Source organism: Anabaena sp. UHCC 0204 (assembly GCF_009711975.1).
In the GTDB taxonomy this organism is placed as follows: Bacteria; Cyanobacteriota; Cyanobacteriia; order Cyanobacteriales; family Nostocaceae; genus Dolichospermum.
The window spans coordinates 1-57,671 of the sequence record NZ_VIKW01000023.1 but is presented as its reverse complement, the minus strand read 5'-3'; the positions used below and the strand labels follow the sequence as shown (position 1 = coordinate 57,671).

General features: G+C 37.8%; 58 protein-coding genes and 1 pseudogene (1 of these 59 running past the window's edge). 25 read left to right on the top strand and 34 right to left on the bottom strand.

What is annotated here, in order from left to right; translation table 11 throughout:
• The 5 genes from FJR04_RS18045 to FJR04_RS18025 form a co-directional block, all read left to right on the top strand.
• Positions 1–57 carry the end of a hypothetical protein gene (locus FJR04_RS18045; protein ID WP_168497277.1) on the top strand. 975 nt of this gene lie to the left of the window's left edge, so only the last 57 of its 1,032 coding nucleotides appear in the window; its start codon lies off the left edge, out of view; it ends in the stop codon at positions 55–57.
• Positions 44–1,021: a MoxR family ATPase gene (locus FJR04_RS18040; protein ID WP_168497275.1), complete on the top strand. Its 978-nt coding sequence runs from the start codon at positions 44–46 to the stop codon at positions 1,019–1,021. The genes FJR04_RS18045 and FJR04_RS18040 overlap by 14 nt, the downstream gene beginning before the upstream one ends.
• A complete protein-coding gene (locus FJR04_RS18035; protein WP_168497273.1) occupies positions 1,018–2,100 on the top strand; it encodes a VWA domain-containing protein in 1,083 nt (360 codons plus the stop codon). Before FJR04_RS18040 ends, FJR04_RS18035 begins: the two co-directional genes overlap by 4 nt.
• An 8-nt stretch (positions 2,101–2,108) precedes the next feature.
• Entirely contained in the window at positions 2,109–3,809 is a 1,701-nt protein-coding gene (locus FJR04_RS18030) for a formylglycine-generating enzyme family protein (protein ID WP_168497271.1), read from the top strand.
• A 324-nt stretch (positions 3,810–4,133) separates the two neighbouring features.
• Entirely contained in the window at positions 4,134–4,985 is an 852-nt protein-coding gene (locus tag FJR04_RS18025; protein WP_168497269.1) for a formylglycine-generating enzyme family protein, read from the top strand.
• A 228-nt stretch (positions 4,986–5,213) separates the two neighbouring features.
• On the opposite strand, the gene FJR04_RS18020 is transcribed toward FJR04_RS18025, so the two are convergent.
• Positions 5,214–5,696: a gluconokinase gene (locus tag FJR04_RS18020; protein WP_168497267.1), complete on the bottom strand. Its 483-nt coding sequence runs from the start codon at positions 5,694–5,696 to the stop codon at positions 5,214–5,216.
• Positions 5,697–5,834: 138 nt separating this feature from the next.
• Between FJR04_RS18020 and FJR04_RS18015 the strand changes: the two genes are divergently transcribed.
• The 4 genes from FJR04_RS18015 (at position 5,835) to FJR04_RS18000 (ending at position 10,315) form a co-directional block, all read left to right on the top strand.
• The gene (locus tag FJR04_RS18015; RefSeq protein ID WP_168497265.1) at positions 5,835–6,923 is read left to right on the top strand and encodes a Xaa-Pro peptidase family protein; all 1,089 of its coding nucleotides are present in this window, start codon (positions 5,835–5,837) and stop codon (positions 6,921–6,923) included.
• A gap of 91 nt (positions 6,924–7,014) precedes the next feature.
• Positions 7,015–8,097 (top strand): galactokinase, encoded by a 1,083-nt coding sequence (galK, locus tag FJR04_RS18010; protein WP_168497329.1) that lies wholly within the window; start codon positions 7,015–7,017, stop codon positions 8,095–8,097.
• A 391-nt stretch (positions 8,098–8,488) separates the two neighbouring features.
• Entirely contained in the window at positions 8,489–9,859 is a 1,371-nt protein-coding gene (gene phaC, locus FJR04_RS18005) for a class III poly(R)-hydroxyalkanoic acid synthase subunit PhaC (RefSeq protein ID WP_168497263.1), read from the top strand.
• A gap of 123 nt (positions 9,860–9,982) precedes the next feature.
• Complete coding sequence (locus FJR04_RS18000; RefSeq protein WP_168497261.1) at positions 9,983–10,315, top strand: hypothetical protein; 333 nt, start codon at positions 9,983–9,985, stop codon at positions 10,313–10,315.
• Positions 10,316–10,392: 77 nt separating this feature from the next.
• Here the strand turns inward: FJR04_RS18000 and FJR04_RS17995 are convergent, their stop codons facing one another.
• Positions 10,393–10,656 carry a hypothetical protein gene (locus FJR04_RS17995; RefSeq protein ID WP_168497259.1) on the bottom strand — a complete coding sequence of 88 codons (264 nt, stop codon included), beginning with the start codon at positions 10,654–10,656 and terminating at the stop codon, positions 10,393–10,395.
• Positions 10,657–10,910: 254 nt separating this feature from the next.
• Between FJR04_RS17995 and FJR04_RS17990 the strand changes: the two genes are divergently transcribed.
• The 8 genes from FJR04_RS17990 (at position 10,911) to FJR04_RS26240 (ending at position 20,916) form a co-directional block, all read left to right on the top strand.
• Positions 10,911–11,336, top strand: a complete 426-nt coding sequence (locus FJR04_RS17990) for a beta-ketoacyl synthase N-terminal-like domain-containing protein (protein ID WP_254445315.1) — start codon at positions 10,911–10,913, stop codon at positions 11,334–11,336.
• Positions 11,329–11,667, top strand: a complete 339-nt coding sequence (locus FJR04_RS17985; protein WP_168497257.1) for an alpha/beta fold hydrolase — start codon at positions 11,329–11,331, stop codon at positions 11,665–11,667. Before FJR04_RS17990 ends, FJR04_RS17985 begins: the two co-directional genes overlap by 8 nt.
• 63 nt (positions 11,668–11,730) lie before the next feature.
• Complete coding sequence (locus tag FJR04_RS17980) at positions 11,731–12,762, top strand: SDR family oxidoreductase (protein ID WP_168497255.1); 1,032 nt, start codon at positions 11,731–11,733, stop codon at positions 12,760–12,762.
• Positions 12,763–12,796: 34 nt separating this feature from the next.
• Positions 12,797–12,946 (top strand): hypothetical protein, encoded by a 150-nt coding sequence (locus FJR04_RS17975; RefSeq protein WP_168497253.1) that lies wholly within the window; start codon positions 12,797–12,799, stop codon positions 12,944–12,946.
• A 391-nt stretch (positions 12,947–13,337) separates the two neighbouring features.
• On the top strand, positions 13,338–15,566 hold the full coding sequence (gene psaB / locus FJR04_RS17970; RefSeq protein WP_168497251.1) for a photosystem I core protein PsaB: 2,229 nt from the start codon (positions 13,338–13,340) through the stop codon (positions 15,564–15,566).
• Positions 15,567–16,102: 536 nt separating this feature from the next.
• Entirely contained in the window at positions 16,103–18,544 is a 2,442-nt protein-coding gene (glf, locus tag FJR04_RS17965) for a UDP-galactopyranose mutase (RefSeq protein WP_168497249.1), read from the top strand.
• 90 nt (positions 18,545–18,634) lie between these two features.
• Positions 18,635–20,098: a family 1 glycosylhydrolase gene (locus FJR04_RS26245; protein ID WP_254445314.1), complete on the top strand. Its 1,464-nt coding sequence runs from the start codon at positions 18,635–18,637 to the stop codon at positions 20,096–20,098.
• Between the two features lie 47 nt (positions 20,099–20,145).
• The gene (locus FJR04_RS26240; protein ID WP_371718293.1) at positions 20,146–20,916 is read left to right on the top strand and encodes an NAD(P)-dependent oxidoreductase; all 771 of its coding nucleotides are present in this window, start codon (positions 20,146–20,148) and stop codon (positions 20,914–20,916) included.
• A 61-nt stretch (positions 20,917–20,977) separates the two neighbouring features.
• Here the strand turns inward: FJR04_RS26240 and FJR04_RS17955 are convergent, their stop codons facing one another.
• A complete protein-coding gene (locus FJR04_RS17955; protein ID WP_168497247.1) occupies positions 20,978–21,292 on the bottom strand; it encodes a hypothetical protein in 315 nt (104 codons plus the stop codon).
• A 44-nt stretch (positions 21,293–21,336) separates the two neighbouring features.
• On the opposite strand from FJR04_RS17955, the pseudogene FJR04_RS26670 reads away from it, so the two are divergent.
• Positions 21,337–21,635, top strand: a pseudogene (locus FJR04_RS26670) (ISAs1 family transposase); the annotation flags it as partial.
• Between the two features lie 99 nt (positions 21,636–21,734).
• Here the strand turns inward: FJR04_RS26670 and FJR04_RS17945 are convergent.
• Positions 21,735–22,241 carry a DUF29 domain-containing protein gene (locus FJR04_RS17945; RefSeq protein ID WP_371418228.1) on the bottom strand — a complete coding sequence of 169 codons (507 nt, stop codon included), beginning with the start codon at positions 22,239–22,241 and terminating at the stop codon, positions 21,735–21,737.
• 567 nt (positions 22,242–22,808) lie between these two features.
• On the opposite strand from FJR04_RS17945, the gene FJR04_RS17940 reads away from it, so the two are divergent.
• Positions 22,809–23,129 (top strand): hypothetical protein, encoded by a 321-nt coding sequence (locus FJR04_RS17940; protein ID WP_168497244.1) that lies wholly within the window; start codon positions 22,809–22,811, stop codon positions 23,127–23,129.
• Positions 23,130–23,403: 274 nt separating this feature from the next.
• Here FJR04_RS17940 and galT read toward each other — a convergent pair whose 3' ends face one another.
• The 3 genes from galT to sfsA form a co-directional block, all read right to left on the bottom strand.
• Complete coding sequence (gene galT / locus FJR04_RS17935; RefSeq protein WP_168497242.1) at positions 23,404–24,504, bottom strand: galactose-1-phosphate uridylyltransferase; 1,101 nt, start codon at positions 24,502–24,504, stop codon at positions 23,404–23,406.
• On the bottom strand, positions 24,483–26,345 hold the full coding sequence (locus FJR04_RS17930) for a glycoside hydrolase family 2 protein (RefSeq protein WP_168497241.1): 1,863 nt from the start codon (positions 26,343–26,345) through the stop codon (positions 24,483–24,485). Before FJR04_RS17930 ends, galT begins: the two co-directional genes overlap by 22 nt.
• A 680-nt stretch (positions 26,346–27,025) precedes the next feature.
• Positions 27,026–27,751, bottom strand: coding sequence for a DNA/RNA nuclease SfsA (gene sfsA / locus FJR04_RS17925; protein ID WP_168497239.1), 726 nt, complete (start codon positions 27,749–27,751; stop codon positions 27,026–27,028).
• A 315-nt stretch (positions 27,752–28,066) separates the two neighbouring features.
• On the opposite strand from sfsA, the gene FJR04_RS17920 reads away from it, so the two are divergent.
• Together FJR04_RS17920 and FJR04_RS17915 are read left to right on the top strand one after the other, a co-directional pair.
• Complete coding sequence (locus FJR04_RS17920; RefSeq protein WP_168497237.1) at positions 28,067–29,182, top strand: diguanylate cyclase domain-containing protein; 1,116 nt, start codon at positions 28,067–28,069, stop codon at positions 29,180–29,182.
• A gap of 149 nt (positions 29,183–29,331) precedes the next feature.
• Positions 29,332–30,000 (top strand): 2OG-Fe dioxygenase family protein, encoded by a 669-nt coding sequence (locus FJR04_RS17915; protein WP_168497235.1) that lies wholly within the window; start codon positions 29,332–29,334, stop codon positions 29,998–30,000.
• Between the two features lie 27 nt (positions 30,001–30,027).
• Here FJR04_RS17915 and FJR04_RS17910 read toward each other — a convergent pair whose 3' ends face one another.
• The 20 genes from FJR04_RS17910 to FJR04_RS17810 all read right to left on the bottom strand — a co-directional run bounded on the left by FJR04_RS17910 (position 30,028) and on the right by FJR04_RS17810 (position 46,613).
• Positions 30,028–31,092, bottom strand: a complete 1,065-nt coding sequence (locus FJR04_RS17910; RefSeq protein WP_168497233.1) for an AI-2E family transporter — start codon at positions 31,090–31,092, stop codon at positions 30,028–30,030.
• A gap of 57 nt (positions 31,093–31,149) precedes the next feature.
• Complete coding sequence (locus FJR04_RS17905) at positions 31,150–31,593, bottom strand: NUDIX hydrolase (protein WP_168497231.1); 444 nt, start codon at positions 31,591–31,593, stop codon at positions 31,150–31,152.
• A 3-nt stretch (positions 31,594–31,596) separates the two neighbouring features.
• A complete protein-coding gene (locus FJR04_RS17900; protein WP_168497229.1) occupies positions 31,597–31,986 on the bottom strand; it encodes a hypothetical protein in 390 nt (129 codons plus the stop codon).
• Positions 31,987–32,066: 80 nt separating this feature from the next.
• On the bottom strand, positions 32,067–34,679 hold the full coding sequence (locus FJR04_RS17895) for a chloride channel protein (RefSeq protein ID WP_168497227.1): 2,613 nt from the start codon (positions 34,677–34,679) through the stop codon (positions 32,067–32,069).
• A 31-nt stretch (positions 34,680–34,710) separates the two neighbouring features.
• Complete coding sequence (locus tag FJR04_RS17890; RefSeq protein ID WP_168497225.1) at positions 34,711–36,069, bottom strand: protein kinase; 1,359 nt, start codon at positions 36,067–36,069, stop codon at positions 34,711–34,713.
• Positions 36,070–36,334: 265 nt separating this feature from the next.
• Positions 36,335–36,733 (bottom strand): type II toxin-antitoxin system VapC family toxin, encoded by a 399-nt coding sequence (locus FJR04_RS17885; RefSeq protein ID WP_168497223.1) that lies wholly within the window; start codon positions 36,731–36,733, stop codon positions 36,335–36,337.
• Positions 36,730–36,999 carry a hypothetical protein gene (locus FJR04_RS17880; RefSeq protein ID WP_168497221.1) on the bottom strand — a complete coding sequence of 90 codons (270 nt, stop codon included), beginning with the start codon at positions 36,997–36,999 and terminating at the stop codon, positions 36,730–36,732. Before FJR04_RS17880 ends, FJR04_RS17885 begins: the two co-directional genes overlap by 4 nt.
• A gap of 179 nt (positions 37,000–37,178) precedes the next feature.
• On the bottom strand, positions 37,179–37,472 hold the full coding sequence (locus FJR04_RS17875) for a type II toxin-antitoxin system RelE/ParE family toxin (RefSeq protein ID WP_168497219.1): 294 nt from the start codon (positions 37,470–37,472) through the stop codon (positions 37,179–37,181).
• Positions 37,469–37,735 (bottom strand): type II toxin-antitoxin system ParD family antitoxin, encoded by a 267-nt coding sequence (locus tag FJR04_RS17870; RefSeq protein ID WP_168497217.1) that lies wholly within the window; start codon positions 37,733–37,735, stop codon positions 37,469–37,471. Before FJR04_RS17870 ends, FJR04_RS17875 begins: the two co-directional genes overlap by 4 nt.
• A gap of 77 nt (positions 37,736–37,812) precedes the next feature.
• Positions 37,813–37,959 (bottom strand): hypothetical protein, encoded by a 147-nt coding sequence (locus FJR04_RS17865; RefSeq protein ID WP_254445312.1) that lies wholly within the window; start codon positions 37,957–37,959, stop codon positions 37,813–37,815.
• Positions 37,960–38,208 (bottom strand): DUF2281 domain-containing protein, encoded by a 249-nt coding sequence (locus FJR04_RS17860; RefSeq protein ID WP_168497215.1) that lies wholly within the window; start codon positions 38,206–38,208, stop codon positions 37,960–37,962.
• A 256-nt stretch (positions 38,209–38,464) separates the two neighbouring features.
• Positions 38,465–40,000, bottom strand: a complete 1,536-nt coding sequence (locus FJR04_RS26230) for a serine/threonine-protein kinase (protein ID WP_254445311.1) — start codon at positions 39,998–40,000, stop codon at positions 38,465–38,467.
• 232 nt (positions 40,001–40,232) lie between these two features.
• Positions 40,233–41,546 (bottom strand): TldD/PmbA family protein, encoded by a 1,314-nt coding sequence (locus FJR04_RS17845; protein ID WP_168497213.1) that lies wholly within the window; start codon positions 41,544–41,546, stop codon positions 40,233–40,235.
• Between the two features lie 93 nt (positions 41,547–41,639).
• On the bottom strand, positions 41,640–42,503 hold the full coding sequence (locus FJR04_RS17840; RefSeq protein WP_168497211.1) for a Tab2/Atab2 family RNA-binding protein: 864 nt from the start codon (positions 42,501–42,503) through the stop codon (positions 41,640–41,642).
• Between the two features lie 133 nt (positions 42,504–42,636).
• Positions 42,637–43,323, bottom strand: a complete 687-nt coding sequence (locus FJR04_RS17835; protein WP_168497209.1) for a uracil-DNA glycosylase family protein — start codon at positions 43,321–43,323, stop codon at positions 42,637–42,639.
• Positions 43,324–43,394: 71 nt separating this feature from the next.
• On the bottom strand, positions 43,395–44,477 hold the full coding sequence (locus FJR04_RS17830) for a tetratricopeptide repeat protein (protein WP_168497207.1): 1,083 nt from the start codon (positions 44,475–44,477) through the stop codon (positions 43,395–43,397).
• Positions 44,478–44,798: 321 nt separating this feature from the next.
• Complete coding sequence (locus FJR04_RS17825) at positions 44,799–45,236, bottom strand: NADAR family protein (RefSeq protein WP_168497205.1); 438 nt, start codon at positions 45,234–45,236, stop codon at positions 44,799–44,801.
• Positions 45,237–45,292: 56 nt separating this feature from the next.
• Positions 45,293–45,499, bottom strand: a complete 207-nt coding sequence (locus tag FJR04_RS17820) for a glycogen debranching protein (RefSeq protein WP_168497203.1) — start codon at positions 45,497–45,499, stop codon at positions 45,293–45,295.
• 72 nt (positions 45,500–45,571) lie between these two features.
• On the bottom strand, positions 45,572–45,976 hold the full coding sequence (locus FJR04_RS17815) for a biopolymer transporter ExbD (RefSeq protein ID WP_168497201.1): 405 nt from the start codon (positions 45,974–45,976) through the stop codon (positions 45,572–45,574).
• On the bottom strand, positions 45,960–46,613 hold the full coding sequence (locus FJR04_RS17810) for a MotA/TolQ/ExbB proton channel family protein (protein ID WP_168497199.1): 654 nt from the start codon (positions 46,611–46,613) through the stop codon (positions 45,960–45,962). The genes FJR04_RS17815 and FJR04_RS17810 overlap by 17 nt, the downstream gene beginning before the upstream one ends.
• Positions 46,614–47,217: 604 nt before the next feature.
• Between FJR04_RS17810 and FJR04_RS17805 the strand changes: the two genes are divergently transcribed.
• Together FJR04_RS17805 and FJR04_RS17800 are read left to right on the top strand one after the other, a co-directional pair.
• Positions 47,218–47,649: a hypothetical protein gene (locus FJR04_RS17805; RefSeq protein WP_168497197.1), complete on the top strand. Its 432-nt coding sequence runs from the start codon at positions 47,218–47,220 to the stop codon at positions 47,647–47,649.
• Positions 47,650–47,802: 153 nt separating this feature from the next.
• A complete protein-coding gene (locus FJR04_RS17800; protein WP_168497195.1) occupies positions 47,803–48,240 on the top strand; it encodes a helix-turn-helix transcriptional regulator in 438 nt (145 codons plus the stop codon).
• A gap of 7 nt (positions 48,241–48,247) precedes the next feature.
• On the opposite strand, the gene FJR04_RS17795 is transcribed toward FJR04_RS17800, so the two are convergent.
• The 7 genes from FJR04_RS17795 to FJR04_RS17765 form a co-directional block, all read right to left on the bottom strand.
• Complete coding sequence (locus FJR04_RS17795) at positions 48,248–48,997, bottom strand: DevA family ABC transporter ATP-binding protein (protein WP_168497193.1); 750 nt, start codon at positions 48,995–48,997, stop codon at positions 48,248–48,250.
• Positions 48,998–49,017: 20 nt separating this feature from the next.
• Complete coding sequence (gene devC, locus FJR04_RS17790; protein WP_168497190.1) at positions 49,018–50,199, bottom strand: ABC transporter permease DevC; 1,182 nt, start codon at positions 50,197–50,199, stop codon at positions 49,018–49,020.
• 34 nt (positions 50,200–50,233) lie between these two features.
• The gene (locus FJR04_RS17785; protein ID WP_168497189.1) at positions 50,234–51,523 is read right to left on the bottom strand and encodes an ABC exporter membrane fusion protein; all 1,290 of its coding nucleotides are present in this window, start codon (positions 51,521–51,523) and stop codon (positions 50,234–50,236) included.
• A 36-nt stretch (positions 51,524–51,559) separates the two neighbouring features.
• Entirely contained in the window at positions 51,560–52,141 is a 582-nt protein-coding gene (locus FJR04_RS17780; RefSeq protein ID WP_168497188.1) for a TetR/AcrR family transcriptional regulator, read from the bottom strand.
• A gap of 92 nt (positions 52,142–52,233) precedes the next feature.
• Positions 52,234–53,853: an RluA family pseudouridine synthase gene (locus FJR04_RS17775; RefSeq protein ID WP_168497187.1), complete on the bottom strand. Its 1,620-nt coding sequence runs from the start codon at positions 53,851–53,853 to the stop codon at positions 52,234–52,236.
• Positions 53,854–54,232: 379 nt separating this feature from the next.
• On the bottom strand, positions 54,233–55,030 hold the full coding sequence (locus tag FJR04_RS17770; RefSeq protein WP_168497186.1) for a Tab2/Atab2 family RNA-binding protein: 798 nt from the start codon (positions 55,028–55,030) through the stop codon (positions 54,233–54,235).
• 51 nt (positions 55,031–55,081) lie between these two features.
• Positions 55,082–56,353 (bottom strand): CCA tRNA nucleotidyltransferase, encoded by a 1,272-nt coding sequence (locus tag FJR04_RS17765; protein ID WP_168497323.1) that lies wholly within the window; start codon positions 56,351–56,353, stop codon positions 55,082–55,084.
• Between the two features lie 86 nt (positions 56,354–56,439).
• Between FJR04_RS17765 and FJR04_RS17760 the strand changes: the two genes are divergently transcribed.
• Together FJR04_RS17760 and tsaB are read left to right on the top strand one after the other, a co-directional pair.
• A complete protein-coding gene (locus FJR04_RS17760) occupies positions 56,440–56,688 on the top strand; it encodes a Ycf34 family protein (RefSeq protein WP_168497185.1) in 249 nt (82 codons plus the stop codon).
• A 188-nt stretch (positions 56,689–56,876) separates the two neighbouring features.
• Positions 56,877–57,587: a tRNA (adenosine(37)-N6)-threonylcarbamoyltransferase complex dimerization subunit type 1 TsaB gene (gene tsaB / locus FJR04_RS17755; RefSeq protein ID WP_168497184.1), complete on the top strand. Its 711-nt coding sequence runs from the start codon at positions 56,877–56,879 to the stop codon at positions 57,585–57,587.
• Positions 57,588–57,671: the final 84 nt, after the last annotated feature.

Here is a 57,671-nt window from a genome sequence, read left to right as displayed (position 1 = left end):
GGAACTCCAGAAAGTGTTTATACAAAATTAAAGGAATATTTTCATGAGCAAAACTAACCGTCTGACATTCACCAACAAACCCGAAATTCGTCCCCAAGAATCTCACGAAGATTCACCACAAAAACCCGAACCTTATGTAGTCTCCGAACCTTTAAAAAAAGCTGTTAATTTAGCAATCTACCTCAGAAGACCATTATTATTAGAAGGAGATGCAGGTTGTGGTAAAACTCGTCTTGCTTCAGCAATTGCTTATGAATTAGGATTACCTTTGTATCGTTGGGATGTGCGTTCTACAACAAAAGCTCAGGATGGACTTTATGAATATGATGCTATTTTACGACTCCATGATGTACAAACTAAGCAATTAAATATAGTCACAACAAAAGAAAATGAAAACGAACAAAAACGTAATCCGACAAACCCTCAAGATTATCGGACATTTGGAGCATTAGGAAAAGCTTTTAAAATGCCTCAAGGTACTCCAGCAGTGGTTTTAATTGATGAAATTGATAAAGCTGATTTAGATTTTCCTAATGATTTACTCACAGTGTTAGATGAACCTTGGGAGTTTATTGTTAAAGAAACCGGGGAAAAAGTCACAGCAGTAGAAAAACCCATTGTGATTATTACCAGCAATAAAGAAAAAGGTAACTTACCTGCGCCATTTTTACGCCGTTGTTTATATCATTATATCGAGTTTCCTAATGATGTGGCTTTATTGCAGGAAATTATTACAAAACATCACGAAATTGAAAAAGAAGAACTTCCCCCATCTGATTTAATTACAAACGCTATTGCCAGATTTTTAACTATTTGGAATCAAGGTGGATTGTTTAAAAAACCAGGAACTAGCGAATTTATTGATTGGTTAAAAGCACTTCATACCTTTGAATCACAACCTTACGATGCAACCAAACTAGAGACAGATGAATTACTTCCCTATCCTGAATTATTATTTAAACTACAACAGGATTGGAAAAAATATACTAAAGCTGCTGATAACTCTCCTCAAACCTCATGAGTGAATTTAACCCCCAGGACTTGATGATTCGTGTTTTTATGCGTTTACGCCAAAATGGTTTTCAGCTTGGTGTAGGCGAATTTTTAGCAGCAGAAAAAGCCGTTTTGGGAGGATTTGGGAAAAATTCACAAGAATTAGGAGAGACATTAAAAATTTTATGGTGTCATTCTATTTCTCAACAAAATTTATTTGATGATATCTGGGAATCTTTACAAAATATTGCAACATCAAAACAGTCTGACACAGAAATAAAACCTCAAAAAGAAATAACACCTGAAACTCTATCACAACACAAAAAAGAAACTCCAGAAAATACAACATCACCACTAGATAAACCTCCAGAACCAAAACCAGAACCAAAACTAGAATCTCTACCAGTTCGCGCTCCTTTTATGCCAATGGAAATGGAGGATAATTTTACATTACAAACCTATTATCCCCTTTCTCGGCGTTCAATGGTTTATGGTTGGCGATATCTCCGTCGTCTTGTGGCTGATGGTACATTGGATATTTTAGATATTAATGCTACTATTCAAAAAGCTACTTATCAAGGATTTTACATAGCTCCAGTTTATCGCAGACGAGAACGAAATAATGCCCATTTATTGCTGTTAATTGACCAAAATGGCTCAATGACTCCCTTTCATCGCTTCAGTCGGGATTTAGTCGAAACAGCAGTTTATGAAAGTTCTATTCCCTCTGAAAATGTCCAGGTTTTTTATTTTCAAAATGTCCCCGTTAATAGTGTTTACAAAGATATTTATTTAACAGAACCAATTGCATTAGATGAAGTATTAAAAACCTGTGATAATGAAACCAGCATTTTAATTGTTAGTGATGCTGGTGCTGCTAGAGGTTATCGGATATTAAATAGAATTAGAGCGACTTCGAGATTTATATTTAAGTTACAAAGATACACTTATTTAATAGCATGGTTAAATCCTATGTCTGAAGAACGTTGGTTTGGGAGTTCAGCCGAAATTATTGCTAATTTGATTCCTATGTACCAAATGGATAATAATGGTTTGAGCAATGCTATTGATATTTTGCGGGGACAAACTTTAAAACAATTTTATTAAACTTTAATATGACAGATGAACCAGAAAATAAACAGGAATTACAAGAACAGGCAAAACAAGCAGTAGAGAGGTTTGTTTGGCGGTTTGGTGAACCTCATTTGTTATTAGCTTATCATGCGGCTTTACCTTTGGTATTAACTCCAGAATTAGTTAATTATTTACGTAATCAATTTTTACGTGGTGAACAAGTTCCTTGGGTAGCAGAAGTTGATTTATTATTATCTGATTTGTGTAGTCAAGTAGGTTATGAACTTTATGCAATGGATACCCATATTAGAGCATATTTGTTAGCAGGAATGAGGGAAAAATATCCCAAAAATATGCAGCAAGTCGCACAGGTTTTAATTAGCTATGTTAGTTATTTAAGTCGCTTAAATCCTGGAAGAAGACAACAGGAATTAGAAGCACAAAGATGGGCAGCTATGGTGTATTTAGGTGAAGAAGAGTGTAAAAAAGCAGCTAATGAAATTATCCAAAAGTTTCTAGAAACCAGGAGTGGTTTGAATAGTGAAATTTCTAGTAATTCAGGTGTGAGAGCAGAATTAGCTAGGTTAGCGCGGTTGACAGATGAGTTATCACCTCAGTTAGCACAAGAAACAGATTTATTAAATTATGCCAAGTTGGTACAGCAATCTTTAAGAAATCCTCAGTTAGTTAGTGCAGAGGTATTAAGTAGTGCAGAACAAATGTTAGCTCAGACTATTAATACTCCTAATATTCCTAAAATTATCGGGTTTCCAGAAATCAAAGTTTTGGAATTTGAATTTGAATTTGCGACTATTACCATTGAAGATGATGATACAACCATCAAATTACAACCTTTTGATTTTGAATTTGCTACTATTGAGTTGAAAAAATCAGGATGGCCGAAACAAAAAACAGAAACGAGTATTAATAAAAAACCAAAACAAGCACAGCAATATATAGAAGAATTAGGAAATAACATCACACTAGAAATGGTGGCAATTCCTGGAGGAACTTTTATCATGGGTTCACCAGAAACAGAAGAGAAAAGTAGCAGCAGAGAAAGACCTCAACACGAAGTCACCATCAAACCCTTTGCTATGGGCAAATATCCCATTACCCAGGCACAATGGCAAGCGGTAGCTCAATTACCTCAAGTCAACCAAGAACTGAAATTAGACCCATCTAGGTTTAAAGGAGCAAATCACCCGGTAGAATCGGTTTCTTGGCATGATGCGGTGGAGTTTTGCACTAGATTATCAAATCATACTCAAAGACCCTACAGACTGCCCAGTGAAGCGGAATGGGAATATGCTTGTCGAGCGGGAACTAAAACACCATTTCATTTTGGGGAGACAATTACCACAGATTTAGCTAATTATAGAGGTACAGATAACAAAGAATACAAGTGGTTAGGTTCTTATGGAGATGGACCAAAAGGAGTTTATAGACAAGAAACCACCGAAGTAGGATATTTTAAAGTAGCTAATGAATTTGGGTTATATGATATGCACGGTAATGTTAGAGAATGGTGTGAAGATGGTTGGCATGATAGCTATGAAGATGCACCTATAGATGGTCATGCTTGGTCAAGTCAAAGCAGCAATGGGCGATTGCTGCGTGGTGGTTCGTGGCTCTACCATCCTGTACTTTGTCGTTCTGCGTATCGCCTCTACGATGATGCGGGCTTCGGCTACTACGCTTACGGTTTTCGTGTTGTGTGTGGTGCTGCGTGGACTCTGTAGCCCTTTATACTCTTGCCCTTTTGCCCTTTACCCTTCTTTCCTTTACCCTTGGGATAGTCTGAATCAGGATAACCAGGATTTAAGGATTTACAGGATGGGTTGATGATTGAGATTATGGGTTTTTATGGTAATCCAAAAATGACTAACAATTCTCAATAATCCTCACATCTAGGTTTTTGTTGATATTATAAAAGTTTATCTCCTATCTGTAATGTTTTATATATTAAAATGATTGCCTTGATGAGTGTAATTTAAGGAGTAAACATAAAATAAATTATCCTGTAAATCCTTTAATCTTGGACATCCTGATTCAGACAAATAACGATGCCAAAAACTATTATTAATCGTCATAAAAAAACAGCCTATTACTATATAGAAGATTTAGGAAATAACATCACACTAGAAATGGTGCTAATTCCTGGAGGAACTTTCATCATGGGTTCACCGGAAATAGAAAAGGAAAGTAGCAGCAGAGAAAGACCTCAACACGAAGTTACCATCAAACCCTTTGCTATGGGCAAATATCCCATTACCCAAGCACAATGGCAAGCGGTAGCTCAATTACCCCAAGTTAACCAAGAACTGAAATTAGACCCATCTAGGTTTAAAGGTGATGGTTCGACTTCGCTCACCAACCAACGCCCGGTAGAATCGGTTTCTTGGCATGATGCAGTGGAGTTTTGTGCTAGATTAGCAAATCATACTCAAAGACCCTATAGGCTACCCAGTGAAGCGGAATGGGAATATGCTGGCCGAGCGGGAACTACGACACCATTTCATTTTGGGGAGACAATTACAACAGATTTAGCTAACTATGATGGTACAGATAAGGAAGAATATAAATGGTCAGGTTCTTATGGAGATGGACCAAAAGGAATTTATAGAGAAGAAACCACAAATGTCGGTAGTTTTCCTGCTAATGCCTTTGGTTTATATGATATGCACGGCAATGTTTGGGAATGGTGTCAAGATGGTTGGCATGGTAGTTATAAAGATGCACTTATAGATGGTAGTGTTCGGACTAGTCAAAGCGATGATGAAAAGTTGCTGCGTGGTGGTTCTTGGTACAACAATCCTGAGTATTGCCGTTCTGCGTCTCGCGATAGCAATCGTGCGGGCTTCGTCACCTACGGTAGCGGTTTTCGTGTTGTGTGTGGTGCTGCGTGGACTCTGTAGCCCTTTATACTCTTGCTCTTTTGCCCTTTTCCCTTCTTTCCTTTACCCTTGTAAGCGTAGTGAAACGGAGCGATCTTAAAATTTTTCTAAATTGACAACCTGATTCTTGCGTAGGGGTAATTCATGAATTACCCCTACTTCCGTTCTGTTTTGCGTAAGTCCTGGTTAGATGTCAAAGTTGTGGAACAAACCATCAAAAAGCAAAGTAGTCAATTCCCCACAACTCAGCTAAATTCCTAAAGTCTGTCTAATCTGATCTACAATCACTCCAATCGGTTGGGAAATATCCACATAAATAGCATTATCTGGCTCTTCAAGGTCATTAAACTGGCTTTTGAGGAGTTTTTCACTCATAAAGTGATTTTGCCTCTTTCTCAATCGTTCTTGAATGACATCAAAAGATCCTTGGACATAAACCAGATAAATGCGGCTATCACATAAAAGAATTTGACGATAACTAGCTTTTAGGGCAGAACAGGCTAAAACTACATTTTTATTTTCTTGTAACCAAACTTGAATATGGGCGTGTAGATATTGCAACCACGGCATTCTATCGGCATCATTGAGAGGGATACCCCGCCGCATTTTTTCGATGTTAGTTGGGAGGTGAAAGCTATCACCATCATGAAATTCCCAGTTTAGTGATGCGGCTAAATGTTTGCCAATTGTAGTTTTACCAGATCCAGAGACACCCATTAAAAGAATAATCATTTTCAGTTTTTGATCTCGTTCAGGTTTTCAGCCTATTTTCTGATAAGTTCAAGTTTGAGAGAGTTCACTACCTCAGACAGACGCAGATACACATAGGATAACTGGATAATTATCTGTATCCATCTGTGTTTATCTCCTATGAACGAAGAAGTCTCCACCAAGTTGGAGCTAATGAGACAAACCCTAGCGGAAAATGGGGTACAGGCGATACGTTTACGCGGTACAGATTGGTTTTCCTGGGCAACTGCGGGCGCTTCTCACACCGTATTACTAACTTCAGAAACTGGCGTAGCAGAAGTATTAGTAACTGCCCAAAATGCGTGGATATTAACCGACGAAATTGAAGCGCAACGCCTGAAAGATGAAGAATTACCACCCAATTTTCAAGTACACATCAGTCCGTGGGCTGAAGGTTCAGAACGTGAGACTTTTGTTCGTGAAGTTACAAATGGGGGAAAGGTTCTCAGTGATAAACCGGTTCTGGAAAGAGAACAGCCATTACCAGCATCTTTACAAAACCGGAAACGGGTATTGATGCCCAGCGAGTTAGAACGATATCACCAAATAGGACTAAAAGCCAGCCAAGCCATGACAGAGATAATCACAGCCGCTGAACCTAATTGGACAGAATATCAGTTAGCCGGTGCAGGTGCAGAAGCATTATGGACAAGGGGACTACATCCAGCCGTGACACTGGTAGCCGGAGAGAGGCGTTTACCCTTATACCGTCATGGCACACCCACAGGAGAACAAATTGGACGGCAAGCAATGATGGTATTTTGCGCTAGAGGTGATGGTTTGTATGCCAATTTGACGAGATTTGTGAGCTTTGGCAACCTTTCCAATGAGAATGCCGAATTGCACCGCCATGTAAGGGAAATTGAAGCTTTAATCTTGGATTTATCTCAACCGGGAACCGCCCTAAACGTAGCTTATCATGCCCTAGCTCAAGCTTATGCAGAACATGGATTTCCCCATGCTATCCGTGAACATCATCAGGGAGGAACTACCGGATATTTAGCCAGAGAAATTGTTGCCACTCCCACTGCTACCGAAACTTTATCCGCAGGAATGGCTGTTGCTTGGAACCCAAGTTTACCAGGGGCAAAAGTGGAAGATACTTTTGTAATTCTTGAGAATGGGAAATTAGAGAATTTGACTTTTGACCCAAATTTTCCCAGTGTAGAGGTAGAAGGAAGGTTGCGGGCTGTGCCTTTAGTTAAATAAACATAACCGGGAATTCCCGTAAATTTCAGGTATACACTTAATTCTTCCTTTGCTCCTTTGCGACTTTGCGCGAAACAAAAACGAAAATATGATGAATTTTGAAGAAACATTCAATACCATACCCGAAACAGAAGCCAGTGCGCCAGGTAGGGTAAATTTACTGGGTGAACATACCGACTATAACGACGGTTTTGTGTTACCAACTGCCATTCCTCAAAGCACAACAGTATTACTCGGTATGAGTAGAGATAACGCACATCATTTTTACTCAGAAAATTTAAATGAGCGAGTCACTATATTAGATACGCACCATTCACCATCTGGATTTGCCAGTTATATCTATGGTTGTATTGAAGTTTTGAAAATCGCAGGTTATACAATACCTTATCTGTTGGTGTATGTGAAATCTTCCGTACCTATGGGTTCAGGTTTATCTAGTAGTGCGGCTTTGGAAGTGGCAACATTGAGAGGAATACGTCAACTGCTCGATCTTCCGCTTGATGATGTGGAAATTGCCCAATTGGCACAACAAGCAGAAATTCACTATGCTGGTGTGCAGTGCGGCATTATGGATCAAATGGCTGCTAGTTTGGCGGATAATAAACATCTTTTGTTTTTAGATACTCGGACCCTAGAACGCCAGCTTGTTACTTTTCCTGATGGAGTAGAGATTGTAGTCATAGATAGCGGTGTGCCGCGGACACTTGCCAGTAGTGGTTATAATCAGCGTCGGGCTGAATGTGAAGAAGCCGCGCATTTGTTAGGAGTGAACGCATTACGAGATATTACTGATGCTAATGCAGTAGAAATATTACCGAAACCGTTGTGCGATCGCGCCCGTCATGTAGTTACAGAAAATAACCGCGTTTTAGAAGCTTTACAGGGTGTTACACCTGAGCGGTTTGGAGAGTTAATGAACGCATCCCACGCTAGTTTACGGGACGATTACGAGGTTTCTGTACCTGCGCTGGATACTTTGGTAGAAATTTTGCAGAACACAGCAGGAGTATTTGGTGCAAGGCTGACAGGAGCAGGTTTCGGTGGAGCTTGTGTTGCTTTAGTTACATCAGGGCAAGGAAGAGAGATTGCCACAAAAGTAGTTGAGGAATACAAATATACAGGTTACAACGGCAAAATTTTAGTCCCTAAGCTGTTGTGCAACTTGATTGTGTAATACATACACGAGTGGAATAAGTAGCAGAAATAGTTTAAATATAAACACATAGTTAATTCAAAGGGAACTCTTAACAGAAAAAACTCATGTTAAAAAACATGAGATTGAAATAATTACACTGTTTTTCGCTGCTCGTTATCTTTTAAAAACACTTTTTTTTGACTGAGTTTTAAACTTTAATACTTTAGTTTTTTATCTGTTCCCTGTTAGAAAGTTCCCTTTTTTTCTAAGTAATAAATATAAACAATAATATAAAAATTGCCAACAAATTGAAATTAATACTGATTTCTATATACAGCAATATCCAGATTTTATGATGGGAAATTTTAGAGAATTTTAATATTGCTAAAAATCTACTTTATCCTGAATTATTACAAAGGAATAAAATTTGATGAGCATACAAAATTATATCCATGAATATTCCAAATTTATTAGTAACTTAATTCAGTTATATCAAGCTAGTCTTAATTATCAAATATTACTATCTGATGTCTATAGAAAAGCTTTTTTGGAATTAATACATGAGTTTAGTAGTGCAGACAATAGCAGTAAGATATTGGATAAATTACCCGAAATAATTCAAATATTCGCTAATAAATTTGATCGAGAATTTGCAGATAAATTCCGTTCACCAGATGCCGTTATTATTCAAGGCAAATTTTTAAACATAGCTATCGCTAACTGGTCATACCAGCAACAATTGGTAAAAGAATTTACGCCAATTATGGACTTTATTTGCCAAATTAATCCCATTAATATTGTTAACTATTTTTATGAAGATAAAATCCAGGTAGGAATAACACCAAAAGTAGAAATTTACAAAGAAGATCAAATCGTATTATACCACTATTCACCAGATCAAAATTCTGGAAATATTCCGATATTGATTGTTTACGCTCTAGTCAATCGTCCATATATAATTGATTTACAAGCAGGACGTTCTTTTGTTGCTAATTTGCTGAAACTTGGTTTTGATGTTTACTTAATTGATTGGGGATACCCTCAAAAAAATGAAAGTTGGCTAACTCTGGATAAATATATAAATGGTTATATCAATAATTGTGTAGATGTGATTTGCAAAATTCATCATCTTCCCCAGCTTAATTTATTAGGAATTTGTCAAGGAGGTACATTTAGTCTCTGTTATAGTTCCTTGCATCCAGAGAAAGTAAAAAACCTCATTACGATGATTACTCCAGTAGACTTTCATATTAATGATGGACTTCTGAATATTTGGAGTGGATCTACTTTAGGTAATAAAGCTTTAGATGTAGACCTAATGGTAGATACTTTGGGGAATATTCCTGGTGATTTTCTTAATTATGTCTTTTTGATGTTGAAACCATTTCAATTAGGAGTTAAAAAATATATTGACTTGCTAGAAATTATTAAATCTGAAGAAAAACTGCTGAACTTTCTGAGAATGGAAAAATGGATTTTTGATAGTCCTGATCAAGCTGGTGAGACTTTTCGACAGGTAATTAAGGATTTATATCAAGGGAATAAATTGATTAAAGGTGAAATAGAAATTGGTAATCAGCGAGTAGATTTAAGCAAGATCCAAATACCGATTTTAAATATTTATGCCGAACAGGATCATTTAGTTCCCCCAACGTCATCTTTAGCTCTTGAGAAATATATCTCTAGTGATGATTATACAGTCCATTCATTTCCAGTTGGACATATTGGCATCTATGTAAGTAGCAAAGTGCAGAAAGACTTACCCTTAATGATTGGGAATTGGTTAAAGATACGAATATAAACTTCTTTTTTCCTTTGAAATCAAACAGTAAAGTTCATCCTCCAACTCTCTCGCTAGAAAGAGATACTTTTGATTGTCTAGGTTGATATTAGTAATAGCCAGGTTTTTATGTAAGAAACAGCCATGACTAAGAATGATCAAGATAATCAAATTCATCAACCAGTAGATAAAGATTCGCATTCCCGAGAAGAACAAAATATCAAAGACAAGAGTTTAACAGCCAATCCAGGAGATAGAATTGCTGACGAACCCCAATCAGTTGAAGAAAAAGCTCAACAAGTTGCTGTAGATATACTTGATATTACTGGTGAACACGTGACAGTTCCAACTTATTTTGTAGTGGAAAACCCTGATGGTGAGAAAAAAGCACTCCACCATGTCAAAGATGCAGAAGAAATTTCTGATGTAATTCGTCAAGCGCGAATGGATGAAGAAGGAAATCGCATTTGGTGGTAAAGTTGTGGTTTTTCAATTATTGCAGAAGGTGGGCAATGCCCACCTTAATTTTTATGGATTTTAAAGAGATGTTGGGTTTATGATTTCCGCATCATTTTAAAATAACCATCCCACAATTTTCTTTGAGTGTCTATAGAGAAACGATTTACCTGTTCTTGGAATTCCAAAGAGTTTTTTACCAAGTCTTCCTGTACCTTCATGTTTTTATCTAAATTCTCTGGTGAACTTGATAAATTCATATTTTGCATACTTGATAGAGTAGAATTCCAATTATTGAAAACCATATTTTGGAATTCACTCAATTGTTTAAAAAACTGCTCAAAACTATGTAAACTATCCATTGTGATTACTCCTATTGGCTGATGTTGCTTTATTCAGTTCCCATTTTAAAGTAACTAGATATGTAGGATTCTATTTATTTCTCAAGAGTGATTTGTTAATAAATATTTTTTTGTACTATAAATTTACAAATAGTGGAATTTAGAGTTAGAAACCTATACCCAGATCCTCGAATTCTTTGATAATTGTGGGAGCTATTTCCAGATAAAACCAATGTCCAGATTTATCGGGATTTGTATTAGTTTGATGGAGCAGTATGCAAGAAGCTTACATTGTCTCAGCAGTTAGGACACCACTGGGTAAATTCGGAGGTATGTTAGCAAAATTGTCACCAGTAGACCTGGGAGCGATCGCCATGAATGCAGCTTTAGAAAAAGCGGGAATTTCCGGGGAGGCTTTAGACTTGTATATTTTTGGTAATGTACTTAGAGCCGGACACGGACAATCATTACCTCGTCAAGCAGCTTACAAAACCGGGATTCCTGACACAGTAAACGGTTATGCAGTTGATATGGTGTGTTCGTCGGGAATGATGAGCGCCATTAACGCTGCTACAGCTATTCGTTCTGGTGAAGCTGATTTAGTCCTGACTGGGGGAATGGAATCAATGTCTCAAACCGGGTTTTTACTAACCTGTGAAAGTCCCTTCTCAATGGATAGCAGAACAGGAGCGGATGGCTAAAATACCGGGCTTTTTAGAGGCTGGTTTATCTTCTCTTCGCGCCCAATTAAATTTATTTGGACAGCATCAAATCATACTTGATCTTCTCCCACAGTTAAAAATGCCAACTTTGATTATGTGGGGAATTAATGATTTAGTTTTACCAAATAATCAAGCTCAAAATGCTGTTAGTCGTCTTAAACAAGGACATCTGGCTTTAATCCCCAACTGTGGACATATACCCCAAGTTGAGTGTCCTGAATTATTCACTACTGAGTTAAACAAGTTTCTGGTGTTGGTGAATGAAAGTATGAATTTGTCTCACGCAGAGGCGCAGAGGCTCAGAGAGTAAGAGTTGGAGAAATGGCAACGCCAAGTTTCTTGATTCTATTGAAGATTTAAAGGAGTCGCATCTATGCAATTAAAACCAATCAATCAACAAGTTGTTTCTGTCGTTGGTGCTTCTAGCGGTATTGGCCGAGAAACAGCTTTGCAGTTTGCTAGACGGGGTGCAAAAGTGGTGGTTTCCGCCCGTAGTGAGTCAGGTTTAAAGTCTGTGGTGGAGGAAATTCGCAGTTTTGGCGGTGAAGCAATTTCTATTGTTGCTGATGTGCAGGAATTTGATCAGGTAAATGCGATCGCTGATAAGACTGTGGAGACATTCGGGCGAATTGATACATGGGTTCATACTCCCGCTGTGGGACTTTTTGCCACTTTCGACAACACAAAACCGGAAGAATTTAAGCACGTTATTGATGTGGACTTGGTTGGCCAAGCTTATGGCGCGATGGCTGCTTTACCCCATTTGAAGCGGGAAGGAAGGGGGGCGCTGATTCATATTTCTTCCATGGAAGGTAGGCGATCGCTCCCTTATCAAAGTGCTTATGCTGCTGCCAAACACGGGATTGAAGGCTTTGTGGAAGCTATGCGGATAGAGTTACAGCATGATAAATGGCCGATTAGTGTTACAAGTATCAAACCCGGTGTAATTAATACCCCGTTCTGGAATAATGGTCTAACTAAGTTAGGCGTAAAACCAGCCGGTATACCACCTTACTATGACCCCAGGCTGGTAGCTGATGCAGTCGTCTATGTAGCGGAACATCCCACTCGTGATCTTTTAGTGGGTGATGCAGCCAAGGCGCTAGATTTATTACAACGGATTTCTCCGGGGTTAGTAGATTCACTGTTGTTACAATTCGGTTTTGATTTACAGCGTAGTTCTGAGCCAAAATCCGAAAACGCACCAAATAACTTTTATCAGCCTGTTCCTGAACACGACAGAATAGATGGGGACTATAAAACCCAAGTCATTCCCAGCTTTTTTGATGCCTTAGATAAAAATCCTGTGCTGCAATGGGGAGCGATCGCTTCGCTCGCCGTAGGCATCGCCGCTACAGGCGTATTAGCGTTGTTAGCAGTACAAACCTTGAAAAATAAAGGTTGAATAATTGACTGATTAAATGAGTTTCTAAATAACAATGAAAACTGAGGATATGACTCAAAAGCAAGGTAATAATTTCATCACTGAGAAAAATCCATTGTCTCCCCTATTCCGCAATGGTTTTATCGTCATCATCTTGGCGATATTATTTGTGGCTGCAATTTACTACGGAATTATTAATCCATAGGGAATTTATGTGGTTTCAATAAACTGTAGATAGTGAATATTGCACCTGAAAAATCTTGACAATGCTTTGAATTTTGTTTAATTTTCTCATCCATCTAAGAATAGCTGTAATTTCCCAACAGAGAAATAACTGATATCTCAAAATTAAACCGGATGTATTGAAAATAATAAATTTATTTAATTTCAATTTCCTCCCTAAGTGAGATGGAAGTAGAAGTAGTTTATTTGTTAATTACTCGTATATAGGACTTATGCAAGTGTTACACTCCATATTTCTTTTAGGATTGTCAAGGAATTATCGAGTTTGGCTCACCTTATGAATATGCCAGTTGCTTCAGTCCTGATCTAGACAAGAATTACATCAATATTTGAAGAAGATGTGATGACAATACATGGCAAAAAGATATCCAAAATTTAGTCAGGATCTGGCACAAGATCCAACAACACGCCGCATCTGGTATGCGATGGCTCAAGGTAATGATTTTGAAATCCATGATGACATAACTGAAGAGAATCTTTACCAAAAGATTTTTGCAACTCATTTCGGTCATGTGGCAATCATTTTCCTCTGGGCTTCTAGTCTTTTATTTCACGTTGCTTGGCAAGGTAACTTTGAACAGTGGATTAAAGATCCCCTGCATATTCGCCCCATTGCCCATGCGATTTGGGACCCACACTTTGGTAAACCGGCTATAGAAGCTTTTAGCCAAGGTGGTGCAAACTATCCCGTGAATATTGCTTATTCTGGTGTCTACCATTGGTGGTATACCATCGGAATGCGAACAAATTATGAACTTTATACGGGTTCAATTTTCCTGTTGTTGTTAGCAGCAGTGTTTTTGTTTGCGGGTTGGTTACATTTACAGCCTAGATTCCGCCCTAGTTTGGCTTGGTTCAAAAGTGCTGAATCTCGACTCAATCACCACCTAGCCGGGTTGTTTGGTGTGAGTTCTTTGGCTTGGGCTGGCCACTTGGTTCACGTGGCGATTCCCGAATCTCGCGGTATTCATGTTGGTTGGGATAACTTTCTCACTACTTTGCCTCACCCCGCTGGATTAACTCCTTTTTGGAAAGGTGACTGGGGTGTTTATGCCCAAAATCCAGATACACTTAATCATGTATTTGGGACTTCTCAAGGTGCGGGGACGGCTATTCTTACTTTCGTGGGTGGTTTCCATCCACAAACAGAGTCGCTGTGGTTGACGGATATGGCTCATCACCATTTAGCGATCGCTGTTATTTTCATTATCGCCGGTCATATGTACCGCACTAACTTCGGAATTGGTCATAACATCAAAGATATGCTCAATGCCAAAAATTTCTTTGGTATCCAAACCGAAGGTCAATTTAACCTCCCCCACCAAGGGCTGTACGACACTTATAACAACTCCCTCCACTTCCAGTTGAGTATTCACCTAGCGGCGTTGGGAACTGTGACTTCTTTGGTAGCACAGCATATGTATTCGCTGCCGCCTTATGCCTTTATGGCTAAGGATTACACGACCCAAGCGGCGCTATATACTCACCATCAGTACATTGCTGGCTTCTTGATGATTGGCGCATTTGCCCACGCTGGGATTTTCTGGGTGCGGGACTATGACTCAGAACAGAATAAAGGTAATGTCCTGGAACGGGTACTTAACCACAAAGAAGCGATAATCTCTCACTTAAGTTGGGTGTCGTTATTCTTGGGATTCCATACACTAGGGTTATACGTCCACAATGACGTTGTAGTTGCCTTTGGTACGCCAGAAAAGCAAATTTTGATTGAGCCGGTGTTTGCTCAATTTATCCAAGCTGCCCACGGTAAATTGCTCTATGGTATGGATACGTTGCTATCTAACCCAGATAGTATTGCCTATACAGCTTGGCCAAATCACGGTAACGTCTGGCTTCCGGGTTGGTTAGATGCTATTAACTCAGGTACTAACTCGCTGTTTTTAACCATTGGACCTGGAGACTTTTTGGTGCATCATGCGATCGCTCTCGGTTTGCACACCACAACACTAATCTGTGTTAAAGGGGCTTTAGATGCCCGTGGCAGTAAGTTGATGCCTGACAAAAAAGACTTCGGTTATAACTTCCCTTGCGATGGTCCCGGTCGTGGTGGTAGTTGTCAAACTTCTTCTTGGCAACAAACTTTTTACCTCGCCTTTTTCTGGATGTTGAACCTGATCGGTTGGGTAACATTCTACTGGCACTGGAAACATTTAGGTGTTTGGCAAGGTAACGTTGCCCAATTCAACGAAAACTCTACATACCTAATGGGCTGGTTACGTGATTACCTTTGGGCTAACTCTGCACAATTAATTAATGGATATAACCCTTATGGTACAAGTAATCTGTCTGTTTGGGCTTGGATGTTCCTCTTTGGACACCTCGTTTGGGCAACTGGTTTCATGTTCCTGATTAGCTGGCGTGGTTACTGGCAAGAGTTAATTGAAACTCTGGTGTGGGCGCACGAACGCACCCCCTTGGCTAACTTAGCACGTTGGAAAGATAAACCTGTGGCTATGTCCATTGTCCAAGGTTGGTTAGTGGGTTTAATTCACTTTACGGTTGGTTATGTCCTCACCTATGCCGCATTCCTGATAGCCGCAACCGCCGGTAAATTCGGATGAAATATTAAGAGTTCCTCTGACCTTTTTGCAATTTCCCTCTTTGAACCTAACGGTATAAAGGGGGATTTTTTTTGGACAAAAAATATATTTTTGATAATTTTTGAATTCATTCTTGTTCATTATACTGAGACTCAATCTTTAATTCGATGAAGTTGATGATTTACAGCTTGTATGGCTTACGCCACGCTATCAAAAATCAATGAGTAATCCTATCTATATATAGATTATCTGTTCATTTATTTTCTTGGGTAGATGTAGAAATAATAGCCAAGATTTATGATTAAAACTTATAAGGAATGCAAGGTTAAGAATTAATGTTCTCAGTTTATTAGGACTTACGCAAAATATCTCTGAAACCTTCTTTTCTTCGTGTCCTTCGTTCCTTCGTGGTTCGTTCTTTCGTGACTTGTGCGTAAGTCCTGTTTATTATTACTGAATTTTTGGAAATTTGAAACAAAAAAATCAATTGAGGAGGCGATTTGTTGATTTTTTAGCAAGTCACTCGTCCAATTTGTAAAAAATGGCATTAAAAATCTATGGCAAGTGAAAAAACTCAACGAAAAAAGAACGGTGCTAGTCATGTTGTGTCTTCCAAGCTGAGTAAAAATAAGCAATCTGAATTAGACGAATCTCCATCAGTAGGTGCATCATCATTAAATTTATCCACATTAAATAAAAATCTCTTAGCAAAAGAAACTGTCACTGATACGGCGGATATAGTCTGTTTATCTCATTTGCGTTGGCATTTCGTTTATCAAAGACCACAACATCTTCTCAGTCGCTGTGCAAAGGGAAAGCGGGTATTTTTTATTGAAGAACCAATTTTCAATCAAGAAGATTTACGGCAGTTGGAAATTAGCGAAGATATAAGTGGAGTGGTGGTAGTTGTTCCCAATCTCCCAGAAGGTTTAAATGAGGAATCTGTTAACGCAAATTTGCAAATTCTGATAGATGGTTTTTTGGCAGAGCATAACATTAACAAGTATATTTGTTGGTATTACACACCAATGGCGATCGCATTTACCCGCCATTTACAACCCCAAGCTGTAGTCTATGATTGCATGGATGAGTTATCTGGTTTCCATGGCGCGCCACCAACTTTAAAAAATTACGAAGCTGAATTATTTCGCCGTGCAGATTTAGTATTTACAGGGGGACAAAGCCTTTACGAAAGTAAAGTTAATCAACACCCAAATGTCTATGCGTTTCCTAGCAGTGTAGATATAACCCACTTTGGAGAAGCCAGAAACCTGAAAATAGAACCAGCAGATCAAGCTGATATACCTCATCCCCGTCTGGGTTTCTTTGGTGTAATTGATGAACGGATGGATATTGAACTACTTCAAGGTATTGCAGATATCCGTCCCGACTGGCATTTAGTCATAGTTGGACCAGTTGTGAAAATTGATCCCGCAATGCTACCACAGTCCGAGAATATCCATTATCTCGGTGCTAAAACCTATCAACAACTACCTGAATATTTAGCAGGATGGGATTTAGCAATGTTGCCATTTGCCCGCAATGAAGCAACGCGCTTTATCAGTCCTACTAAAACTCCTGAGTATCTTGCAGCCGGCAAACCTGTGGTATCTACCAGTATTCGCGATGTAGTTCGTCCCTATGGAGATTCAAAACTGGTACGCATTGCAGACACAGTTTCTGATTTCGTCACCGCTGCTGAACAAGCAATGCAACAGGATACAAAAGCATCTGGGTGGTTAAGTCGTGTTGATGCCTTTTTAGAGCAAATTTCTTGGGATCGGACTTGGGCATCAATGATAAAATTGATAGATTCGGCGATCGCTACCCGTAATGCAGAAGAAAAAAATAATCTAAGTGTGATCGCTAGAAAACAAGCACTCAATATTATTACTAGAGACTTTGTTTTTGATTACCTAATAGTTGGTGCAGGTTTTTCTGGTAGCGTCATTGCTGAACGGTTAGCTACTCAGTTGGGTAAAAAAGTGCTGATTGTAGATAAACGTAATCACATTGGCGGTAACGCCTACGATCATTACAATGAGGATGGTATTCTCGTTCACAAATACGGACCCCACATTTTTCACACCAACTCCCGCGAAATCTTTGAATACCTGTCCCGCTTTACTAAGTGGCGTTCTTATGAACATCGGGTTTTAGCTAGTGTAGATGGTCAATTAGTTCCCATACCTATCAATCTCGATACTATCAATAAACTTTATGGTATGGATCTAAATTCTTTTGAAGTCGAGGATTTTTTGAAAGCATTAGCTGAACCAAAAGAATATATTTATACTTCAGAAGATGTGGTAGTCAGCAAAGTTGGGCGAGTATTGTATGAAAAGTTTTTCCGGGGTTACACTCGCAAGCAATGGGGACTCGACCCATCAGAACTTGATAAATCAGTAATTGCTCGGATTCCCACCCGCAACAACCGCGACAGCCGTTATTTTACCGATACTTACCAAGCGATGCCACTGCATGGGTTTACCCGGTTATTCGAGAATATATTAAATCACCCCAATATTAAGGTGATGCTTAATACCGATTACCAGGAAATTGAAAAAGCTATACCTTGTCGGGAAATGGTTTATACAGGACCTGTGGACGCATTCTTTGATTATCGTTACGGTAAGTTACCCTATCGTTCTCTTGATTTCCAGCACGAAACCCATAATATCCCAGTCTTTCAGCCTGTACCAGTGATCAACTATCCCAACGAACACTTATATACTCGTGTTACAGAATTTAAATATTTAACTGGTCAGGAACACTCTAAAACTAGCATTGTTTACGAATTTCCCAAAGCAGAAGGAGATCCCTATTACCCTGTACCCCGCCCAGAAAATCAGGAAATCTATAAGCAATATAAGGCTTTGGCTGATACGACACCGGGGGTATATTTTGTGGGGCGGTTGGCAACCTACAAGTATTACAACATGGATCAATGTGTGGGTCAAGCTTTGTCTGTGTATAAACAAATCGCCGTCAAGGTTTGACAGTAGGGGCGGGGTTTCCCCGCCCATTCATGAGTATGGCTATCAGGAGGCGAAGGAACATGATACCAATTTAAAAATTGAGTGTAACTGATGGTTTTACAAAACCGGGACATAGAAAGGTATTCCCAATCCAAAATCCAAAATGGTATGACTTTTATTTTCAACTCGAAACTCAAAACTCAACTTGCTTTAGAAGTATGGGGTGGTGTGGAGTGTACGGTTAATCGTGTGGGTGAAGAGTATTTTGACCAAATAGAACGTAATGGTCATGGAACGCGCTTGGAGGATTTGGAATTATTTGCACAATTGGGTATACAGGCAATTCGTTATCCTGTATTATGGGAGCGAATCGCACCTAACGGCTTAAAAAATGCCGATTGGTCTTGGGCGGATGTGCGGTTGGGGAGATTACAAGAACTGGGTATTTGTCCAATTGTGGGATTGGTGCATCATGGTAGTGGTCCACGTTACACCAGTTTAATAGATCCAGAATTTCCAGAGAAATTGGCAGAATTTGCCCGTGCGGTGGCACAACGCTATCCTTGGGTAACACATTACACACCTATTAATGAACCTTTGACGACAGCCCGATTTAGTGGATTGTACGGTCACTGGTATCCTCACGGACAGGATGATTTAACTTTTGGCCGGGCTTTATTGTCGGAATGTCGGGGGGTATGCTTGGCAATGCAGGCTATCCGAGAAGTTAATCCTAGCGCCCAACTCGTGCAAACGGAAGATTTGGGAAAGATTTACAGCACGCCAAAACTAGCTTATCAAGCAGAATTTGAAAATGAGCGTCGCTGGTTGACTTTTGATTTATTATGTGGTCGAATTTCCGCAAATCATCCTATCTGGGGATATCTGCGAAATTGCGGTATTAGTGAAAATGAACTTGACGAATTTTGTCAAAATCCCTGTCCACCGGACATTATTGGTATTAATCATTATATAACGAGCGATCGCTTTTTAGATGAAAATTTAGAAAATTATCCAAATTGGACACATGGTGGTAATGGACAAGATGAATACGCAGATATAGAAGCAGTTCGAGTTTGTGCTGAAGGTGCAGCAGGTCCAAGGACTTTACTACAAGAGGCATGGGAGCGGTATAAAATCCCCTTGGCTGTAACTGAAGTTCATCTCAATTGTACCCGTGAGGAACAACTACGCTGGCTGTGTGAGGTATGGAATGCTGCCCAGGAATTGCGATCGCAGGGTGTAGATGTCCGTGCTGTCACAGCTTGGGCGCTTTTAGGTACTTACGATTGGAATAGTTTGGTAACTCGTTGGGTAGGTAACTATGAGTCTGGTGTATTTGATTTGCGTTCTCCTCAACCAAGAGAAACAGCGATCGCTAAAATTATACGTGATTTAGCCACAGGACGCAATCCCAATCACCCGTTACTTGATATCCCCGGTTGGTGGCATCGTCCAGAACGGTTATTATATCCAGCAGTCAGTTGTGGACTAAATGAGAAAGAGAGAAGCACAAAAGCATCTGAATCTATACTCTCCCCTGCTCCCCTGCTTCCCATCATCCCCTTGCCATAATTGGCGCTAGAGGCACGCCAGGAAAAGCTTTTGCTCGGTTGTGTGAAGTGCGAGGAATACCATACCGTTTACTAACACGGCAAGAAATGGATATTGCCCATCCTGTGGTTGTTGATGAGGTGCTGACTGAGTTACAACCTTGGGCTGTAATCAATGCTGCGGGATATGTGCGGGTGGATGATGCAGAGCGCGAACCAGGAAACTGCCTGCGTGTAAATACAGTAGGTGCAGAAATATTAGCTACTGCTTGCGCTCAACATAATTTGCCGTTGGTGACTTTTTCTTCAGATTTGGTGTTCAATGGGGCTGTGACTCAACCTTATGTAGAAACTGATGCCATCTCTCCTTTAAGTGTATATGGATGTAGTAAAGCTTTAGCAGAAAAGCGGGTATTACAAGCTTGTCCTACATCCTTGATAATTCGCACCAGTGCCTTTTTTAGTCCTTGGGATGAGTATAATTTTGTGACTATTGCTCTGCGTGAACTCAGTGCTGGAGAAGAGTTTTTAGCAGCACAAGATACTATTATTTCCCCAACTTATGTCCCGGATTTAGTTCATGCTAGTCTTGATTTATTAATAGATGGTGAAACCGGATTATGGCATTTAGCTAATAAATGTGAAATTTCCTGGGCAAATTTGGCGCGGTTAGCAGCAAAACAAGCAGGTGTGAGTGTGAAAAGGTTAATTGCTTTGCCTACACGACAACTGGGTTTGATTGCTCCTCGTCCGACTTATAGCGTTCTTGGTAGTAGTCGAGGTGAGTTAATGCCTGGTTTGGAAGATGCTCTTTCTCGATATTGTGAGGAATGGCAATAAAACATTAATTTAATCAGTTGTCTATCTGGCTAATTTTGAAACCCAGTTTTAGTTCTTCTTGCTAAAGACTTAAATAACTTGGGTATATATTTTGTGCAATCAAATCTGCTTTTTCTTGTTCGTTAACAATCACATAATCTATACAATTAGCGTAATCACCATTTTCGAGTTTATTCAGTTCTGTTACCGCAGCTTTCAGACGTATTTTTTGAGGATCTCGTCCATCATTTAATCGTTGTTGGAGTACATCTAAAGATGGAGGCTTGACATAAACACTATAGATTTGATGGGGAAAGTTTTTTTGTAAAATGTCTAAATTTTTGATTAGCCAGTCGAAAATTGGGAAACATCCTTTTTGCAAAGCATTTTCAATCATTACGTTAGATATTCCTGTGCGAAGATTTCCGTATATATTCCGTTAATAGATTAGTATTAGGACAATGTAAGGTTGAAGAAAAGTCAAATGAGATAACAGCAATACCAGAATTAATTAAAGTCTTAGATATAGCTGGATGTTTAGTAACAATTGATGCAATGGATGTCAAAAAGAGATAGTAAAATCAATTGTGGATAAATCAGGTGAATATATTATTGCACTAAAAAAGAGCAAACCTGAAGATAAAGAGACTGTAGAAAATTGGGTAGATTTATTAAATTCTGTGGGTTTAAAAGATATTGCTAATGAACCTGTAACTTCTTGTTGTACAATAAAACCATAAAATTTTTATATCCCCGACTTATTTAATAAATTGGGAATCTAAAATATGATATAGTAACTACTGCGTAGATTAGGCTTATAGCCTGATTTATAGAGATATCTAAACATCAAAAGATGATCCATAAAATTCATCATCTAAAATTTCCTCAATGGTAAAAGGACATAGATGAGGATATTCAGATTCATTAGGAATACGAACTCCAAAAGATGCTAGTTTTCCTTCTTTAATAGCAATATCCTTACCATCTGCATAGGAATCTTCTAAAATTTTGGGTAAATAGGATTGCAGTGAAGGCATTTTCGATAATTGTTTTTTGATGCGTTTACGATGTTCAATCACTGAATTATACCAACTATTTTTCATTGTTTCTGGAGCATCAGCTTGAACTTTTAGCTTTAATAAATGGGCTAATAAAATCATTAAGTTACTCTCTAAAGCATTTTTTTCTGCTTTCCCCAAGTCTTTTAACTCCTCAATCAAATTTACTGTATCTAAAACTGAAAATTCATGGCTTTCTAATTGATTAATTGTTAATTCTAGCCATAAATTAAAGTCTTTTTCATAAAGAGATATACTCATAATTATGCCATCACTAATGAATTTCATACAACCATTATATTGTATTTTGCACAAAGACGCACAAAAAGCAAAGATATAAATTTTTCCTATTCAGTCTTGTGGTGAGAGTATCTTGTCTGGTAAAATTATACTAAACTTATACGAATTAAATCGTATAAACTCTGTAGCTGTTTCAGATATGATAATTTTCAACAAGAATTACAAATTTTATGCCAAATTTTAAAATCTGAAGAAAATTACCCTCATACATTAACCTAAATCCATGAACATTAACAAATCTCAACTATCTCTAGTAACTCTCATTATTACAATTCTATTACCTTTACCTTTGAGTATTACCGCAACTTTATTATAGCAATTCCCATTCAAGTGAGGTACAGAAAGAAAGAATTAACCGCAGATGGATGCAGATAAACACAGATAATTTTGTACTTCATTAGACTGGGAAACGCTATAAACTTAATTCGATAATTAACAACTTACCTAATCAAAGTGATTTAGATAAAAAAGATTGCCAAACAACAACAAGCAACTATTGTTGAATATTCTTTAATTAATCATCCAAGTGTAGCTGAAAATAATCTTTATATATGGGTGATAAAACCAACAGGAGAAGTTAATTTTAAAGAAATTGATTTGAAAGCATGGGAAGAAAAAAACTCAATTAATTTAAACGACTTAGTAAAAAAAGCTAGATCCTCTGTAATTAAAGATAATAGAGGTGGTGAGAAACCAAGTAGTAGATTTAAAATAGGCGATCGCGTAAAATTAAAGGACGATTGGCCTGATGAACCTTCTAGTGTAATTATCGGCAAAAATCCCCAAACTGGAAAATGGATTTTACAAGTTACTCGTACAAGAGATACTTATGAAAGAGCAGAAAGTGAATTAGAGAAAGTCACAAAAGTAGGCTAAATGAGTCTGTTATTGCTCAAAAATCAAGGGAAGCATTTCCACTCTTCTAACTTCTGTTCGTTCAACGAGACTCTGTACGTGAAATGGAACATCTCTACATTTTTTTCCACCAGATGTCTAATAGACATCTGATAGAAATTAAATATACGTTATCCACAACTTTTGTAGAAACGTTCCATACTATGTCTCTACATTTTTCCACCAGGTGTCTAATAAAAACAAAGTGAGGCGCATTCGTTATGAAGTGCGCCTTTTTCAATTTACCTGTTTTCCTTTATGCAGAAACTGGCATTCTGAGATTGACACTCACTGCTTGCAATTCCTTCGCTTTCTCCTCTGGTAACGCATCATTAGCAAACATCCCCGCCGCAAGTTCTGTTCCTGCCAAATACTTCAAGCGATCGCTCGTGCGGTATGGTGGATAAAACTGGGCGTGTAAATGTGCCTCTGGATGTCTTAAACCATCCGTTGGTGCTTGAAACCAAGCCATTAAATAAGGGAAAGGACGATTCCACAAACCATCATATTTGAGAGTGACGGTTTTTAAAGCTTTAGCAAGTCCCCAACGTTGTTCTAGATTTAAATCTGAGAAAGTAGCAACGGGTTGTTTTGGTGCTACCCAAACTTCATAGGGGTAACGCGCACAGACAGGAACGAAAGCGATCGCATCCTCATCTTCATAAATTATCCGTTGCTTGTCAGCAATTTCTTTTTGAATTAAGTCCGCTAATAACCCGCGTTGATGTTCCTGATAATACCGCTGCTGTTGTTCTAACATCCGCTCAGGCACAGGTGGAACAAACGGGTAGGCGTAAATTTGCCCATGGGGATGGTGTAAAGTTACACCAACTTCTACACCTTTATTTTCAAAGGGTAGCACATATTGAATTTGGGGATTTTTACCTAAAACTTCCGTGCGATCGCCCCAAACTTGCAAAATTAAATCCAAGTGTTCCAGTGTCAAAGACGACAGCGAAGCACTAGCATCTTGAGTAAATACCACTACTTCACAAGCCCCATTTGCAGGTACAGTTTCCACAATGCAATCAGGCGGATTTTTTGCCGTTGTGATCATCGAGGGAAAACGGTTCTCGAATACTGCCACATCATATTTACCAACTGGTATTTCCGTGGGCAAATTAGGGTTGCGGCTAGGAGCAAGGGGGTTATATTCTGGGGGTGGTAAGAAAGTCCGCCCTTGACGATGACTCGCATAAGCTACCCATTCACCCCGGAGGGGATGCCAACGTAAATGGGGATTAGCTCGCACTGGCTCATCACTGGGGCTAGTAGCTGTAATCTTTTCAGAAATGGGGCAACGACTATATAAAGTCATTTGCCGTCCATCCGGCTTTAACAAGCTGTGGGAGTACATAATCCTTGTCCTGAAAGAGTAGCAGCACGGATCGCTGCAATGGGAAATTTGGGAGTGCGATCGCCGTACAATAAACCGTTAGCTTCTTGGAATGTATCCGCAAATTGGGTGTAACATAAGCCACAGAACATTTCGATATTATTCACAGTTTCCAGGAGGGCAGCGTACTTCATTTCTAGCTCGGTAATATTGAAGCAACGCTCATATCCCCAAGCTTTATCTGCCTGAGCCTGAGTAGCAGGTGCATAAGCAATGCCACCAAACTCTGTCAGCATGATCGGTTGTCCCTGGTGCGGATAATTGTCTAAGGTGAGGATACGTCCACCAGGACGCTTACGCTCAAACAAATCTGATAACTTCACTTCTGGTCCATAGCGATGAAGCAATTGCTGGGGTTGAGTGTCATAGTCATGAATAGCGAGAATGTCTGTATCTGTACTTTCCCAGCCATCATTACCAATTACCGGACGAGAAGGATCAAGGGTTTTGGTCAAATAATACATCGCCAAAACGTAATTGCGGTGAGCCGCAGTTTCAACTAAATTCGGGACTCCCCAGGATTCATTAAAGGGAACCCAGGCAACAATACACGGGTGGTTAATATCACGGTTGATTACCTCAGTCCACTCATGGGTCATGCGTTCTACAGCTTTATGGGTAAAGCGATAGGCGCTGGGCATCTCTTCCCATACTAACAAGCCTAGAACATCTGCCCAATATAAAAATCGGGGATCTTCAATTTTTTGGTGTTTGCGAACTCCATTAAAACCCATTGCTTTCGCTAGTTCCACATCACGCCGCAAAGCATCATCATCGGGTGCAGTCATGAGGGAATCAGGCCAGTAACCTTGGTCTAGAACTAGCCGTAAATAGTAGGGACGACCATTGAGCATAAAGCGATCGCGCTGGATACTAACCGTCCGCAATGCCGTATAGGATTTGACTGCATCTAGCACTTGGTTGTTATACACCAACTGAATTTCCGCATCAATCAAAGTTGGTCTTTCTGGACTCCACAGTAATTCGTTGCGGTAGTCGTCAATACCAGGATCAGCCAAAGCAATACGGCGGCTCACTTCTCCGTCGAATACTTCGTAAGTATCGTTAGCTAACACCTTACCACCAACGCTCAATTTCACCTTCATTTGCACGCCGGAAACAGGTATATGACCAGCCAACGAAGCAAAACAGCCGATTTCCCAGCGTTCAACGTCAGGAGTCCAACGGATGTGATCTATATAAGTTGTCCCTACACGCTCAACCCAGACAGTCTGCCAAATACCAGTGGTACGCGGATACCAAATACTGTGGGCTTCTAATTGCCAATCTTGTTTACCACGAGGTTTCGCCAGTTCGTGTGGATCATCTTGCGCCCAAACTGTGACTTTAGTTGTACCAGTGTCATTCAAAACAGAAGTAATATCAACAGTAAATGGGGTATGTCCGCCTTCATGTTCAGCCATATATTGGCCGTTTACCCAAACCCGCGCCCGATAATCTACAGCCCCAAAATGTAGCAGAAATCTCCCGTCCCCAACAGGTGTGTCAAATTCTCGCTCATACCAACAATTGGTATGAAATTCTGGATCACCAATCCCACTTTTGGTAGATTCAGGAGCGAAGGGAACTTCTATATGATGAGTCCATTGGCTAAGGTCGCCGGGTTGGGAGCAATTACCTTCATCGTCATAAGCGAATTTCCACTGTCCGTCCAAACTTTGCCAGTTTGAGCGCCGCAGATGCGGACGTGGATATGCTGGATCTCTAAAACTCAAAATCTGCTTATTATCATTTTCAGAGGTGAATTTAACGTCAAAATTCTCGATAGCTAACGATTTCATCTAAAAAATCTTCCCTAGCAACAGAACAAAGTATTTTCGTATTTATTGGTTGAAAACAACCTAATTTAAGAATTTAGAAAGCAAACTGAAAGAGCCTCTCTCAGCGTTAGTGCTGGCAGGTTCAAAATATCATTTATGGACTTCCGACTCGTGACATTATGACACAAATAAACAAAATATTTATCCAGTCATAGCAAAATATTCACTAAAATTTTGACTACTAATGACGCACTTTCCACACTGGGAAATTACGAGAATAAAAAGTAAAACAATAATAAAAACGTAACTATTCAGGGATAAAAGAAGAGAGATAGCCAAATAAATAGGAAAGCTATCAAACTCCTGGAAATATCACTAAATAAAAGCAATTGCATCCAGAGAAAAACCAGAATAAGTAATGCAAAATAAATTGAACATTTTAAAAATCCCTAAATCAATCAATTTTGTAGGGGCAAACCCCCTGTGGTTGCCCCAAATACCGGGGTAGGCACGGGGGCGCTACCCCTACATTAAATCCTTAAAAATGTATTGTCTCTCTTTTCAAGAATTATTCCTAATAATGTTCATGATCTTAAGTATTAATATTTAAATGAATTGGGAATTGGTGTTGTTAATTTAACCATTTTCAACATCTTATTGAAAATGGTTTTTTGTCTTTTTTACACGCTGTGAATAGGTATTTAAATTTTCAGTTTAGCTAAACCCAAATAACGAATACCTTCTGGAGAAACATCAAACCGACATGGTAAGACTTCTAAACCTAATTTAATTGCTTCCCTTAGTAACTGACCATATACAGGATCTGTAGTATCCCCTGGTGCAAACTCTAAACAATCACCTCGGTTAATAAAATACAGCATTACTGACCGACTGGTGGGTAAAACTTCCATTAATTCCCGTAAATGTTTTTGACCTCTAGTTGTTTCTGTATCGGGAAATAATGCTAAACTTGCTTGTGACCAAGTTGTATTTTTTACCTCTAAATAAATTGGCTTTTGTTCAGCACTACCCGTCAGATAAAAATCTACCCGACTTTTCCGATCTTTTCCATAGACGACTTCACTCTTAACCTGCTCATATTCACCCAATTCAGGAAATAAATGTTTCTCCAAAGCTAACTTGATCACCCGATTAGGTAAAGCTGTATTTACACCTACCCAAGTTGTGGCATAATCAGTGACTTGGATTAATTCTAAGGTATAAGCTAATTTGCGCTGGGGATTATCGCTTTTAGAAAGTTGTACAGCACTACCAATAGTAGAAACTCCCGTCATGGGACCTGTATTAGGACAATGGGCTGTTACTAGCTCTCCAGAGTCTAATTGAATATCAGCAAAAAATCGCTTGTAGCGTTTGAGTAAAATTCCCGGATATAGTTGGGGATAATTATAGAGGCAATCAATCATTGTTCTAGATAAGAATTAGACAGTATTAACAATTTCTTCTTTAGTCAGCAGTTTACACTACCTTAATGTATCTTGATTTTTAGGATTGATCGCAAATATTACTCTAAAACTATTGATTGATAATGGGTTTAGTCTTATACGATATGGCTATAACTTATGTGACAACGTAGGAATTATACGCTACACTATCAGCAAGCCTTACGTATAGTTCGTGGTCAAGGCATGAATATCTTATCAGAATCCCCACCTTATGATTACATTGAAGGTGGGGAATTCCGCATTGCATGAAAAAATAATTATTACTAAAAGAAAGTTATGAGTCAAGAATATGAGTATCCACTAAGCTGCAATCTATCAACTGATGGTATGAATAGTAATTATTCTCATTTGTTGGAGTATTTATTAATAGTCACTCAAGACCTTTTTCAGGCTCGTTCCCTCAATAAAATTATGGAAATAGCCCTAGTCGCAGCCCGAAAAATCACAGAATCCGATGGCGCAACTTTTGTACTTCTAGATCATGGCTTCTGTTACTATGCTGAGGAGAATGCTATTGCGCCCCTTTGGAAAGGTCAGCGCGTTCCCCTCAATCACTCTATTGCAGGTTGGGTAATGCTAAATTGTCAGCCTGTCATGATTGCTGATGTATATAGTGATGACAGACTTATTCGTAATTTTTATGAAACTACTTTTGTCAAAAGTATGATGATGGTTTCTCTTTGTAGTCAAAAACCAATGGGTTCTATCGGTACTTATTGGCAAAACTACCATGAACCCAGCATAGAAACATTAAGATTACTACAAACCCTCGCTGATATTACATTGGCAACAATGGCAAATTTCCAGGCATATTCAGAACTAGAGAGACGATTACGCGATCGCACCACAACCCTAGAAACTACTAACATTCTCTTGCAAAAAGAAACGCAAACACGCAAAGTTTTAGAAGCAGAAGTCCGCCTTCTTTCCCTGACAGATGAATTGACAGGAATGCACAACCGCCGCGGCTTTTTTCTGTTAGCTGAACAACAAATTCGGTTAGCCAAGCGATCGCGTACCAATATTAGTATCCTATTTATCGAAATAGAGGGATTCAAAAATATTCAAGATATCTGGGGTCAAGAATATGGTGATGATGCTATCCTGGCCACAGCTAGATTACTAAAACGCATCTGCCGGAATTCTGATACTATAGGACGATTGGAAGAAGCTGAATTTGTAGTGCTGGCGCAGGGTTGTGATCCTGATTGTTACACTATCAAAGAGCGACTAAAAAATGCTCTTAGCCAATTAAATGAAAGTAAACAATACCCCTTTTATCTAGCTATCAACGTAGGTGTTCAAGACTATGAATCTAAGCCGCATCTTCCCCTAGATGATTTGATTACTCTCGCCCAAATTCATGTGTATCAATCACGAAAGGATAATTAAACCACGCACAAAGTCTAATTTACATCAAAAATAGCTGATTTTTGTAGTCAAATTTACGATATTTTTTTCAGAGTTGAATATAATAAACATTAAAATCCTAACCTATCTAAAAAGGTAACAGGATTTACCAATGCAAGGAGAAAAATCCTATGCAAAAAATCTCACGCTATACGGAATTAGAATATGCTTTTCTGTTTACCCTCAGAAAAGTCAACTCCATTAATACTAAAGGTTTTCAGCCATTTTTTGAGGATTTACCAATTGATCCTTATATTAAGGGTAGATATCGTTCCCGCAGGTTATCCCGATTTATAGTTTCTGGAGATGAATTGCTGAAACTTCCACACGGATATTTATTACAAAGTGGAGAATACAATCCCTTATTAGGAAATATTAAAAGGGAGTTTGCAGAATTAGATAATGCACTCATAGAACTGGAAATTTTTAAGAACCTGGTTTTCGCATTTTATGATTTATGTAAATTGCATCCAGAAGCAGAAATTGGTGTTCATCAAATTAGAACCACCTGTTCACCCAATAATTTAGGAAATCCTGCCCCTGAAGGTATTCACCAAGATGGTAGTGATTTTATTGGCATTTTTGCCGTAGGGAGAGATAATATTCAAGGTGGAGAAACCCATTTATATAATGCTAAAAAAACAAAGCCTGTGTTTAATAAAATTCTCCAACCTGGAGAAATAATTTTAGTTAATGACCATGATTTTTTCCATTTTACCACTCCCATAAAACCCCAAAATTCAGGTGTGGGAACTAGAGATGTATTTGTAATTACTTCTCCTAGTTTAATTTCTGATTAACTTTTACAAAACAAGGGAGAACATTTATCAATTCTCAATAGAGGTTTTATTCAATTCACCATTACGCCAAGTATCAGCAATATCTTTAATAAAACTAGCTAGAGGAATAGCAACTAATACACCTAATACACCTCCTAATTTTGCCCCTATTAATAAAGAAATTACCACCCAAACAGGATTTAAACCAGTTAAATTTCCTAAAATACGTGGGGCAATAATATTGGAATTAATTTGGTCAATAGCTACACCTATAGCAGCAACTTCTAACCCCAAACCAAAGTCTTTTAAGGATACTAATAAACTCACAATACCAATACCAATACCTGTTCCAAATGGGAATAGAGAAAATAAACCAATTCCCAATCCAAAAAGAAGTGATAAAGGAATTCGTAAAACTACAAATGCCAATGTGATTGTTACAGCTAAAATAGCACCTAATGTAGCTTGCCCAATGAAATAGTTATTAAAATCTTCCCGGAGTAATTCTCTAACTTTTTTAGCACTTTTAGGAGGAAACCAAAGATAAATTCCATCCCATAACCGTTCACCATTCAAGACTAGATAAATAGTCAGAACTATCGCTATTAGTAAATTAACTAAATTTCCAATCGTATCAAAAGCAAAACCGAGAATTTTCCCCGTAAAAGATTGCAGTTGACTGGATATTTTTCCTAAAATTTCACCCGCTAATCCACTTAAATTTACTGGTAGCTGTTGTGTGGCTGCCCAATTCTGTAAAGCTTCTATTTGTTGAGTTCCAGACTCAATCCAATAGGGAAGAAGATTAGCTAATTCATTCAATTGTTCGAGAATTAGTGGTACTAAAATAACACCTACAGCCCCTAAAAGGATAATAGATAAAAGTAATACGACTACAATCGCTAAACTACGAGGTACTCCACGTTTTTGTAAAAGTTTAATAGGATAATCTAAAACAAAAGCTAAGAGAATAGCTACAGAAATAACGCTAACTAATGGTTGGAAATAGTTAATAAATTGAATTAATAACCATCCGTTGAGAAGAATTACAGGAAAAGCTAATCCTATATTTAGCCATTTTGGTAAATTTTGTAGATTGTTAACTGGTTGCATGGGATTTATTAATAATTTCAATTTTGCTAAATATCTTGAACATTTTCAAGCTTTTCATTAAGTAGAGATGATTCTTCTAGTTTTGATAAAATCTAGCATAATTGTTCTAGGTAAAGTTGCTAGAGGTCTTACTTCTCCTGCATTTGCAGAATAACATTCACCTTTATGGATATCTTCTGGTGTTAACAAATCTAAATCCCAACCCTCAGAAAGTACGAGTTGATTTACTGGTACTAACAATGGTGCTTGAAAGACATGACGAACAACTTTTTCATCGCTATAAAGTCCAAATTTTGTAAAAGAGGTTAACTCATAACCAATCTCTTCCATAATTTCTCGTTTAACTGCTATTTCTGGTGTTTCACCAGGTTCAATATGTCCTCCAAAAAAAGCCCAACAACCAGGAGCTATAATATTAGGAATGTTATCTCTTAGTTGCATTAAAAATTTATTTTCTTGATAGAGAATGGCAATAGCTACATGAACTAATTGATTAGTCATAAATTACTTTTCTTCTAAATAAATTTCCCCGTATTCTTTACCAGCCAAAGGAATACTTTTGTATTGGACATTACCTTTTAATACTACTTGTTCTCCAACTTGAAAATTACCTTGATTAGTGATCACCCAGATTTTTCCAGTTGAGTCATTAATTTGATATGCTTTTTGTTTGATTAACGAAGCAGTTTTTTCTACTTTACCTTGAATATAAACTGTATTGTTTTGATCTTGTTGGGTGATTTTTTGAATCTGTGTAACATTAGCACCAATATTTAAATTTTTAAAATTGATACCCGAAGTCTCCCCGTTACTACAAGCAGAAAGCCCTGTGATAAAGGAAAAAGATAATACTACTGAAAATAATCCCCCGCTAGAAATTTTTATTTGTTGCATAAACGTTATGGATTCAGCGAACTTTCACATTATTATCAATTTTATCCCATTTTACTAAATTACGTCTTATCTAGGGGCAATTACTCCTGCATAGCACTTCTAACTAAGATTACTGTACTATCAACACCAGAGGCGATCGCTTCAGGAATATTCCCTTGAATTGCTTGTTGTAATAATCCCTCGCGGGAAGCACCCAAAACTACAACATCGAAACCTTCAGTTTGGACTAACTCAATTACTCCAGTTGCAACTGATTCTGCCTGTAAAGATGCAGCAACGATGTTACTATGTAAGTTGCGATGACGCATTAATTGACGAGTAGATTCTTCTAAAACTGTCATATCTGGTTCGACTTCCCAAGGTTTAACTACCTGAGTCAGCCTGATTTCTATATCATTTCCCATTGTCACTAAAGCTGGTAATAATTTAATTGCAATTGGTGCATTTGGTCCCCCAGCCATTGGTACTAACCACCGTTTAAATTGTTGATGGGAATCGAAATTATCACCTAATTTAACTAAAACAACATCGCAATTTGCTTGGCGAATAATGGTATCTACCACATTACCAAAAATTCTGCCTGGGGTAGATGTATTTCCTTTCCAACCCATAAAAATTAAGTCTATATGTCGTTCTTTTGTGGTTTCTAAAATTGCTTGGGCGATATCATGGGCGACACGAATTTGGGTATGAATGGGAATGTGCAGTTTTTTGGCTAATACTTCCGCTTGTCGGAGTAAGCGGCGACTTTTTCCGGTTTTTACTGGTGTTTCCGCTGGAGAACTATGACGGGATACAAGGATAATTTGTAAACATTCTATTTCATAATGGCGATCGCGGGCAATTGCCGCAGCCATTTCTAATAACGCCGGGGCGGTTTTTGGGTTAGCAATAGTAACTAATAATCTCCCTCTCCCAATACTAGGCGATCGCGTTTGGTAAACTAAATAAGAAGGTTCTGGTTGGGGACCTGTTACACCATTTTCTCCATTAAGATGATCTGCTTCGGCGCGAATAATATCGGCGCGGGTAATAATCCCAATTAGTTTTTTTCCATCTACTACAGGTAAGCGGCTAATTTGATATCTATCTAATAAATAGAGAACATGACTTAATCTATCTGTTGGTGATACTGTCACCGGTTGGGGTGTCATAATCTCTTTTAAAAAAGTTTCATTCGGTAATAGATGATTGCGAATTTTCTGTAAGTCTGTTTGGGAAACTAATCCCACTAATTTATTATTTTCAACTACAGGAAACCCGCGATGATGGGAACAAGAAAAAGCTTGAATAACTTCATCTCCTGTCATTTCTGCATCTAAAGTTTCCACCCGTTGCTGCATCACATCATTAGCCGTTAACTGTGTTAATATCCCTTCAATTGGCGCATCTTTTTTGAGAATAATGCCATTTAGTTTTAAAAGTTTGTCATAAAGTGAACCGGGGACAACCTTCTCCGCTACTAAATAAGAAGTTACAGATACCACCATTAATGGTAATACTAAATTGAAATCTGTAGTCATTTCAAAAACAATAACAATAGCCGTCATCGGAACTTTAGAAACGGCGCTAAAAAATCCCCCCATTCCTGCTAATGCGTAGGTAGTAGGTGAACCAAATCCAAATGTTTGCAATTCACATACACCAATAATGTGTCCTAAACAAGAACCTAAAATTAAACTAGGTGCAAATAATCCCCCTGGTGCGCCTGAACCAAAGGCAATTAAAGTTAAGATAAATTGGGCAATAAAAGCGATCGCTGCTACAGGAATATTCGGTTCACTAACAATCATATACTGCCGCAAACCTGCATTATCTCGAAAATATTCAGGAAGTAAAGCAATGATCAAACCAGAAGCCAAACCAGCTAAAGCCGCCCGCAGAGGTAAACTAATATGTAAACGACGATAAGCGTGAATACTAAAAATTAATCCCCGATTAAATAAAGCTGCAAATAAACCTGCTAAAACTCCCAAAATTAATAAAACGGGAATTTCTAATAGGGAAAAAGTGCTAGAGTAGTCAATTAATTTCAAATCTAGTTGTAGACTACCACCACCCAACCACCGAGAAATTACGCCACCGATAAAAGACGCAATAATTGCAGTTCCTAAAGTTAAACCTGATAAATCTTGTAATAACTCTTCAATAATAAATAGCACCCCTGCTAGAGGTGCATTAAAAGCTGCTGCTAAACCAGCCCCAGCCCCCGCTGCAATCATCTGGCGGCGGTGATCTGGAGATGTGGGAACTAAGCGACTCATTCCCGCTGCTAACCCCGCACCGACATGAACTGTAGGACCCTGTCTTCCTAAAGTTAATCCTGAACCCAAGGCAATAATTGCACTGATTAACTTGACAGAAGCTACTCTCCATGATAATTTTATTGGCACATTTGCGAGAGAAGCTTTGACTTGGGGAATCCCACTACCAGCAGCTTCTGGTGCTAATCGCTGTACTAACCAACCAGAGAAAAACCCCAAACTTACGCCAATAGCGGGTAAGGTTATCCATGCGGGTAAAATTTGGGTTGTATGCACTCTCCATGTTCCCAACCACCCCGAACCCTGTTTGAGTAATACCGCAGATAAAGCGGCCACTATCCCAATGATAGAAGCTTCTGCTATGGCTAAACCCCTTCTAGGTTGCCAAAAGTTCCGCAAGTGATTGGTTAGCAACGCCAAGGAAATCATAGATTTTAAGTTTAATTTTAAAATTTTAATTTTAGTTTAAAATTAACGCTTTCTTGAATTTTTCAGCACTATCAAAATATATTTGTGGCTTTTCAATTAAAGCTAAATCTATCACTTGGGCTAATTTTTGGGGGATATTTCCATTCCGTTGCAGAATGGGTACAGGATCATTTTCTAAAACATCCATAAAAGGATCACTTGTAAAATTACGGGGAAAATATCCTGTTAACATATTATATAAACAAGCTGCACTTGCCCAAACATCTACATCAGGTTGGGAATTTTTAAATTTAAGTACCTGTTGACGGGGAATAAAACCAGGTGTACCTCCGATCATTTTTGTGAAAGTTTGTCCACTTAAACCAGCTAAATCAAAGGATTTGGCTAAACCATAATCACCGATTTTTGCTGTTAGTTTACCATCAATATTAGAGAGAAAAATATTACTTGGTTTTAAATCACGATGAACTAAACCTTTACCTGGTTTATAACCACCGTCTGCTAATTTAACATAAGGAATTTCGGCATTATGGGTATAGATTAAACCGTCTAAAACTTGGAAAATAATTCCTAATGCCATATCTACAGGTAATTTTCCGCCAAGTTGCTGCATTAAATCATCAACATTCCCACCTTCGTAATATTCCATGACTAGGAAAAATAGGTTTTCTGCATAACCATAATCAAAAAATTCCACAACATTTTGATGTTTTAAAGCTTTGAGATTTTCGATTTCTCTTAGAAACATTTGTACAGATTTATCATCTTCAGCAACTGCAGGTAACATCACTTTTAAAGCCACAAATTTACCCGTTTGGGAATGTTGCGCTAAATAAACTTCACCAAAACCACCTTTACCGATAGATTTGATTATTTGATAATTGAGTAATGCTTTTAAATTTCTTTCTCCACCTATGGCTAGTTTGATTAATTTTTGAATAACATCAAAAAGCTTTGTTTTCGCTTTTACTTCTAGTGGTTTTACAAATTCAGGAGTTTTAATATCAGGAGGTTGATTAACTGGTTGTGGAATTTCAATATTAACTCGCAAGACAGTATCACCTAAAGTAATATGATCACTATCTTGTAAATCGTATTCGGGAAAGTTTAATTTAGCAGCTTCTTCGGCATTTTGGTGAGATTGTCTACCACCAATTTTTGTATTATTAATATAAGTCCCGTTTAAACTTCCTAAATCTCTAATTCTGATTTCTGGAGGGTTGATATCTAATAAACAATGATAGCGAGAAACCCGTTTATCAAATTCGTCGGGAATTGATAAATAACAATCATCATTTCTACCAATTAAACAAGTGGTGCGACTGTCGAATATATATTGTTTACCTGATAATTTCCCTGTGGTAATAGTTAGAGTAATGGTAGATTGCATATTTGATAATTTTTTATAGAGATATCTTATTTTACATAGGTTGGGGATTTTTGCCGAGGAGCTTGGGTAAAAAAAACGGTAAAATTATTAAAAATACTCTTGACAAGTTTCCGAGTTTTTGTTATTATTTAAGTATAGTGGAAAACTGTGCGCCCATATATATAGGGTTTTGGTTTCCCAAAAGTATTTTTGTCAGAATCAGGATATATGGTTACTGAGCGGAGTCAAAGTACATGATTTGAGGATTTACAGGATAAAGTCAATTTTAACGCCATACCTGCACCTGCATGACATCAAAATGATAGTCATAAGTCCATACTGGTAACTTCATTTCTTCAGATAAAATAGCAGTGACAGCATCACAAAGAGTAATTTTCTGATCTGGAAAACGAGCAGCTTTTTCTGTTGCTGCTATATATTGGTCTTGGGAAGGGTTGATAAAATAAACTGACCCTATGCAATCTTTAGCAAAACTAATTGCTTGTTCAGTTCCCAGACGATATAGCAAAAGATTATATGTTTCTAGATAAACAGGAAAGGAAAGTAGGATTGTTAAGTTTTCTGCATTGATTCTTTGTATTTGAACTTTTGAACGCTGATGATATTGATCATCTACATCTATAGCAGCATAAAGTGGTCCAGTGTCGGCAATTATAGCTCTCAAGGTGTATTAGGTGGCAATGATTGTGAATATGTTTGTTCCGCGAGAATTTGATCATGATTTACCGAAGTATTCAAAAATCCACTTCCCTGAGTTGCAGGAGTAAAGTTGATTGTTTTTTTTGGAGGTAAATAACCCCGTTGACCCAGAAATTCGATGATCGCATTTTCAATAATATCATTAGCAGGTAACACATTTTCCTGATCTTTGATATAGCTATTGAGAGCATTTGCTAATGTATCTGGTAATGTGATATTTAGGGATTGCATAGGCTGTGAGTGCAAATTATATCTATATTATATTACTGTCAGAATCAGGATATCCAGGATTTGAGGATTTACAGGATGTGGGTTGAGAGTGAGGTTTTTTGATGTCAGAATTTTTGTGATGTGAGAACTTTTTTGGATATTATTTAGGTGATAATCAAAAATCTCAATTAATAAACTATCTATTCTGCAAATAAAGCTTCTAAATCTTGATGGTCACTCACAACTCTGAGAATTTCAACATTATTATCAACCAATTGATAAAAAATGATGTAACCATTTAAAGGAAGTCCACGCATTCCTTGTCTTATATATTCGTAACTGCGTCCCATGTTAGGAAATTGCAGTAAATTTTCACACTTTTTTGTAAAATCTTGAAAGAGTATTTCTCCCGCTTCAATATTTCTGTTTAAAAAATATTCAGAAATGCTATCTAAATCTCGAATTGCTTGAGGTGAAATCAAACATTGATTCATTTTTTCTCCTCACGCGCATGACGAAATTTGGCCTGTATTTGTTCAACAACTGTTTCTAAAGGAACTCCTTCCCCTCGTTCTAATTCTGCTGCGGCTTCATTGACTTTAACTCTCACATCTTCTACCCAGTCTTCATATTCTCGTTGTTTTTCTTGTAAGAGTTGTAGAGCTTGATTAATGACGGCTTCAGCATTAGGAAATCTCCCTTGAGCTAACTGGTTTTGAATAAACTGTTCTTGTTCTGGTTTTAGGGTAATATTCATTGTCTATTTCCTATAACTGATAATTTTCATTATAAACTTATTTGTCACAAATCAAGAGATCCAGCATTAAAGGATTTTCATGATTTAGCAATTTCCACTTGTAATTCAAAGAGAACAATTGTCGGAATAATAATTTCCTGAGCAGGTATTTTAGCAAGGTTTTGAGCAACTTGTCCTTGACCTTTAAAATAATAAATTAAGGTGTTGGTATCCAAAACATACATTTAGAGACTCTCCCGCAAAATATCTTCTCCTGCTTCACTGCGAATTTCTTCTAAACAAGGAAAGTCATCTTTCCAAGTTCCCGCAAGTGAATAAACCAGTTCTTTCCAGGAAAGATTTGCAGAATCATTAACAAGTTGATTACTATTCAAATTTTTACTACAGATAAGTTCAGCAAAATTCAAAATTTCCTCAGCTTTATCTTGGGGAAGGGTTTTAACAAGTTCGTAAATCTGTTTAGCAATGGTCATAATTAATAAGGATTTTCAGGATGTGGATTTTTGTGTTTAGTAGATGATTTAGCCTTTATTATACTACAGGTTTTTATTTGTCTGATAGCGAAGCGTGGCGTAGCCATATCAGGATGTCTGGGATTTGAGGATTTTCAGGATGTTTTTGAATGATTGTTTTTGAATAATTTAAACCATCTATAAATTACCATCCTGTTAATCCTTTAATCCTGGATATCCTGATTCAGACTTAATAATTTTCTGTAACCCTTAAATGCTACAGTTCACAAGTCTCGACGCGAGAGAGAGATGATAGAGACTTACCTTCAATCCTACTGGCCGCCCTCATACGATGAAAGTAACCGCCTATAATCCCAGGGAGGTGGCCTTCAGGTGCTTTTTCGTCAAAAATATAAGCTCTTCCTTTTCTCCATCCTACCTTATCCTCAAACTTCTCATAAATGTGAAACGTACCATCCTCTAAACCTTGATAAATCTTTTTCTGTACAGAAAACCCAAATTTACCATTACTGTATTTTACCCACAATTGGTCAATAGTACGCAGGTCTTCACAGGGTAAATTATCAATGTTTTCATTAGTTGCAACCGCTAACATTACCTGTCTGGTTTCCTCATCTGCTTCCCTCCATTTTCCTGCTGCGAGGTAGTTTTTTAGTTGATAGTATTTAGACTCAGGAGGTATTTGACCAGATTTTATAGTTGTTTTATTATTAAATTCTAAAATATTTTTTCCTAATACTGTAAACCCTAATCCTACACCTACAAAACCCAAAACTTGCAAAATTCGACGACGAGATATATTGGTTACTGGTTGTGATTTTGGTTTTGATTGTGATGCTTTTGGTTTTGTTACTGGAGGTTGAGTATAGGTTGATGCTTTTCGTGTTGTTTCTGGAGGTTGAGTATTATTACAATCTGGTTGAATTTGGGTTGGTGGTTTTGTTTGTTCGATATTAACTAAACCCAAATTTTCCCGAAACTTTAATGCTGTTGTAGTGCGGTTTTCCGGTTCTATTTCCATACCCTGCAAAATCGCATTATTCGCCCTCTGACTAATACCAGAATTATAATGTTTAGGTGCGGGTAAAGGTTCATTATCATATTTCCGGTTGAGTGCGGGTACAGGAGTAACTTCACCGTCTTTTTTCAATCCATTAGCCGTTAACAGATAATATAAAGTAGCTGCTAAAGCATAAACATCTGTATGGGGTCCAAAATTACCTTTACGACGATATTGTTCAATAGGTGCAAAACCAGGAGTTTTATCTTCAGTCATACTACTTATAGCAATACTGCGAGTTAAACCAAAATCAATTAAAACTGCTTCTTGTTTATTTTGGCGCAAAAGAATATTTTGGGGTTTTATATCCCGGTGTAAACTGCCTTTAGCGTGAATATATTCTAAAGCCTGACCAATTTGATCTATATATAATAGTGCTTCACTTTCGGCAAGTTGTCCCTTTTGTCGAATATATTGAAATAAAGTTACTCCATCAATATATTCCATCACCACGCCAAAAAGCTCACCTGATTGGATGACTTCATGGACTTTGAGAATGTGCTGATGATCAAAACCTTTAATTGTCAAGGCTTCGTTAATAAACTTAACCTGTTGTTCTGCAAAGTCCTCTCGCAATTGCATTTGCTGGTTGAGGGTTTTAATTGCGTATAATTTACCCGTGCTGGGTTCTAAAGCTTTGTAGGTAATACCAAAACCACCGCTACCCAATGGTTTACCTTGAATGATAAATCTATCGTTATTAATGTGCTGTCCTGGTTGCCAAATAATCATACCTTTGATATTAGATACGGTGGAGATTAATTTCAATATATCCTTATCGTTGTATCATTTCTGAGAACCGTTACAGCATTTTCTCAAAGTAGCTAAATAAGCTGTGATGCAGATAAATTTGATAACTACAATTTAGTTGAACTTTGTGGTGTGGGCATCCTCGGACTGAGCTTTGTCGAAGTCTTGCCCGCTAGAATTATACAAACTAAATGCACAACAGCTTATTGCCATATTAATTATTTTTACCCGTGATGGATAGTCCTTCTACTATCAAAGATGGTGTATAACAAGAACCATTCCAATCGGCATCGCCACCTAATTGCACCAATTGTTTAAGGGCTGTGTAGACATTACCTGCTACCATCGTATCTTTGACGCGGCCAATGATTTGACCGTTTTTGACTCGATAGCCTAAATCTACATTGATGGAAAAATCACCAGATAACCCGCTAGAACTACCTAGCATTTGATCGATAATTAAGCCATCATCCATCTTCCTAATCAAGTCTATGAGCGAAAGATTACCGGGTTGAATCAGGAAGTTAAATAGCCCAGGGGTGGGATAACTACCTAAGCCAGGACGAAAACCGTTACCAGTGCTACCACTGTTTAATTGTCGTCCAGTGGTGCGATCGCTATAAAAATTCCGTAAAATCCCATTCTCGATAAATATCAAGGATTGGGTAGGTTGACCTTCATCATCAAAGGGACAGCTATAGGGACCTGCTTCTGGATTTTGGTAAAGGCTAAGAGTGGGTGCAATCACTGGTTTACCTAATCTATCCACCCAGGGAGAAGCTTTTTCCAAGATGTGTTTACCATTCAAAGCCGATTGCACAGTTCCCCACAGCATATCTGCTGCTTTAGAAGTGAACAATACAGGACAACGACCGCTAGGACTGGGAACGTTTTCTTGCGCCCAATTTAATCGTTGTAAAATTTGGTTAGCTACTTTCTCCGGGTGGAGTTCAAAGCGTTGAGTTTGTCCATCAGCAACACTGAGAAAATCATCACCTCTCACCCATTCCGCTGACATATAGCAGCTAAGTGTGGTGTCGGTGTAGTGAGAATCTAAGCCTTTGCTGTTGATGAGTCTGGTATTTTCTACATCACATTCCCAGTCACTATGACAAAGAATATCTGGATAAACATCACGAATTAAAGCGATCGCTTCTTTGCCCCATTTAATCAACATCTCTACGGATACAGATGTGCCTAAATCTGGGTAGGATTGCCCGGCATGACTCGCTAATTCTACTGTTTCCGGTGGATTTAATTGACTAAGTGCCAAAGATTTCTCCACCATAGCTTGGGGATCAACATCGCCATAAGCCACCGTCAAACCGGGACAACCATCCCGCCATAGCCGCAGGGCTGTACCCTCAGCTTGACTGGTTTCTAGTTGTTTGAGACGGTTGGCCTCAAAAAATACTGGTCGAGAAAGCGATCGCGACTGATACACTTCCGCAGCCTCAGCACCAGATTTGAGGGCAAGTTCTAGTAGCTGTTCCGCCAGTGTATCTTGTAACAAATTTACAGAACCCATGTCCTTTTATGAATTATGGATTTTGGATATAAACCGCTTAATAGACGCAGACCATTATCCCATTAGCGTGTCATAAACAGTTACAGTTTTTTATCATGGTAAATTAATTTCTTGTAACAACCAAAATCCTGCAAAAGACTGGGCTTGAGGATCAGACTGCACACCAATAAAATGTACTCCGTTGGCTTGTTCCTTAGCTACTGCAAAGCCCTGTGCTTCTGCTAAGAGTTCGGGAGTACGGATATTAGCCACAATCCAACTTTCTGTAGCCCCTGTTTCTAAAATTAATCTGTTGCCTTCACTGGTGTCAAACCGCAAATAAGCCATTTCTAAACCAGACATCCAACCTGCTATAGGTAAAGCCCTTGGTGAGAAAATCAAAATCCCTGGAATCCGAGTTTCTGGGGATAATTGCGCCAACTCTAGGGGAAAAGCTTCACCAAAGCCAATTTCCCATTCTGGCATTTCTGCAAAATCCCCTGCGTCTAAAGTCACAAACGCCCACTGTTTTCCTTCCAACGCATCTGGTAATCGCTGGGGTAAAGGTCTATCTAAACGCACAGAAGGATTAGCAACTCCTTGATATCCCTGTTCCTGGGGATAAACTTCTTTCATGCGCTGTTCTATCCATTGATTGAGAACCAATGTCCGCCGACTTGGTACTGCGGGTACACCCACATCTTCACAGGATTTTGTAATCATGTTATTCATTTGGCGACGAAAAAAGCGGATTTTGATGGGTGTTGAACCGGCTTTTTCCATAGCTTCCTGTATCGCTGTCCGCAACCAACCCGAATTTACTTGGGTACTGGGGCAATATTTAGCATAGCGAAACAGAGAATCTGTCTGTGTACCAATATCGGCCGGACTTTCGCACACTAACATTTCCCACACTTTTTTCTGATTTTCGTCCAGAATTGGACGAGAGTAAAAATCGAGTTCCCAAATACTGCCCATGTTTTAGTGGTAAAAATCTGATGATTTGATATTTTGTTATTTTTTAACTTTACCGTAAATTCAAGGGTTTAAGTCCTCTACTGCTGTCTACAATTTTGTTGGTTGTAGTCTATGGTTGACTAATTTTCAAGTTTTAATTTTTGTCTTTGTTCTGGAGTTCATCAAACTTAGACCGCACTGCCTGTATATCTTGCCACATTAGCCATTTAGGTTTTCCTTGTTCCCGTGAAGGATTACGCAGTAGGTAGGAAGGATGAAAAATTGGCATACATAAACGTCCTTCCCACTCTATCCACTGACCACGAATTTTAGTAATCGGTCGTTTGTCACCAATTACACCTTTAACAGAAGTTGCACCTGTTAAAAGAATAATTTTGGGGTCAACTAGGCGAATTTGCTCGAATAAATACGGTTTACAAGCTGCCGCTTCTTCCGTGCTGGGTACACGGTTTTCTGGTGGTCTACACTTGCAAATATTCGCAATATATATATCTTTTTCTGTACTTAATTTTACGGATGCTAATATGTTTTCTAGTAATTGCCCTGATCTACCTACAAATGGTAAACCTGTTTCATCTTCGTTTTTGCCTGGTGCTTCCCCGATAATCATAATTTCAGCTTGGAGATTACCACGTCCCACTACAGCATGAGTACGATTTTGGGCTAATGCACATCGCTGACAGATGTTACAGTGTTTTCCTAAGTCTTCTATATTGGCGTAAGTTCCAGAGGGAATGGGGATTTTTGCATCTCTAGGAATTAGTTCTTGTTGATTGAGGCTAGAGTCGTCGAAGAGGCTAAGTTGAGTTTCGTTCTGCATGGGATAGTAGCTGGCAACTCCAGTATATTGAGGGAGAAGATTATTATCCTAGCAATTATGTGGATCTTAATTTAATGATGTTGCTGATATTGCATGGCTTTAGCATAATCACCCAAGGCGTAGCAAGTAACTTTGAGACTGGCCAGGGCTTTGGCGATACTGCGACTGTCTTGCATAGATTCAGCTAAGATGAGTTGTTGTTCATAGTAGGCGATCGCTTCAGGATATTGACCTATGGCTTCGTGGGCTACTCCCAATGTATTTAATGATTGTTCTTCACTCTGTTTATCTTGAATTTCTCTAGCCAGTTGCAATCTTTCTTGATAATACTGAATGGCTTTGAGATAATCGCCTAAAGCATAGCAAGCATTACCGAGATTTTTGAGTACCTGGGAAGCAGCACGATGGTTATTCAGGGAACGGGCGATGATCACAAATTTTTCATAATAGGCGATCGCTTGAGGATAATCTTCTAGTGCGTAGTAAGCATTACCTAAATTCTTCAGAACTTTTTCTTCTCCCCATTTGTCTTGGAGTGCTTGTAAAATTCTCCAGCTTTGCAAATAATAATAAATTGCCTGTGTAAAATTACCACAAGCTCTATACACTAATCCTAAATTATTTAGTGCAGCTACTTGACTGCGCTGATCTTGTAAATATTGAGTTATTTGTAAATCTCTCTTGAGGCAATCTATAGCTTTATCATATTCATGTAAGTGTCGGTAAGCATTTCCTAAACAAGAAAGTGCTTGCATTTCTATTTTCTGATCTGGGTAGTCCTGAATTAATGACAAACACTGCTGACAATAGGAAATAGTCCATTCATAATCTACCATACTGTAGGCTACTAACCCTAATAAAGCCAGTACCTGGGGTTGTTTTTCTGTATTGCCAATTATTTGAAAAAGTCTTAGTGCATCTTTTAAAGATTTCATGGCTAGATGAAATTCACCAGCTTTTTGTTCTTTAATTCCTTGCTGTGTAAGTTGAGATGCTGCTAATAGTTTTTCTTGGATCTCTTCTAAAGATAATGTTGTTGTATATGATTCAAATTCGTGAGTTATGGTATCTTGACTTACTATCGGTAAATATGCTGACGGTATTTCTATGTAATCATTTTCCGTTACGAAATTACTCCTTGAATATTGCAACATAGATTTTTCCTCCTTTTTAGTCTGTATACCTTAGTATTCCCACAATCAGAGGTTATATCTCAATATAGTGAGATTATTTTTTTTTATCTCTATACTATGTTATCATTAATGTATATTAAAAATAAATATAAATAAATCGTAGTTAATAATCACTAAAATAAAGGTTATTTGAAAAGTTTTAGTTGGTCATTGTTAGACATTCCTAAACCCCCCCTAACCTTCATCAGCGTGCAACTAAAGTAAAAGTCCCCCTTTTTCAGGGAGACTTAGAGGGATCAGAAAGTATTTGATATACCATGAGGGGACTTTCAAAACATCCTCTTAGATTTTCTGTAGCTTTTCTCTAACTTCCATTAAAATTATGCCGAGCATATTTTTACCACTACCATCTGCACCACAACCCCAATAATAATCAATAGGTGATTTTTCTACTAATTCTTCATTACCTGTAGATAAGAGAATTTCTTTAATATTTGCATGGGTAGAAAATTTGCATAACACCGCATTCCGCATAATGTTATCTTTGACTTTTTCCCAATCTGGACGCAAAGGAAGTGTTCTTTGTCTTCCCATTTTTGCAGCCTCTTTTGGCGTTTTCACTAATCGCAGTTTTTCTAAATAAGGTGTACCGACGAACTTTTGAGCTTGAAAGTAATGTTCACTAGTAGACCAATATAATTCATCTAAGACAAATCCATGATTTGAGAAGTTAGAAAAACAGCCGTATTCTTCACGGGTACTATAAAAGTATATTGTCATATTTTGGTAATAGGTAACAAGTAAGAATTGATTACCTATTCTATTCCCTATCCCTGTCAATTGAGTTTTAAAGCATTAACTGGCACATCATCCCAAGAAGTAACTGTTCGTAATTTGGCAACCCAGCCGTCTGCTTTTTGTATTTCGGTCAAATTATTCTGAAATGATTCATGACAATCTTTAGCCTGAGACTCATCACAACAGGCAATACAGGCATGAATCATCCCCGAAGGATCAATTTGCTCATTTACCCAAATAGTCATAGTTTATCTCCTAAAAATGTGGTGTTAAAACAGCTATATCTAATTCTTAGAATACCATGAACAACTAAGTAGTTAAGGTTTTTGAGTCGCTATCGCTAATTTTGCGCCTTTGATCTGCCGCACCCGATCCATAACTACCACGACTTGACCATGAGTAGCATTTTGATCCGCATTAATAATCACTACGATCTCTGGATTATTCCCCATTAATTGCTGTACCTGTGTCGGTAAAGCATCCAGGGTGACTGGCTGACGGTTCACACTCAAAGCGCCTGCTGAGTCTATTGTGACAGTAATTGGTGCGGCTGATGCTTGGGCTTTGGCTGTGGCAGCTTTGGGTAAATTAACTGGTAATCCTTCGGAACGGGTTAAAAATAAGGTGGACATGATAAAAAATGTCAAAATTGCAAAGATGACATCAATCATCGGTACAATATTAATCTGCGCTGGTAAATCAGGTTCATCGGGTAGACGCATAGGATTTATCCCCTCTTTCATAGTGACGACGATAAAGTAATTCTAATTGGCCGCCATATTCTTGAATCCAAGCAATTTGGCGTAAATACATTCCTCGAAAGCTATTAGCAAAAAACAGGGTAATAATAGCTACCACTAATCCTGTTGCTGTAGATACTAAGGCTTCACTAATCCCAGAGGTGACACCAGTGGCTTTTGTTGCACCAACATCACCAATATTTAATGATGCAAAGGAAGTAATTAACCCTAATACTGTACCTAGCAGTCCTAACAAGGGGGCTAAACCAATAATTGTATCGAAAATGTTTTGAAACCTTTTTAATAAGGGTATTTCGGCCTGTGCTTCACTTTCTAAAGCTAAACGAAATTCTTCTGGGTTGGGTTCTTCTAATTCTAAGGCTGCTAAAAAAATCCGCGACATAGGTAAATCAATGTTGTTATGAAGTGCTGTTAAGGTGCTAACTACATCACCTTGACGATAGAGTTTAAGAACGCTTTGAATAATACGGTTTTGACGATTAGTGATTTTTGCCCAAAAGATGATTCGTTCAATAATTAGGGCGATCGCTAAAACGGAAAAAAACAGCAGTGGCCACATGACTACGCCACCGGCTTTGAATAAATTACTAATTTCCATTGACTATTTTATTAATCCTGCACACAGCTAGATTAACAGATTGTTGCCCAGAGACAAGTATCGGTAAGGGATGTCTGGGGTTTGGAGTGCGTTATTTTACAATCCTGTCTGTATTGCTGGGTAATGGCTGCGAGTTTTTTGGGTAGAGATTAATTTTGGATTTATTGTTAGATTATATATTGACACAACAATTTTGTTGTACTATTATTAGATATAGAAGAACAACTACAAAATTACAGGCCGTTGCTGAATAATGGAATGATTTTATTGACTGCGGAACAAAACTTTAATGTTTCCAGCCCCTATCAGTCTACAAATATGCAACGCCAATTACGCCTTTACGTGAGTTGAAAAATTTTGTTGTTTTATAAGTTTTTCCAGGGTTTTCTAACACGATAATTTTGGAATTATTAACGAAATTACAAGAGTTTTAATACTAACTCACATAAGCCGTAAATTCTTCTATTAACACCGATAAATTAATCTAGAAATAAGTATCAAAGCTTTGTAAATCACAAGCTGATGTCTAATTCTATTTAAGTTTAATCGGTTAATTTAGTGAATTTATCGGAGGAATAAATTTATGACAGGATAAAAACATAGTATGAGTTTGATATTCGATCAAAATGGCAATTTGCTACCAGGAATTCATTTGGCTACTTGGGATGAAATTGAAGAGTTTCTAGCTTACAATAAACGCCGACAAAATCTTTTATCTGGACTCAAGCAAGGGTGCGAGATATTAAAGCAATGCGGTTGTCAGAGAATTTATCTCGGCGGAAGTTTTGTAACTACTAAAAAACTTCCTGAAGATATTGATGTTTGTTGGGAAGACGATCAAGTAGACTTTAAACTCTTGAAAGAACTCGACCCTATTTTGCATCCTAGTAGCAGAAGGTCGGCACAAAAAAACAAATATCGCTGCGAGTTTTCGATTGCTAACAACACTTTTGAAGATCCATTTACCACTTGTTTAGAATTTTTCCAGCAAGACCGTAATGGCAATATCAAAGGTATAGTAGCAGTTGATCTGTAAGGATAGGATGCGAAATACTTTTTGCTGATATTGATTATTAAACATTCAAAATTAGCAATATAAAACAGGGAGATAAATAAATTGGCATTATCTAATTAATTTTTATTATTAGGTAATGCCATTCTTGAACAAATGAGTGATAGGTTAAAGATTATGATTTTCAATGAATGGCAGTACAATATTACTAAAGCACAGATGAAGAAATTTGAGTTAGCAATGGCTCAATATGCTAGTAAACCAATTCCAGAAGATGAAAACCAAAAACTACGCCATGAGGCTCGTATTGATTCACTCAAAAGCCAAATTGAGGAGTTTACTGAAGAGATAAAAGAGTACGAAAATCTCAAAAATAATCAAGGTAAAATTGAGAAATTACAATATGATAGTTTAGAGAAATTACCAGAAGCACTAATCAAAGCGCGGATTATTCGTGGATACACTCAAGAGAGTTTTGCCAAACTTTTAGGAGTGAAACCTCAACAGGTACAACGTGATGAAGCAAATGGATATGCTAGTGCTAGTTTGACAAAACTTTTGAAAATTCAACACACTCTTAATCTGGAAATTCGGGAGGAAATTATCTTTAAATAAAGGAGTATTAATTTACTTTGACTCCAATATCTACTCCATCACTTTTCAGTTGTCCATCTTCCATGTAAACGATGCGATCAGCTATATCTAGAATGCGATTATCATGGGTGACAAGCAAAATAGTACAATTTTGCTCTTTAGCTAACATTTGCATTAATTCCACCACATCCCGGCCAGATTGTTTATCTAATGAAGCTGTAGGTTCATCTGCTAATACTATTTTTGGGTGACTGACTAAAGCGCGGGCGATCGCTACCCGTTGCTTTTGTCCACCTGATAAATTCTCTGGATAGTAATTAATATGTTCTCCTAACCCAACGTGTTCTAACATCGCTGTAGCTTTGGCGTTAATATCACCTTTGAGATAATCCTCATGCAACTCCAAAGACATCCGCACATTTTCTTTGGCTGTCAAGAAACTCATCAAATTATGTGCTTGAAAAATATAACCTATTTGACGACGCAATTTAGTTAATTGTCCTTTACTTGCGCCAGACATTTCCTGTCCTAATATTTGCAAATTTCCATTTTGGGCAGAACGTAAACCCCCCATTAATGATAACAGGGTAGTTTTTCCCGAACCAGAGGGACCCGTCATAATCACAATTTCCCCCGCCTTAATCTCTAAATTAATATCAAATAATACTTGTTTTTGGAGCGCCCCACTCCCAAAATAATGATTGAGATTAGCAACAGAAATAACTGTTTCTGAACTAGAAGTAGCTGGAATAGCGATGGTTGAAAAATCGAATGACATAGTTGATTTTTACCTTTATATTAAAAAATATCCGCAGGATCAGCCGAACGGAGTTTTCGCATTGCAATTGCCCCAGAAATAGTACACATAACTACCGTTAAAATAAAAACATTAATTGCCCGATCTACCTTCATATATATTGGTAAAAGAGTTGCCGCAAAAGTTAATTGATATATCCCAAAAGATAGAAAAAATGCAGGTAAATAACCCAAAGCTGCTAACAATAATGCTTCCTGCAACAAAACTCGTAATAGATAATTGTCGGTATAACCCATTGCTTTGAGAGTGGCGTATTCTGGTAAGTGATCAGAAACGTCGGAATAAAGAATTTGATAAACAATGACAATACCAACAATAAAACCGACTATCACACCCAAACCAAAAATAAAACCAATCCCTGTACCATTAGACCAATAAGTTCTTTCTTTTTGGGCAAATGTTTCCGGAGTACCAACTTCAACAAAGGGATTTTGAGGATCTGGATTTAATCCTCTTCTCAGTTGTGCTTGAACTTTTTCAATATCAGCACCGGGTTGAAGAGTAATTAACCCAACTTCAATTTGATCAGGTTTACGAGTAGGAAATAATTGTAAAAAAGTAGAATCACTAACAACAACATTACCATCAGCAGCAAAGGAAGCACCATTTTGAAATAATCCCTTGACACTGACATTTCTTCCGCTTAATTCGGCGTTAAATTTCCCTGTTTCTCGAAAAATACTCCCAACTTGTCCATATTCTGGACGACTAGCTTCATCAAACAAAACTTGATTTAATTGTTTAAGATAATCTTTTTTAGCTTGCAGTTCAGGAAATTTCAAGCCAGGTGTAACTGGATCTACACCCCAAACTAAAATAGCTCGATCCATTCTTGTTTCAGGATTGCGCCATTGTCCGGTACTAATGTAAATAGAACTAACTGATTTTACACCATTATAACTTAATGCTTGATAAAGTCTTTCTCTCGAAAAACTTTTAACTGAAAATAAAGTTTCAAATTGAGGATTAATTAATACTAAATCCGCTTGTAGATTGCGATGAGGTTGAACAGCAGCATCAAATAATGCACTTTCAAAACCCATCTGAATAAATATCAGTATATCGGCAAAGCTAATTCCCGCGACTGCAACCACAAGCCGCGTTTTTTCTTTCATTAATTGTCGCCAAGCTAGGGGAGTTTTCCGAAACATTTTATTAATCATTTTTTTCCTCTCTGCACCTCTATGGGAAAATCAATTACAATTTAATTGTTGTTTGCACTTGTAAATTAGTTAAACTAGAAACTTTTTTGCTATCTTCAGGATTCAGGCGAATTTTTACTTCTACAATCCGGCTATCTAAGTTTTCTCCTGGTTGATCACTAAAAACATTTTGGCGGTTAACTTGTAAACCAATTTGTTCAACTGTACCTTGCAGTTCTCCTGTAAATCCTTGACTGGTAATTATAGCTTTTTGTTTTAATTTTATTTTGCTAATATCTGTTTGATAAACTTCTGCTACGGCTACCATTGTGTTAGTTTGAGCAAAATCAGCAATACCGTTTTCACCAATTTTTTCGCCGACTTTAGTATGGATTTTGATAATTTGTCCTGTCATTGGGACACGAATATAAGCTGCTTCTAGTTCAGTTTCTGCACGTTTTAAATCAGCGATCGCACTTTCAACTTCTGCTTGCGCTAACTGCACATCTACAGGACGAATTTCGGCGACGCTATTCAATTTGGCTGTGGCTTCACTAATTTGTTTATTGCTAGTAGTATTAATCCGATTGAGTTCAACTTTAGCTTCTGCTAGTTGTTTATTTGCTGTAGTATTAATCCGATTCAGAACAGCTTGGGATTCACTTAATGTCTGTTTAGCAGTTTCGACAGTTAATCGTTTACTATCAATTACAGAGTTAGAAATTGCCCCTTCAGTAAATAACTGTTCATAGCGTTGATATTCTGCTTCCGCATTTTTAAGTTCTGCTGTTAATTTATTAATAGTTGCAGTTTGGGCAATTCTATCACCTTGCCATTGGGCTGATATCCGAGCAATATTTTCCTGCTTGGCTTGCTTATCTCCTGCATATTGTGCCTTAATCCTCTCAACACTTGCTTTTTGTGCTTGAATTTCTCCTAATTTAGCTCCGGCTTTAATTTGTTGTAATTTAGCTTGGGCAACTCTCACTTGTTTCTGTGCTTGAATGACGGAATTTTTTAAGATATCACGAGATTGTAAAATAGCAATTACCCGTCCTGCATTAACATTATCACCTTCTTTAATTAATACTTCAGCAATGCGATCGCCATCTAATGCTAAAGGTGCAGATAATTTAATGACTTCTGTTTCTGGTTCTAGTCTTCCTAACGCAGTAACTATTTTCGGAACAGGTACAATTGTTTCTACTTCTGTTACAGACGTTTTACCCATTTGCCCAAAGTTGGAAATCCCATAAATCGCAATTCCTGCTGTAATCGTAGTAGCCGCGATTATTAAAGCAATTAAACCTTGATTTTTTGGTTTAAACAATAGTTTATAATTCATCTAATTTCCCCAAATCAAAAATAAATTTATCGGCATTTATCCCTGGACTTTTTGCTGTAAATATGCTGTCACCATTTCGCCCAAAAGCTGGCATTGTTCAGGAAAATCAATATTTTCATTTCCCCATAATTTTTCCAGAACCACACCATTCACAAAACTCAAAACAAAAGAGGCTAATACCACATCTCTAACACCTAATAAATCACAGGCTACTTGCTGACATCTTTGATTAGCACGTTTAAAAATAGTGCTATTACTCAGCATTATTTTTGAGTCTTGATGTTGACAAAAATCAACCCAGACATAAGTCCACTTAATTAAATAATCCTCATTTTTAACCAGGTATTCTCCCAAGGCTTCCATTAATTCTGATAAGTTATTTTTCCCTCCAAACTCTGTTAAAGCTGCAATAATATCCTGCTGACTAATTTCTTCCACCAATTGCTCAAACAAAGCTTGTTTGTTGGGAAAGTAATGATACAGCGTCCCTGTTGAAACCTTTAAATCCGCAGCAATTTCCCGCATGGTAATGGCCGCATAACCTTTTGCAGCAAATAAATCAAAACATTTACCGAGTAATTCTTTGCGGTATTGTTCGTGATCAACAATTTTCGGCATAGCCCGGTTTTTATATCGAACGCTTGTTATATTAAACAATAAGATAATTTTAGAGTGTTTGTCAATATATCTTTACAAAATTGATGTCCTAGTTAAAACGGTGTTTTTACCTGTAAATGTAAGATTTTTTCTACATGAGGATGCTGAAAACTTAACTCCCTTGCGTGCAGATATAATCTACTTGTCTCAGCATGACAACCATAGAGTTTATCTCCCAAAATCTTCATTCCCAGCCCTCTCCTATCGGCAGCATGAACTCGTAATTGGTGGGTACGTCCAGTGAGAGGTGTGAATTCTACCCGTGTAAAATTTCCTTCCCTATCCATGACACGGAAGTGAGTTAAACTAGGTTTTCCCCGTTCTAAATCCACTTGTTGATAAGGCCGATTGTCAGGATTTCCCCACAAAGGTAAATTAATTTCACCTTCCGTAATATTTAGAGAACCTGCAATTATCGCTTCATAAACTTTATGAACTTGTCTTTTTTGGAATTGTTGACTTAATTGAGAATAAGTAAATAAATCTTTAGCTATTAATAAAATTCCAGAAGTATCTTGATCTAAACGATGTATAGCTATTAATTCTTGATTATATAAATAACGTAAGCGACTAATTACACTATCTTGATTATGAAAATAACGACCAGGCACAGATAATAATCCAGGGGATTTATTTACAGCAATTAACCATTCATCTTCATAAATTATCTCTACTTTATGTGACTTTAATCCTGATAATAGAAATCCCATTAAAGGTTGACATCTTTCTAAACAAGCACCGTAAAATTCTCCTTTAACTTTATTCTCTATAGTAGAATCACCCCACCAAAATTCAGCCATTGCTAGAGGTTTTAATCCATGAGTAGCTGCATAATGTAATAATTTAGGAGCGCAACATTCACCTGTACCCGTGGGTGTTCCTTTTGGTAATAATTGCTGTAAAGATCGAGATTTTCCATAAAAATTAGTGAGGCTATAAGCAGCGTGCATTTGTGTTTGTAATTGCCGGGATAGTTGTTTTCTCTGTTGTTTGAGTTTTGTGATTTTCTGATCAGCAGCAGTTATAATTTCCTGTAATGGCTGTATAATTTCATTTTGACGACGTTTAATATTTCGGCGTTCAATTCCCTGCTGACGGCTTTCTGCTTCTAGTGTTGCCAGAGCAATTTTTAAAGATTCTTCTGTGAGATTTTGATCAAATTGTCGCCGTTGTTCTTCTCTTAGCAATTTGCTATGATCATGCTGTAATTTAATAGCTTGTAACTGTAGAGTATATTCAGCATACAGAGTTTGATATTCTCCTCTTTCTGGAACTTGTTGAAGACTAATTATTTGTTGTTTAATTGCTTCTAGCTCTGCTAAAGTCTGGTTTTCTAATAAAGCTACTTCTTCTCTTCCAGAGATAGGGGAAACCCAACCTTCAACAATACTATTACCATTCAATAAACCAGAAAAAGCTTTAATAACTCTTTGTTCACCATTGGGTAATTCAACTAGCAAAATACCATACATTTTTCCCTCAGAGCCATACAATTGATTTTGCTCAATTTGTTGCATTAAACCATAAGCTATAGCTTCTGATAAAGGTGTACGGGGTAATCTGAGAACTTCGCCAGTTTCAGGACATTTCCCTTCGTAGTAATAGTTAGTTTGTAAAGGAGCAATAATAGAATTGGAGTTGATAAAGTCTGAAAGTGGATGAAGAATAACCATAAAATATATAGCGTTTCCTAATCTGATGAGGTACAAAAAAATCTGCGTTTATCTGCGGTTAATTTCTACTGCTTATACCTCACTTGAATGGAAATTGGCGTTGCTGAATTAGGGTATGAAATTCAAAAATCAATGATTTCAAACTCTTACTCTCTGTAGACTCTGCGCCTCTGCGTGAAACAAAATCATACTCTTAATCAGCAACACCGGAAATTGCTATATAAATATAGTTGAAGGAGAGTTGGGGGTATCTCGATTAATTCTGATACTTTTCAAACATCCTCTAAAGAAGCATCATCTAGAACCTGAAATTATTAATTCATCAAAGGTTTAAATTTCTTTCAGCAAGCCCTATTTAAACCTACAAAAACAGTTTAGTTTATTCCTCTTGTCGCAACAACCAAAAACCAGTATAAGTCATTCCCGAATCATCTGGCTGTACTAAAAGAAAATGTAACCCATGACTTAGCTGTTTTCTTTGTTCATAAGTTTTTGCCGCATTGGTAATTTCCTCATCTTCAAAAGTCGCCAAAATCCATCTATCCACTAAACCAGCTTCTAAAATCAAACCATCGGGCGCACCAGAAATGTAGTTTAATGATACAGGTTTAGTTTCTTGTAACCACTGCGCTAAACGCATAGATTGTCGTCCACCATAAATTACTACCCCAGGAATAGGAATTGTTGAAGCTACACCAAGATTAATTGGTTTTAGAAACTCTGGGATTTGTAAAATAGGAATTGGACGTTCTATAAACTCATCTACAATATCACCAGATGGAATCGTTGCAAAGCGCCATTCTTCCCCCCACAAATTTTCAGGTAATGGTACTGGAGCTGGTTTATCCACAGTTAGAGTATATTCCTTCGCTTTTAACCACTGTTTCAACGCCGTAGTTCTTCGAGTAGCTTCAACCTTGATACCTAAATTATTTCCCGCAGTTGTAATTAAACTTAAAGACTGAGGACGAAATACCTGAATTATATCTGGTAACTTTCCCCCACTTGCTAATTGTAATTGTTGAGTAATCCAAATAGAATTAGCTTGTGATTGGGGACAAGTAGCCGCATACTCGAAACTACGAGTTTCATTACAAACTAATAATTCCCATAATACCTGTCCTGGTAAATTTTGCCGGGGACTACGATAAAAATCAGCCTGCCAAATTAGACTCATTTATTACTCCATAAAACTTAAATAAACCGCTCAAATAAGAATTGAAGAAGTTTAATTTTTGACTAAATTTACTGCAAATTCTAGTGCTTCTTTCGCTGTGGAAATTTTACCTTCAGCTTGGGCAACACCAACCTCCATTAATAATTCACCTACCTGTGGTGAAGCAGGAATGTTTAACGCTGTCATAATGTCTTTACCATTGAGTAAAGCAGTAGGATGTGCAACAACATCATTAGGGTTAAGATAACGCTTGATTAAAGGTTTGTATATAGCTAACATACTTTCCTCAAACATTCCCTTAGCTACAATATCATTTGCTAAAGCTAATACCAACACAGCCGGAAATAAAATACCCATTTCCCGAAAGAGAAAATACTGTTTCCGCAAAGATATATTTACCTCTTTTATTTCCGAAAACAGTCTTAAAGCCGTTGTTACACCCCGATTTTCTGTGCGACTGTAAGTAAGTTCCTGTAGTTCTATTTCTGCAACTTCTGGTTTTGAGTCAACAAGACAAGCAAGTTTAGCAATACTTAACCAAGAAGTTTTCACAGTTTCACGCACATAAGTTGCCAATTCTTCTCCTAATTCCTGCCAATTATCGCTAATTAACGTAGCAGCTTGATCAACAGCATTTAACTTTATAAAACTTTGCTCAGTAGCATTTTTGAAAAAATTACTTAAAACACCATCTTTCCAAGCAAGATTTAGCCAAGATGTCCCATGAGAATTTGCCAACAAATAATTAATTTCTACTCGCACTCTTTCTGCTGCTACCTCATTGATGCTTGCTGCTAAATTACGAATTGTCTCCTGAGTAGCTGGTTCAATAGTAAAACCAAGTTGAGCAGCTTGACGATAAGCCCGCATTAACCGCAAAGGATCGTTTTGCAGATTTACAGGTGATATCATCCGTAATAAGCCATATTCTATATCTTTATAGCCTTGGAGAGGATCAATAATTTCTTGGGTATGGGGATTATAAGCGATCGCATTAATAGTAAAATCTCTTCTATACAAATCCGCAGTTAAACTCTCTCCCTCCTGTTGAGCAAAATCAGCCGTAGCTTCAGGAAATACTACACGAGCAATTTGTCTTTCAGCATCAAGTAATACAAAACCAGCTTGATAACGTTGAGCAATTTTTCTAGCTATCTTCACCGCATCCGATGGAATAATAAAATCTAAATCCATATACTCCCGCACTCTACCCAAAATCGCATCACGTACCGCACCACCTACCATATAAACAGGTTGTGGCAAATATTCCAGATTAAAAGGCCAATTTTTGGCGGCTAGGCGAGAACTAACTAATTCATCCATTGTCATAAAAATCAACCCAGTAAGTCATGCTTATTATTCTGGCTTAAGCTACATTAACTATAAAGGTTTTTAGAGTTGGTTCTATTATGTGTATTTGCGTGAATTGCCACTATGTAGACCGCTGTGTTACCTACAACGCCGTAGAAACTCAGCACCAACAGCCCCACCTGACAGAAACACCAAATTTTGACCCCAACGAACCTTCCATTAACGTCAATATTCGTACACAGGGCGAAATAATTGAAATGGAATGGGATGTTGTGGGTTGTCTCAGTTTTAAGCAAGAACTAGGTAAATGGTCTAAATTACGCCCAGGTGAATTAGTCCCCACCTAAACTCATGACTTCTCAGTTATTCAAGGCAGATTCTGAAGTGTTGCTGAATACTTCATACTGAAAATCAGCAACACCAAATTTGAAAAGCTTAATTCAGTTGCCCTGAAAAGCCCAAAACAAAAGCTATTTAACTTTCCGTTCCTAAATTCTGCTGTATTATTTATCAGAAAAATATATTTGCATTTACTTTGACAACCATAATCAAACATCTCCCACAGAATAAACACGCCTTAGCCTTGCATACCACAACACCAGAACTTGGTTTGGCAATTAGCAACTTTGCAGATCATCCCCAATCACAAGTTTGGAATTTAGGGCGTGATTTATCTAGTCACATCCATCAATACTTACTGGAAACAATTAAACCGCTAACTTGGACAGATATAGAATTTATCGCCGTTGCTAAAGGTCCAGGTGGTTTTACAGGAACTCGTATTGGTGTTGTCACTGCTCGTACATTAGCACAACAGCTAAAAATTCCAGTGTTTACCATTTCCACTCTAGCGGCAGTAGCTTGGCAAGAATATACCTTATATAACCATTCTATTGCTACTGACAAAACTGAAAATACTTCTCTCCTCCCCAAAAATTGCCAATATCCAGTAATTGCAGTAGAAATGCCAGCACAGCGGGGACAAGTATTCGGCGCTATTTATCAACCCACCCCTGATGATTCTGGCCTTACTGCCTTATTAACAGATACAGTCTTCACACCAACCGCATGGCAAGAAACCCTAGCTAATTGGCATACCAGTTATCAGTTAATTTCAGCTACATCTCATTTAGCCGCTACTGTTAATAGTATTTTGAATTTAGCTTATTTAGATTGGCAGCAAGGTAAAAATCCCCATTGGTCACAAGCTCTGCCTTATTATGGACAGCATCCTGTAGATATTTGAGAATTGGCAAAATTGTCTAAGCTTTACATGGTAAAGCTTGTAGCCGAAAACAGTCCCTGGATTTCTCCATGAAATCACCTCCTC

Bases quoted from the DNA above. Each gene is read 5' to 3' on its own strand.
- FJR04_RS18040 (WP_168497275.1), top strand. From the start codon at position 44: ATGAGCAAAACTAACCGTCTGACATTCACCAACAAACCCGAAATTCGT.
- FJR04_RS18035 (WP_168497273.1), top strand. From the start codon at position 1,018: ATGAGTGAATTTAACCCCCAGGACTTGATGATTCGTGTTTTTATGCGT.
- FJR04_RS18030 (WP_168497271.1), top strand. From the start codon at position 2,109: ATGACAGATGAACCAGAAAATAAACAGGAATTACAAGAACAGGCAAAA.
- FJR04_RS18025 (WP_168497269.1), top strand. From the start codon at position 4,134: ATGCCAAAAACTATTATTAATCGTCATAAAAAAACAGCCTATTACTAT.
- FJR04_RS18020 (WP_168497267.1), bottom strand. From the start codon at position 5,696: ATGATTATTCTTTTAATGGGTGTCTCTGGATCTGGTAAAACTACAATT.
- FJR04_RS18015 (WP_168497265.1), top strand. From the start codon at position 5,835: ATGAACGAAGAAGTCTCCACCAAGTTGGAGCTAATGAGACAAACCCTA.
- galK (WP_168497329.1), top strand. From the start codon at position 7,015: ATGAATTTTGAAGAAACATTCAATACCATACCCGAAACAGAAGCCAGT.
- phaC (WP_168497263.1), top strand. From the start codon at position 8,489: ATGAGCATACAAAATTATATCCATGAATATTCCAAATTTATTAGTAAC.
- FJR04_RS18000 (WP_168497261.1), top strand. From the start codon at position 9,983: ATGACTAAGAATGATCAAGATAATCAAATTCATCAACCAGTAGATAAA.
- FJR04_RS17995 (WP_168497259.1), bottom strand. From the start codon at position 10,656: ATGGATAGTTTACATAGTTTTGAGCAGTTTTTTAAACAATTGAGTGAA.
- FJR04_RS17990 (WP_254445315.1), top strand. From the start codon at position 10,911: ATGCAAGAAGCTTACATTGTCTCAGCAGTTAGGACACCACTGGGTAAA.
- FJR04_RS17985 (WP_168497257.1), top strand. From the start codon at position 11,329: ATGGCTAAAATACCGGGCTTTTTAGAGGCTGGTTTATCTTCTCTTCGC.
- FJR04_RS17980 (WP_168497255.1), top strand. From the start codon at position 11,731: ATGCAATTAAAACCAATCAATCAACAAGTTGTTTCTGTCGTTGGTGCT.
- FJR04_RS17975 (WP_168497253.1), top strand. From the start codon at position 12,797: ATGAAAACTGAGGATATGACTCAAAAGCAAGGTAATAATTTCATCACT.
- psaB (WP_168497251.1), top strand. From the start codon at position 13,338: ATGGCAAAAAGATATCCAAAATTTAGTCAGGATCTGGCACAAGATCCA.
- glf (WP_168497249.1), top strand. From the start codon at position 16,103: ATGGCAAGTGAAAAAACTCAACGAAAAAAGAACGGTGCTAGTCATGTT.
- FJR04_RS26245 (WP_254445314.1), top strand. From the start codon at position 18,635: ATGGTTTTACAAAACCGGGACATAGAAAGGTATTCCCAATCCAAAATC.
- FJR04_RS17955 (WP_168497247.1), bottom strand. From the start codon at position 21,292: ATGATTGAAAATGCTTTGCAAAAAGGATGTTTCCCAATTTTCGACTGG.
- FJR04_RS17945 (WP_371418228.1), bottom strand. From the start codon at position 22,241: ATGAAATTCATTAGTGATGGCATAATTATGAGTATATCTCTTTATGAA.
- galT (WP_168497242.1), bottom strand. From the start codon at position 24,504: ATGTACTCCCACAGCTTGTTAAAGCCGGATGGACGGCAAATGACTTTA.
- FJR04_RS17930 (WP_168497241.1), bottom strand. From the start codon at position 26,345: ATGAAATCGTTAGCTATCGAGAATTTTGACGTTAAATTCACCTCTGAA.
- sfsA (WP_168497239.1), bottom strand. From the start codon at position 27,751: ATGATTGATTGCCTCTATAATTATCCCCAACTATATCCGGGAATTTTA.
- FJR04_RS17920 (WP_168497237.1), top strand. From the start codon at position 28,067: ATGAGTCAAGAATATGAGTATCCACTAAGCTGCAATCTATCAACTGAT.
- FJR04_RS17915 (WP_168497235.1), top strand. From the start codon at position 29,332: ATGCAAAAAATCTCACGCTATACGGAATTAGAATATGCTTTTCTGTTT.
- FJR04_RS17910 (WP_168497233.1), bottom strand. From the start codon at position 31,092: ATGCAACCAGTTAACAATCTACAAAATTTACCAAAATGGCTAAATATA.
- FJR04_RS17905 (WP_168497231.1), bottom strand. From the start codon at position 31,593: ATGACTAATCAATTAGTTCATGTAGCTATTGCCATTCTCTATCAAGAA.
- FJR04_RS17900 (WP_168497229.1), bottom strand. From the start codon at position 31,986: ATGCAACAAATAAAAATTTCTAGCGGGGGATTATTTTCAGTAGTATTA.
- FJR04_RS17895 (WP_168497227.1), bottom strand. From the start codon at position 34,679: ATGATTTCCTTGGCGTTGCTAACCAATCACTTGCGGAACTTTTGGCAA.
- FJR04_RS17890 (WP_168497225.1), bottom strand. From the start codon at position 36,069: ATGCAATCTACCATTACTCTAACTATTACCACAGGGAAATTATCAGGT.
- FJR04_RS17880 (WP_168497221.1), bottom strand. From the start codon at position 36,999: ATGCAATCCCTAAATATCACATTACCAGATACATTAGCAAATGCTCTC.
- FJR04_RS17875 (WP_168497219.1), bottom strand. From the start codon at position 37,472: ATGAATCAATGTTTGATTTCACCTCAAGCAATTCGAGATTTAGATAGC.
- FJR04_RS17870 (WP_168497217.1), bottom strand. From the start codon at position 37,735: ATGAATATTACCCTAAAACCAGAACAAGAACAGTTTATTCAAAACCAG.
- FJR04_RS17865 (WP_254445312.1), bottom strand. From the start codon at position 37,959: ATGTATGTTTTGGATACCAACACCTTAATTTATTATTTTAAAGGTCAA.
- FJR04_RS17860 (WP_168497215.1), bottom strand. From the start codon at position 38,208: ATGACCATTGCTAAACAGATTTACGAACTTGTTAAAACCCTTCCCCAA.
- FJR04_RS26230 (WP_254445311.1), bottom strand. From the start codon at position 40,000: ATGATTATTTGGCAACCAGGACAGCACATTAATAACGATAGATTTATC.
- FJR04_RS17845 (WP_168497213.1), bottom strand. From the start codon at position 41,546: ATGGGTTCTGTAAATTTGTTACAAGATACACTGGCGGAACAGCTACTA.
- FJR04_RS17840 (WP_168497211.1), bottom strand. From the start codon at position 42,503: ATGGGCAGTATTTGGGAACTCGATTTTTACTCTCGTCCAATTCTGGAC.
- FJR04_RS17835 (WP_168497209.1), bottom strand. From the start codon at position 43,323: ATGCAGAACGAAACTCAACTTAGCCTCTTCGACGACTCTAGCCTCAAT.
- FJR04_RS17830 (WP_168497207.1), bottom strand. From the start codon at position 44,477: ATGTTGCAATATTCAAGGAGTAATTTCGTAACGGAAAATGATTACATA.
- FJR04_RS17825 (WP_168497205.1), bottom strand. From the start codon at position 45,236: ATGACAATATACTTTTATAGTACCCGTGAAGAATACGGCTGTTTTTCT.
- FJR04_RS17820 (WP_168497203.1), bottom strand. From the start codon at position 45,499: ATGACTATTTGGGTAAATGAGCAAATTGATCCTTCGGGGATGATTCAT.
- FJR04_RS17815 (WP_168497201.1), bottom strand. From the start codon at position 45,976: ATGCGTCTACCCGATGAACCTGATTTACCAGCGCAGATTAATATTGTA.
- FJR04_RS17810 (WP_168497199.1), bottom strand. From the start codon at position 46,613: ATGGAAATTAGTAATTTATTCAAAGCCGGTGGCGTAGTCATGTGGCCA.
- FJR04_RS17805 (WP_168497197.1), top strand. From the start codon at position 47,218: ATGAGTTTGATATTCGATCAAAATGGCAATTTGCTACCAGGAATTCAT.
- FJR04_RS17800 (WP_168497195.1), top strand. From the start codon at position 47,803: ATGATTTTCAATGAATGGCAGTACAATATTACTAAAGCACAGATGAAG.
- FJR04_RS17795 (WP_168497193.1), bottom strand. From the start codon at position 48,997: ATGTCATTCGATTTTTCAACCATCGCTATTCCAGCTACTTCTAGTTCA.
- devC (WP_168497190.1), bottom strand. From the start codon at position 50,199: ATGATTAATAAAATGTTTCGGAAAACTCCCCTAGCTTGGCGACAATTA.
- FJR04_RS17785 (WP_168497189.1), bottom strand. From the start codon at position 51,523: ATGAATTATAAACTATTGTTTAAACCAAAAAATCAAGGTTTAATTGCT.
- FJR04_RS17780 (WP_168497188.1), bottom strand. From the start codon at position 52,141: ATGCCGAAAATTGTTGATCACGAACAATACCGCAAAGAATTACTCGGT.
- FJR04_RS17775 (WP_168497187.1), bottom strand. From the start codon at position 53,853: ATGGTTATTCTTCATCCACTTTCAGACTTTATCAACTCCAATTCTATT.
- FJR04_RS17770 (WP_168497186.1), bottom strand. From the start codon at position 55,030: ATGAGTCTAATTTGGCAGGCTGATTTTTATCGTAGTCCCCGGCAAAAT.
- FJR04_RS17765 (WP_168497323.1), bottom strand. From the start codon at position 56,353: ATGGATGAATTAGTTAGTTCTCGCCTAGCCGCCAAAAATTGGCCTTTT.
- FJR04_RS17760 (WP_168497185.1), top strand. From the start codon at position 56,440: ATGTGTATTTGCGTGAATTGCCACTATGTAGACCGCTGTGTTACCTAC.